Origin of the sequence: Caballeronia sp. GACF4 (genome assembly GCF_023631025.1) — a bacterium.
In the GTDB taxonomy this organism is placed as follows: Bacteria; Pseudomonadota; Gammaproteobacteria; order Burkholderiales; family Burkholderiaceae; genus Caballeronia.
The window spans coordinates 113,881-171,551 of record NZ_JALQDW010000009.1 but is presented as its reverse complement, the minus strand read 5'-3'; the positions used below and the strand labels follow the sequence as shown (position 1 = coordinate 171,551).

The 57,671-nt window shown below is 60.6% G+C and carries 48 protein-coding genes (2 of these 48 only partly in view); 32 read left to right on the top strand and 16 right to left on the bottom strand.

Going from position 1 to position 57,671, the window contains the following annotated elements; genetic code table 11:
* Positions 1 to 375, top strand: the end of a protein-coding gene (locus tag NCR40_RS10600) for a dihydroorotase (protein ID WP_244826102.1). Its footprint begins 903 nt before the window's first position; 375 of the gene's 1,278 nt are visible here — the last part of the coding sequence; its start codon lies off the left edge, out of view; its stop codon occupies positions 373 to 375.
* 15 nt (positions 376 to 390) lie between these two features.
* A complete protein-coding gene (locus tag NCR40_RS10595) occupies positions 391 to 1,206 on the top strand; it encodes a lysophospholipid acyltransferase family protein (RefSeq protein ID WP_250465469.1) in 816 nt (271 codons plus the stop codon).
* On the opposite strand, the gene NCR40_RS10590 is transcribed toward NCR40_RS10595, so the two are convergent.
* Complete coding sequence (locus NCR40_RS10590) at positions 1,166 to 2,032, bottom strand: symmetrical bis(5'-nucleosyl)-tetraphosphatase (RefSeq protein WP_250509431.1); 867 nt, start codon at positions 2,030 to 2,032, stop codon at positions 1,166 to 1,168. The genes NCR40_RS10595 and NCR40_RS10590 overlap by 41 nt on opposite strands.
* Positions 2,033 to 2,397: 365 nt before the next feature.
* Here NCR40_RS10590 and rfbB point away from each other — a divergent pair, with 365 nt between their 5' ends.
* The 15 genes from rfbB to NCR40_RS10515 all read left to right on the top strand — a co-directional run bounded on the left by rfbB (position 2,398) and on the right by NCR40_RS10515 (position 24,100).
* Complete coding sequence (rfbB, locus tag NCR40_RS10585) at positions 2,398 to 3,459, top strand: dTDP-glucose 4,6-dehydratase (protein ID WP_250465467.1); 1,062 nt, start codon at positions 2,398 to 2,400, stop codon at positions 3,457 to 3,459.
* A gap of 10 nt (positions 3,460 to 3,469) precedes the next feature.
* Positions 3,470 to 4,363, top strand: coding sequence for a glucose-1-phosphate thymidylyltransferase RfbA (gene rfbA, locus NCR40_RS10580; protein WP_250509430.1), 894 nt, complete (start codon positions 3,470 to 3,472; stop codon positions 4,361 to 4,363).
* The gene (gene rfbC / locus NCR40_RS10575) at positions 4,348 to 4,899 is read left to right on the top strand and encodes a dTDP-4-dehydrorhamnose 3,5-epimerase (protein WP_250509429.1); all 552 of its coding nucleotides are present in this window, start codon (positions 4,348 to 4,350) and stop codon (positions 4,897 to 4,899) included. Before rfbA ends, rfbC begins: the two co-directional genes overlap by 16 nt.
* A complete protein-coding gene (gene rfbD / locus NCR40_RS10570; protein ID WP_250509428.1) occupies positions 4,896 to 5,801 on the top strand; it encodes a dTDP-4-dehydrorhamnose reductase in 906 nt (301 codons plus the stop codon). Before rfbC ends, rfbD begins: the two co-directional genes overlap by 4 nt.
* The gene (locus NCR40_RS10565) at positions 5,798 to 6,751 is read left to right on the top strand and encodes a glycosyltransferase family 2 protein (protein WP_250509427.1); all 954 of its coding nucleotides are present in this window, start codon (positions 5,798 to 5,800) and stop codon (positions 6,749 to 6,751) included. The genes rfbD and NCR40_RS10565 overlap by 4 nt, the downstream gene beginning before the upstream one ends.
* A gap of 44 nt (positions 6,752 to 6,795) precedes the next feature.
* Entirely contained in the window at positions 6,796 to 8,784 is a 1,989-nt protein-coding gene (locus NCR40_RS10560; protein ID WP_250509445.1) for a glycosyltransferase family 2 protein, read from the top strand.
* A 60-nt stretch (positions 8,785 to 8,844) separates the two neighbouring features.
* Positions 8,845 to 10,629: an HAD-IA family hydrolase gene (locus NCR40_RS10555; protein WP_250509426.1), complete on the top strand. Its 1,785-nt coding sequence runs from the start codon at positions 8,845 to 8,847 to the stop codon at positions 10,627 to 10,629.
* A gap of 174 nt (positions 10,630 to 10,803) precedes the next feature.
* On the top strand, positions 10,804 to 12,501 hold the full coding sequence (locus NCR40_RS10550; RefSeq protein WP_250509425.1) for a glycosyltransferase family 4 protein: 1,698 nt from the start codon (positions 10,804 to 10,806) through the stop codon (positions 12,499 to 12,501).
* 106 nt (positions 12,502 to 12,607) lie between these two features.
* Positions 12,608 to 13,504, top strand: a complete 897-nt coding sequence (locus tag NCR40_RS10545) for an NAD-dependent epimerase/dehydratase family protein (protein ID WP_309962539.1) — start codon at positions 12,608 to 12,610, stop codon at positions 13,502 to 13,504.
* A gap of 38 nt (positions 13,505 to 13,542) precedes the next feature.
* Positions 13,543 to 14,361: an ABC transporter permease gene (locus NCR40_RS10540; RefSeq protein WP_250509423.1), complete on the top strand. Its 819-nt coding sequence runs from the start codon at positions 13,543 to 13,545 to the stop codon at positions 14,359 to 14,361.
* On the top strand, positions 14,348 to 15,676 hold the full coding sequence (locus tag NCR40_RS10535) for an ABC transporter ATP-binding protein (RefSeq protein ID WP_250509422.1): 1,329 nt from the start codon (positions 14,348 to 14,350) through the stop codon (positions 15,674 to 15,676). Before NCR40_RS10540 ends, NCR40_RS10535 begins: the two co-directional genes overlap by 14 nt.
* A 77-nt stretch (positions 15,677 to 15,753) precedes the next feature.
* Positions 15,754 to 19,293, top strand: a complete 3,540-nt coding sequence (locus NCR40_RS10530; RefSeq protein ID WP_350029296.1) for a glycosyltransferase — start codon at positions 15,754 to 15,756, stop codon at positions 19,291 to 19,293.
* Positions 19,290 to 20,627 (top strand): glycosyltransferase family 4 protein, encoded by a 1,338-nt coding sequence (locus NCR40_RS10525; RefSeq protein WP_250509421.1) that lies wholly within the window; start codon positions 19,290 to 19,292, stop codon positions 20,625 to 20,627. The genes NCR40_RS10530 and NCR40_RS10525 overlap by 4 nt, the downstream gene beginning before the upstream one ends.
* A gap of 173 nt (positions 20,628 to 20,800) precedes the next feature.
* Positions 20,801 to 21,952, top strand: coding sequence for an acyltransferase family protein (locus tag NCR40_RS10520; protein WP_284507745.1), 1,152 nt, complete (start codon positions 20,801 to 20,803; stop codon positions 21,950 to 21,952).
* Between the two features lie 630 nt (positions 21,953 to 22,582).
* Positions 22,583 to 24,100, top strand: a complete 1,518-nt coding sequence (locus NCR40_RS10515; protein ID WP_250509419.1) for a hypothetical protein — start codon at positions 22,583 to 22,585, stop codon at positions 24,098 to 24,100.
* A gap of 89 nt (positions 24,101 to 24,189) precedes the next feature.
* Here NCR40_RS10515 and NCR40_RS10510 read toward each other — a convergent pair whose 3' ends face one another.
* From NCR40_RS10510 to NCR40_RS10475, 8 genes are all read right to left on the bottom strand, one after another.
* On the bottom strand, positions 24,190 to 26,064 hold the full coding sequence (locus NCR40_RS10510) for a hypothetical protein (RefSeq protein WP_250509418.1): 1,875 nt from the start codon (positions 26,062 to 26,064) through the stop codon (positions 24,190 to 24,192).
* A gap of 130 nt (positions 26,065 to 26,194) precedes the next feature.
* Positions 26,195 to 27,010 (bottom strand): glycosyltransferase family 2 protein, encoded by an 816-nt coding sequence (locus NCR40_RS10505; protein ID WP_250509417.1) that lies wholly within the window; start codon positions 27,008 to 27,010, stop codon positions 26,195 to 26,197.
* Between the two features lie 7 nt (positions 27,011 to 27,017).
* Positions 27,018 to 27,374 (bottom strand): EamA family transporter, encoded by a 357-nt coding sequence (locus NCR40_RS10500; protein WP_250509416.1) that lies wholly within the window; start codon positions 27,372 to 27,374, stop codon positions 27,018 to 27,020.
* The gene (locus NCR40_RS10495; protein WP_250509415.1) at positions 27,374 to 28,207 is read right to left on the bottom strand and encodes a sugar phosphate isomerase/epimerase family protein; all 834 of its coding nucleotides are present in this window, start codon (positions 28,205 to 28,207) and stop codon (positions 27,374 to 27,376) included. Before NCR40_RS10495 ends, NCR40_RS10500 begins: the two co-directional genes overlap by 1 nt.
* Positions 28,208 to 28,213: 6 nt before the next feature.
* A complete protein-coding gene (locus NCR40_RS10490; RefSeq protein ID WP_250509414.1) occupies positions 28,214 to 28,996 on the bottom strand; it encodes an NAD-dependent epimerase/dehydratase family protein in 783 nt (260 codons plus the stop codon).
* An 8-nt stretch (positions 28,997 to 29,004) separates the two neighbouring features.
* Positions 29,005 to 30,159, bottom strand: coding sequence for an NAD(P)/FAD-dependent oxidoreductase (locus tag NCR40_RS10485; RefSeq protein WP_250509413.1), 1,155 nt, complete (start codon positions 30,157 to 30,159; stop codon positions 29,005 to 29,007).
* Positions 30,159 to 31,184, bottom strand: coding sequence for a glycosyltransferase (locus tag NCR40_RS10480; protein ID WP_250509412.1), 1,026 nt, complete (start codon positions 31,182 to 31,184; stop codon positions 30,159 to 30,161). Before NCR40_RS10480 ends, NCR40_RS10485 begins: the two co-directional genes overlap by 1 nt.
* Positions 31,185 to 31,293: 109 nt before the next feature.
* Positions 31,294 to 31,635: a hypothetical protein gene (locus NCR40_RS10475; protein ID WP_250509411.1), complete on the bottom strand. Its 342-nt coding sequence runs from the start codon at positions 31,633 to 31,635 to the stop codon at positions 31,294 to 31,296.
* Between the two features lie 143 nt (positions 31,636 to 31,778).
* Here NCR40_RS10475 and NCR40_RS10470 point away from each other — a divergent pair, with 143 nt between their 5' ends.
* Complete coding sequence (locus tag NCR40_RS10470) at positions 31,779 to 32,000, top strand: hypothetical protein (protein ID WP_250509410.1); 222 nt, start codon at positions 31,779 to 31,781, stop codon at positions 31,998 to 32,000.
* On the opposite strand, the gene NCR40_RS10465 is transcribed toward NCR40_RS10470, so the two are convergent.
* Both NCR40_RS10465 and NCR40_RS10460 read right to left on the bottom strand, forming a co-directional pair.
* The gene (locus NCR40_RS10465) at positions 31,982 to 32,386 is read right to left on the bottom strand and encodes a hypothetical protein (protein ID WP_250509409.1); all 405 of its coding nucleotides are present in this window, start codon (positions 32,384 to 32,386) and stop codon (positions 31,982 to 31,984) included. The two genes, NCR40_RS10470 and NCR40_RS10465, sit on opposite strands and share 19 nt — an antisense overlap.
* Positions 32,387 to 32,543: 157 nt before the next feature.
* Complete coding sequence (locus NCR40_RS10460) at positions 32,544 to 32,834, bottom strand: hypothetical protein (protein ID WP_250509408.1); 291 nt, start codon at positions 32,832 to 32,834, stop codon at positions 32,544 to 32,546.
* A gap of 519 nt (positions 32,835 to 33,353) precedes the next feature.
* Here NCR40_RS10460 and NCR40_RS10455 point away from each other — a divergent pair.
* The 5 genes from NCR40_RS10455 to NCR40_RS10435 all read left to right on the top strand — a co-directional run bounded on the left by NCR40_RS10455 (position 33,354) and on the right by NCR40_RS10435 (position 39,359).
* Positions 33,354 to 34,196 carry a glycosyltransferase family 2 protein gene (locus NCR40_RS10455; protein WP_250509407.1) on the top strand — a complete coding sequence of 281 codons (843 nt, stop codon included), beginning with the start codon at positions 33,354 to 33,356 and terminating at the stop codon, positions 34,194 to 34,196.
* Entirely contained in the window at positions 34,193 to 35,152 is a 960-nt protein-coding gene (locus NCR40_RS10450) for a UDP-glucose 4-epimerase family protein (protein ID WP_250509406.1), read from the top strand. Before NCR40_RS10455 ends, NCR40_RS10450 begins: the two co-directional genes overlap by 4 nt.
* Positions 35,153 to 35,277: 125 nt before the next feature.
* A complete protein-coding gene (locus tag NCR40_RS10445) occupies positions 35,278 to 36,327 on the top strand; it encodes an MraY family glycosyltransferase (protein ID WP_250509405.1) in 1,050 nt (349 codons plus the stop codon).
* Positions 36,324 to 38,231, top strand: coding sequence for a polysaccharide biosynthesis protein (locus NCR40_RS10440; protein WP_250509404.1), 1,908 nt, complete (start codon positions 36,324 to 36,326; stop codon positions 38,229 to 38,231). Before NCR40_RS10445 ends, NCR40_RS10440 begins: the two co-directional genes overlap by 4 nt.
* A 15-nt stretch (positions 38,232 to 38,246) precedes the next feature.
* The gene (locus NCR40_RS10435; RefSeq protein WP_250509403.1) at positions 38,247 to 39,359 is read left to right on the top strand and encodes a glycosyltransferase family 9 protein; all 1,113 of its coding nucleotides are present in this window, start codon (positions 38,247 to 38,249) and stop codon (positions 39,357 to 39,359) included.
* Here the strand turns inward: NCR40_RS10435 and NCR40_RS10430 are convergent.
* The 3 genes from NCR40_RS10430 to NCR40_RS10420 form a co-directional block, all read right to left on the bottom strand.
* Entirely contained in the window at positions 39,283 to 40,215 is a 933-nt protein-coding gene (locus NCR40_RS10430; protein WP_250465414.1) for a LysR family transcriptional regulator, read from the bottom strand. The two genes, NCR40_RS10435 and NCR40_RS10430, sit on opposite strands and share 77 nt — an antisense overlap.
* A gap of 126 nt (positions 40,216 to 40,341) precedes the next feature.
* Positions 40,342 to 40,932: a phosphatase PAP2 family protein gene (locus NCR40_RS10425; RefSeq protein ID WP_244826057.1), complete on the bottom strand. Its 591-nt coding sequence runs from the start codon at positions 40,930 to 40,932 to the stop codon at positions 40,342 to 40,344.
* Between the two features lie 69 nt (positions 40,933 to 41,001).
* Positions 41,002 to 42,075, bottom strand: a complete 1,074-nt coding sequence (locus NCR40_RS10420) for a GlxA family transcriptional regulator (RefSeq protein ID WP_250509402.1) — start codon at positions 42,073 to 42,075, stop codon at positions 41,002 to 41,004.
* A 297-nt stretch (positions 42,076 to 42,372) separates the two neighbouring features.
* On the opposite strand from NCR40_RS10420, the gene galU reads away from it, so the two are divergent.
* Complete coding sequence (gene galU, locus NCR40_RS10415; RefSeq protein WP_244826053.1) at positions 42,373 to 43,323, top strand: UTP--glucose-1-phosphate uridylyltransferase GalU; 951 nt, start codon at positions 42,373 to 42,375, stop codon at positions 43,321 to 43,323.
* A 68-nt stretch (positions 43,324 to 43,391) separates the two neighbouring features.
* On the opposite strand, the gene NCR40_RS10410 is transcribed toward galU, so the two are convergent.
* Both NCR40_RS10410 and NCR40_RS10405 read right to left on the bottom strand, forming a co-directional pair.
* Complete coding sequence (locus NCR40_RS10410; protein ID WP_244826052.1) at positions 43,392 to 43,844, bottom strand: GDP-mannose mannosyl hydrolase; 453 nt, start codon at positions 43,842 to 43,844, stop codon at positions 43,392 to 43,394.
* Positions 43,845 to 44,012: 168 nt separating this feature from the next.
* Entirely contained in the window at positions 44,013 to 46,208 is a 2,196-nt protein-coding gene (locus NCR40_RS10405) for a hypothetical protein (protein WP_250509401.1), read from the bottom strand.
* A 1,242-nt stretch (positions 46,209 to 47,450) separates the two neighbouring features.
* Between NCR40_RS10405 and NCR40_RS10400 the strand changes: the two genes are divergently transcribed.
* The 8 genes from NCR40_RS10400 to NCR40_RS10365 all read left to right on the top strand — a co-directional run.
* Positions 47,451 to 48,464 carry a GlxA family transcriptional regulator gene (locus tag NCR40_RS10400; RefSeq protein ID WP_244826049.1) on the top strand — a complete coding sequence of 338 codons (1,014 nt, stop codon included), beginning with the start codon at positions 47,451 to 47,453 and terminating at the stop codon, positions 48,462 to 48,464.
* 164 nt (positions 48,465 to 48,628) lie between these two features.
* Complete coding sequence (locus NCR40_RS10395; protein ID WP_244826048.1) at positions 48,629 to 50,158, top strand: mannose-1-phosphate guanylyltransferase/mannose-6-phosphate isomerase; 1,530 nt, start codon at positions 48,629 to 48,631, stop codon at positions 50,156 to 50,158.
* Positions 50,159 to 50,287: 129 nt separating this feature from the next.
* Positions 50,288 to 51,667, top strand: coding sequence for an undecaprenyl-phosphate glucose phosphotransferase (locus NCR40_RS10390; protein WP_250465406.1), 1,380 nt, complete (start codon positions 50,288 to 50,290; stop codon positions 51,665 to 51,667).
* A gap of 50 nt (positions 51,668 to 51,717) precedes the next feature.
* On the top strand, positions 51,718 to 52,878 hold the full coding sequence (locus NCR40_RS10385; protein ID WP_244826045.1) for a polysaccharide biosynthesis/export family protein: 1,161 nt from the start codon (positions 51,718 to 51,720) through the stop codon (positions 52,876 to 52,878).
* A gap of 69 nt (positions 52,879 to 52,947) precedes the next feature.
* Complete coding sequence (locus NCR40_RS10380) at positions 52,948 to 55,176, top strand: polysaccharide biosynthesis tyrosine autokinase (protein WP_250509400.1); 2,229 nt, start codon at positions 52,948 to 52,950, stop codon at positions 55,174 to 55,176.
* Between the two features lie 88 nt (positions 55,177 to 55,264).
* On the top strand, positions 55,265 to 56,383 hold the full coding sequence (gmd, locus tag NCR40_RS10375) for a GDP-mannose 4,6-dehydratase (protein ID WP_244826041.1): 1,119 nt from the start codon (positions 55,265 to 55,267) through the stop codon (positions 56,381 to 56,383).
* A 5-nt stretch (positions 56,384 to 56,388) separates the two neighbouring features.
* Positions 56,389 to 57,342 (top strand): GDP-L-fucose synthase family protein, encoded by a 954-nt coding sequence (locus NCR40_RS10370; RefSeq protein WP_244826040.1) that lies wholly within the window; start codon positions 56,389 to 56,391, stop codon positions 57,340 to 57,342.
* Between the two features lie 44 nt (positions 57,343 to 57,386).
* Positions 57,387 to 57,671 carry the start of a glycosyltransferase family 4 protein gene (locus NCR40_RS10365; RefSeq protein ID WP_250465405.1) on the top strand. The gene runs 858 nt beyond the window's last position, so only the first 285 of its 1,143 coding nucleotides appear in the window; it begins with the start codon at positions 57,387 to 57,389; its stop codon lies beyond the right edge, outside the window.

Below are 57,671 nucleotides of genomic sequence, written 5' to 3'. Positions count from 1 at the left end.
GCGATCTGTTCCGATCACACGCCGCTCGACGACGACGAAAAGCTCCTGCCTTTCGCCGAAGCCACGCCGGGCGCGACCGGCCTCGAACTGCTGCTCTCGCTGACGGTGAAGTGGGCGCACGAAGCCAACTTGCCGCTCGCGAAGGCGCTGGCGCGCATCACGTCCGCGCCCGCCGACGTGCTGAAGCTGCCGGCCGGACGCATTACCGTGGGCGCGCTCGCCGACCTGTGCGTGTTCGATGCCGCCGCCGAGTGGCGCGTCGATCCGAAGAAGCTCAAGAGCCAGGGCCACAACTCGCCGTTCCTCGGCTACGAGTTGCCGGCGCGTGTGCGCGCGACGATCGTCGGCGGTCATCTGGCTTACGAAAGCCGTTAAGCGCACGAGTCGCGCATGAACCAGGCATTACGCAAGCTGCGGCTTCTGGTCCATCTGCTGTATGGCATGTGGGTCGTGGCGCGGCGTTTTCCTCGCGCATCGGTGGATGAGCGGAGCGCGATGAATCGCGCGTGGTCGCTTGAGATGCTGCGTCTGTCCGGCATGAAACTCGTCGTGCATAACGACGAAGCGCGGCTCGATCGCGGCGTGCTGGTGGTCGGCAATCACGTTTCGTGGATGGACATTTACGTCATCAATGCATGGCGGCCGACGCCGTTCGTCTCGAAGGCGGAGATTCGCAACTGGCCGGTTGTTGGATGGCTCGCGCATCAGTTGGGCACGGTGTTCGTACAGCGCGAGAAGCGTAGCGACGCGAAGCGCATCATGCATGAACTCTCGAACCGCCTGCTCGCGGGCGAGATGATGTGCGTGTTCCCCGAAGGCACCACCAGCGATGGTCAGGCGCTCCTGCCGTTCCACGCGAACATGTTCCAGGCGGCGGTATCGGCATCGTGTCCGGTGCAGCCGGTGTGCATCATGTACGAGGATGCGCACGGCAAGCAGTCGCTCGCGCCGGCGTATATCGGCGACATGACGCTGAGCGATTCCCTCGACGCGCTTCTGAACGCGACGCCGCTCACGGCGCATCTCTATGTGTGCAATCCGCTCGCGCCGGGCGCTGACCGCCGTCTGCTTGCGAGTGAAGCCCAGGCCGCGATTCTCGCCGCGCTCGACACCATGCGTGGCGGCGCGGCAACGGCGGCTGATCTCGTGCCGCTCGCCGAATCGCTCAACGCTGTGTCGGCTTCATCGCGCAACTCACCTGCGTGATTACGCGCTGAGCCGGGTCTTTGGTCAGCCGCACCGCTGAGAGCTTGTTGCCCCAGACGCAGCCTGAATCGAGACACAGCACGTCGTTGCGGACCATCAGACCAAGCGCGGCCCAGTGTCCGAACACCACCGTCACGTCCTGCGTCTTGCGGCCGGGCACATCGAACCACGGCAGATAGCCGGGCGGCGCGGCATCCGGCCCGCCATTGTTGGCGAATTCCATCGCGCCGTCGGCGGTGCAGAAACGGATGCGTGTCAGCGCGTTATAAGTCACGCGCAGGCGGTCGGCGCCGGTGAGCGACTCATCCCATCGATGCGGCTCGTTTCCATACAGCGTGGCGAGCGTCGCTTTCCAGTCGGGCGCGCGCAACGCTTTTTCGAGTTCGTGCGCGAGTTCGAGCGTCATCGTCGCGTCCCATTGCGGCAGCACGCCGGCGTGAACCATGAGCGCGCCGTCCTCGAAGTGCGCGACGGGCTTGTGGCGTACCCATTCGATCAGGTCAGCCACGTCGGGCGCGTTGAGGATGTCGTCGAGCGTGTCGCCTTTCTTCGGCTTCCGCAGGCCGGCCGCGACCGACAGCAGATTCAGGTCGTGATTGCCGAGGACGACGGTGGCGCGCGAACCGAGCGCGATGATTTCGCGCAGCGTTTCCAGCGACTTCGGTCCGCGATTGATGAGGTCGCCTGCGAACCAGAGAGGCGTATCGGCATCGGGCGCGGCTTTTTTCAGCAGTCGATGGTAGGGATCGCAGCAACCTTGCAGGTCGCCGAAGACGAGCGGGGCGGAGCTAGCGTGAATTACGGTGGCGTTGGTGACGTCGGTCATCGATGGAAAAAGTGAGACGGTGGACGCGCGGCGTCGGATAGCGAGCATTATGAAACACGCGATAACGACTTGGCTGCCGCTTCATTAAGCATTCCGCGAACCTTCTACTACGCGCGTGACGACGCGGCGGGATTGGCTTGTAATCGATAATCGCTAGCTGTATCAAGTTGTTAGCCGTGTAGTTTTTGCACTTGGTGGCCTTATAATTGACGGCTTACCAAAGTGGGGCATCCGGCGAATCAAGATTGGTGACAATCGGTCAATGTTTTCGCTGGAACGCGCACATCGCGCGAAATGCGCAATTTTTTCCATAATTCGAGCGCGCTTTCAGTCGAGCAAAGCTGTGAGCGGTGAAGAGGGCTTCTATGATTCTCGTGACGGGCGGTGCCGGTTTTATCGGCGCCAACTTTGTGTTGGATTGGCTCAATGGCTCTGACGAACCCGTTTTGAACGTCGATAAGCTGACGTATGCGGGCAATCTCGGAACGCTTCAGTCGCTCAAGGGCGACGCCCGTCATGTGTTTGCGCGTGCCGACATTTGCGACCGCGCGGCCATGGACGAACTGCTCGCGAAGCACAAGCCCCGCGCTATTCTGCACTTTGCCGCCGAGAGTCACGTAGACCGCTCGATCCACGGCCCGGCAGATTTTGTTCAGACCAATGTGGTCGGTACGTTCGTTCTGCTCGAAGCCACGCGCCAATACTGGAGCGCGCTGCCTGAAGCCGAGAAGCAAGCCTTCCGCTTCCTTCATGTTTCGACCGACGAAGTGTTCGGCTCGCTGTCCGCAACTGATCCGCAGTTCTCCGAGACCACGCCGTACGCACCGAACAGCCCGTACTCGGCTACGAAGGCCGGCTCGGATCATCTGGTGCGCGCATATCACCACACATACGGCTTGCCGGTTGTCACGACCAACTGCTCGAACAACTACGGCCCGTACCAGTTCCCGGAAAAGCTGATCCCGCTGATGATCGCGAATGCGCTCGGCGGCAAGCCGCTGCCCGTTTATGGCGATGGTCAGAACGTGCGCGACTGGCTCTACGTGGGCGATCATTGTTCGGCAATTCGTGAAGTGCTGGCGCGCGGTGCGCTTGGCGAGACGTATAACGTCGGCGGCTGGAACGAGAAAAAGAACCTCGAAGTCGTGCATACGCTGTGCGATTTGCTCGACAAGTTGAAGCCTAAGGCGAGCGGTTCGTATCGCGATCAGATCACGTATGTGAAGGATCGTCCGGGCCATGACCGCCGCTATGCTATCGACGCGCGCAAGCTCGAGCGCGAGCTCGGCTGGAAGCCTGCGGAGACGTTCGAAACGGGGCTCGAGAAGACGGTTCAGTGGTATCTGGACAATCAGGCGTGGGCTGACGAAGTGGCTTCCGGTGAGTATCGGAAGTGGGTCGAGACGAACTACGCGCAGCGCGCGTGAGGAACTGACAATGGCGCGCAAGGGCATCATTCTCGCCGGCGGCTCCGGCACGCGGCTTTATCCGATTACGCATGCGGTGTCGAAGCAGCTCCTGCCCGTGTACGACAAGCCGATGATCTACTATCCGCTGTCCACGCTCATGATCGCAGGCATTCGTGACGTGCTCGTGATCTCGACGCCGCAAGATACGCCGCGTTTCGAGTCGATGCTCGGCGACGGCAGTCAGTGGGGCATGAATATCCAGTACGCGGTGCAACCGTCGCCGGATGGCCTCGCGCAGGCGTTCGTCATCGGCCGTGACTTTGTTGGCAACGATCCGTCCGCGCTTATTCTCGGCGACAACATTTTCTACGGTCACGATCTCGCGAAGCAGCTCGAAAGTGCGGACGCGCGCACCGAAGGCGCGACTGTGTTTGCCTATCACGTGCATGATCCCGAGCGTTATGGCGTGGTTGAGTTCGACCAAAAGTTCCGCGCGCTGTCGATCGAGGAAAAGCCCGCGAAGCCGCGTTCGAACTACGCGGTGACGGGTCTTTACTTCTACGACAACAAGGTGTGCGATATTGCAGCCGACATCAAGCCGTCGCCGCGTGGCGAGTACGAAATCACAGACGTAAATTCGCGTTATCTCGCGGACAAAAAGCTCGATGTCGAAATCATGGGACGTGGCTATGCGTGGCTCGACACGGGCACGCACGATTCGCTGATCGAAGCTGCCACGTTCATCGCGACGCTGCAAAAGCGGCAGGGACTCGTGGTGGCTTGTCCTGAAGAGATCGCATATCGCAAGGAATGGATTGGCGAAGAGCAACTTCTCGCGCTCGCGAAGCCGCTTGCGAAGAACGGCTACGGTCAATATTTGCTCAATCTTCCGAAGGACCAAGTCGCATGGCCATCCAGGTAACGGCAACGGCGTTGCCAGAAGTCAAGATCATCGAACCGAAGGTGTTCGGTGATGCGCGTGGCTTCTTTTACGAGAGCTTCAATGCGCGTGAGTTCGCCGAGCAGGTGGAGGCGGGCGTCGAGTTCGTGCAGGACAACCATTCGCGCTCCGCGAAGGGCGTGCTGCGTGGCTTGCACTATCAGATTCAGCATGCGCAGGGGAAACTCGTGCGCGTGGTCGAAGGCGAAGTGTTCGATGTCGCTGTGGATATCCGCAAGAGCTCGCCGAACTTCGGGAAGTGGGTGGGCGTGAATTTGTCGGAAGCGAATCATCGGCAGTTGTGGGTGCCGCCGGGGTTCGCGCATGGATTCGTCGTGCTATCGGAGTCGGCGCAGTTTCTTTATAAGACGACGGATTACTGGTATCCGGAGTTTGAGCGGAGCTTGCTTTGGAACGATGCTGATGTTGGCATCGAATGGCCGATCGACTTCGAGCCGATGCTCGCGGCGAAGGATGCGGCGGGCAAGCGGTTGGCGGAAGCCGAGGTGTTTGCATGAGCGAGCGCACGATTCTGATCACAGGCGCCAACGGCCAGGTCGGTTACGAACTCGCCCGAACCATGCAGGGTCTTGGGCGCGTCGTTGCGCTGGACCGCGCGGCGCTCGATCTGGCGAATCTCGACGCATTACGTGCCACAGTGCGCGACATGAAGCCGGCGATCGTCATCAACGCGGCGGCTTATACTGCGGTCGATCGGGCCGAGTCCGACCGGGACGCGGCGTTTCGTCTCAACGCGGAAGCGCCTGGAGTGCTCGCCGACGCGTGCGCAAAGCTGGACGCACTCTTCATTCACTACTCGACGGATTACGTTTTCGACGGCAAAAAAGCGGGTCCGTACCAGGAAAGCGACGCGACGGATCCGCAGAACGTGTACGGCGCGAGCAAGCTGGCCGGGGAGAAAGCGGTTATCGCTTCAGGCGGCGCGCATCTCATTTTTCGTACGAGTTGGGTGTACGGAGCACGCGGCACGAACTTCGTACAGACCATGCTGCGCCTCGGGGCCGAGCGCGACGAACTTCGCGTGGTCGCCGACCAGATCGGCGCGCCAACTTGGTCGAACACCATCGCAACGTCGACGGCCCACGTAGTGGCCTCGGGCCTAAACGCTTCGGGAACGGACTACTGGGCCGAGCGTTCCGGCGTCTATCACCTGACAGCGTCGGGCGCGGCGTCGTGGTATGACCTGGCGCGTGCCACGTTCGAAATCGCGATGGGCGACGCGGCGCCGCGCGTCGTTCCCATTGAAGCGAAGGAATATCCGACACCCGCGCGCCGGCCGCTGAATTCGCAACTGTCGAATGAGGCGCTGGCGAGGCGCTTTGGTGTTCGGCAACCTCATTGGCGAGAGGCGCTGGCGCTCTGCCTGGCGGCTCGCGAAGCTCCGGCTCGCCGGGGATGAGACCCACCATAGGCGAGCGCAGCGACGCCCATTCGCGAGCCGGTGCGGTCGTCGTCTTCTTTTATCCGGACAGTGAAGCCGTTGCGAGGGCGAACCGGCTGTCTGGCATCCTGCCTGTGGTGGTGGTCGACAATACGCCAGCGAGCGCGGGCCAAATTGCGTTCAATGCTCCGGCGGGGCTCCACGCCGCCGTTGTGTATCTCGCCAATGCCGCCAATGTCGGCATTGCCGCGGCGCAGAACCGGGGTGTCGACGATCTGTTGCGACGAGGCTTCGACTGCGCGCTGCTGTTCGATCAAGACAGCGATGTGTCGCTCGAGCTTGTCGAAGGGCTGGTCGGGACGCTTAAGCGGTTGAGGCAGATCTGCAAGGTCGCTGTTGTCGGTCCTGCGTACGACGACCCGCGTCTCGGCGGCATCACGCCGTTCGTCAGGTTCGGTGCGTTCGGGATCGAGCGCGTGCTTGCTGAAGGGCAAACGCCGCTGGAAGTCGATTTTTTGATCGCGTCGGGCTCGTGCATCGACTTGTCGGCCTGGCGGGCCATCGGCCCGATGGACGCCGCGCTGTTCATTGACTTCGTCGATCTGGAGTGGTGCGTGCGGGCCAAGCGAGCAGGGTTCGGTGTGTTCGGTCTGCCGTGGCTCGTCATGCGTCACAGACTCGGCGAGGAACCGGCGGTCGTTCTCGGGCGCCGATTCGCAATGCATTCTGCCTTCCGGCATTACTTTTTGTTTCGGAATGCGCTCGCATTGATTCTTTATCGCCGCAACATGCCGTTGGGCTGGAAGCTGTCCGAACTCAAGAAGCTGCCCGTGCGTCTAGTGATCTACCCGATAGCTTCAAAGCGGCCGGGCGAGCAGATCCGAATGATCGCGCGGGGGGTGTTCGATGGCATCAGAAACAGGTTGGGTCCGTTGCGCCAAGGTTTCACCGAGCGGCAAGAACGGTAACAAACATACCCGCGGTCGCGCATCGTGCGCATGTAGAGAGTTCTATGAAAGAGAAGTTCAAGAGGATTGCCACGTCGCGTGCCGTGCGCGCCACGCTGCAGCGCCTGCCGACCCGGTCGCGCCATGCGCTGAGGCGCGCGCTCAAAGCGACTTACTGGATGGCGACTCCGCATTTGCTGCCGCAGCGGCTGAAGTTTCTGCGGATGCGTAGACAGCTCGGTGGCGTGGCGGCGGTCAACGTGACGGCGGCCTCGGTGTCGATCACGCCATCGTACTTCTCTTTCGCTCCGCAGAAAACGCGTTCGTCGACGGGCGTCTGGGCTCCGGTACATGAGGCCGGCCGCTACTCGCTCGACACGGACTGGAAGCAATATCGCTACGCCTATCTGCCCCCGCGCCGCCCCGACGACATTGCGCGACGGATTGCCGCGCTGAAGAGCCGTCCGTTCTTCAGCATCGTGACGCCCGCGTACAACACGCCGGTCGATCTGCTACAGAAGCTGCTCGCGTCGGTAGAAGCGCAATGGTACGGCGATTATGAACTGATCATCGTCGACGACCACAGTCCCAGCGAGACGGCGCGTGAGGCGCTGCACGCGGCGGCGGGAAATCGGGTGAAGGTCCTTCGATTGGAGCGGAACGCCGGCATCTCGGAAGCGACGAACGCGGGGATTCGCGAAGCGCGGGGCGACTACGTTGTCTTCCTCGATCATGACGATGAACTGACGCCCGATTGCCTGTGGGAACTTGCGATCGCCGCTAATGCCACGGATGCCGATTTCATCTATAGCGACGAAGACAAAATTCTTTCTACAGGAGAGTTTTCCGAGCCGTTCTTCAAGCCGGACTGGTCGCCTGACACCGTCATGAGCACCATGTTCACCTGTCACGTCAGCGCAGCGAAGCGCGCGCTCGTGATTGAACTGGGCGGCCTGCGTTCCGAATACGACGGCGCGCAGGACTGGGATTTTGTGCTGCGGATCGCCGAACGGACGCCGCGCATCGCGCATATTCCAAAAGTGCTTTATCACTGGCGCGTCATCCCCGGTTCGGTCGCCGCGGATCTCGCCGAGAAACCCTATGCGGTCGATGCGAGCGTGCGCGCTCGCGAGGCGGCGCTCGAACGTCGCGGTTTGAAGGGTGTCGTCGAGCCTTTGCCGTTTCTGCCGGGACATGCTCGCGTCAAATACGAAGTGTCGGGTTCGCCGCTCGTCTCGATCGTCATTCCGAGCCGCGACAACGGGACGGTGCTCACGCGATGCGTCGAGTCTATTTTCGCGCGCACGACGTGGCGCGAGTTCGAAATCATCGTGATGGATAACGGTTCGCGCAGGCCACAGACGCTGGCGCAACTCGACGCGCTGGCTGCGATGGAACGCGTCACTGTCGTCCGGCACGACTTCCCGTTTAATTATTCCGAGATTAATAACGTAGGGGCACGGCGCGCGCGCGGCGAGTTCCTACTCTTTCTCAACGACGACACCGAGGTGATCTCGCCCGACTGGATGGAGCGGATGCTCGGTTACGCGCAGCTTCCGCACGTCGGAGCCGTCGGGGCGAAACTGATTTTCCCCGGCACGCGATCGATGCAGCACTGCGGAATCGTCAATCTCGCGGCTGGACCAGGCCACGCCTTTTTCGCTGCCGACGCGGACACGCCGGTCGCGTTTGCCCGCAACATGCTCGAATACGACTGGATTGCAATAACCGGCGCGTGCCTGCTGATCCAGCGAAGCAAGTTCGATGTCGTCGGCGGTTTCGATGAGACGTTTCCCATTGCCTACAACGACGTAGACCTCGGCTTCGCTCTCGTTGATGCGGGCTTCTACAACGTGCTGTGTCCATCGGTCGAATTGATTCATCACGAGTCGCTGACGCGCGGCGACGACAGTCTCGACCCGGAAAAGCTCGCGCGGCTCGTACGCGAGCGCCAGCGCTTATATGCCAAGCATCCGCGATTCTATATGCGAGATCCGTTTCACAACCCGAATCTGTCTCCCAGCGACGTCCAGTTCCGTATTCCCGCCGGCTGAGCCACCGCCGACGGCCAGGCGAGCGCCGACTTCGGCCGGCTCGTCCCAGCACTCGATCATATGAACACGAAAGACAAGGTCCAACTTGACATCCGGAAAGCCACGGCGGCCGCCGAGGTCATTTCGTTCGATATATTCGACACGCTCTTCGTGCGCCCTTTGTGCGATCCCGAGGATCTTTTCGATATTGTCGGCGACCGTATCGGCATGCGTGATTTTCGTGAGCGCCGTCGCGCCGCGCAGTCCAAGGCTTTTCAGGTCATGCACGCCAACGGTTTAAAGGAAATCACACTCGATGGCATCTATGCAGTGTTCGATGGATTGCCGGTGGCGCGCGACGAAGTCCGCAAGATCGAATTGGATCTGGAACTCGAGCTCACGCGCCCGAATCCGGAGCTGATCGACCTTTTCCTTGAACTGGCGAACGCTCGTCGCGTGGTCATTACATCCGACATGTATCTTCAGCTCGACTTCTTCGAGGCGCTGTTCCATAAGTATGGGCTGCCGCGCGTGCCACTGTTCATCTCGTCTCACCGCAATGCCACGAAGCGCGATTTCGGCGAGTTGTTCGATATCGTTGCGGCGGAGTGTGGCGTGGCGCCCGAGCGCGTTTTGCACATCGGCGACAATGAACTGTCGGACGTACGCCGGGCGCGAGAGAAGCGGCTGGCCGCGTTTCACTACGTGGATGCACGGCGCAGTTCCCTGCCTGCCGTCTCGACGCCCGCTGCCTCGCTCGCCGCTGGCATGTTCCGCGCCTATCCGGGCAAACTGAACCCTGACTCGTTCGGCGCGCTCGGGTTCGCGGTCGGCGGTCCGGCGGCTCTGGCCTTCTTGCACTGGATCAACCGAAAAGCCGTGCAGGATGACATCGAGCTGATCCTGTTCACAGCACGCGACGGCTACGTGCTGGACCGAATGGAGAAGCGCGGCCACGGCGGGCAATTCGGACGCTGTGAGTACTTCAAAAGCTCGCGTACTGCCCTTACGCTTGCCGCCATCGACGAAACCAATTTTGAGCAGCACATTCCGCTTCTCCTGTCAGGCGCCGAAGAACTGTCGCCGTTTGAGTTGCTGGAGCGCATCGGCGTGGTCGCTCCGGCAGACAACGTCATGCGCGACCTCGGACTCGGCCCTGAGATACTGCTCGATCCGACGACCATAGAGCTTTTCAAGTCTTTCCTTTGGGCAATCCGGTGGGAAATCCTGAAGACGTGCCGTGAGACGCGCGCCGCACTCTTCAACTACCTCATCGAATTGGGCGTAAAGCCGGGCATGCGTATCGCCATGGTCGATGTCGGATGGAACGGCACCACGCAGGAAGCATTTCACTGCGCGCTGCAGGGCATGTTTGACATCGAGTTATATGGCTACTACCTGTGTCTGACCGAGCATCCGGAATGCGTCCGGCGCAGGAAGAAATTGCGCATGGACGCGCTGCTGACGGCGCGCTCCATCGGCCATCGCCTGCTCGAGCGTGTTTACGCGAACCGCGTCGCGGTGGAGCTATTTTTTTCCGCGCCTCATCACGCGGTGATCGGCTACAAGTTCGATGCCGAAGGCCGGGTGCTGGCAGTGGAAGACCAGGGCCGCGGCGCGACGCACGAATTGAGCGACATTTCGGACGCCATTTCCCGCGGCGTCGAGGAGTATGGCGCTTACGCGAGCGAACTGTTCCGGCGTGTTCGCGTCGATCCCGCGCCGGAGGAGGTAGTGAAGCCGTTGCTCGCATTCGTTGAAAATATGCCGGCGCAGGCGATGCGTCTGCTTCAGTCGGTTTCGAATTTCGATGCCTGGGCCAGTAGCCGGAACCGGGATGTCAGCTTGACTGAATATCTTGGTTGAGAGTTATCTCGTGTGACTGGCGGCGGGCGCAGCGATCGGGCGTGAGGACGGCCGTTTGCACGCGATTCGGGATGGACGCAGTCTAGAATGAGTCGCGGTACCAGCGATTTTGCAGTGACACTCGGGCGGGATTTGGGTTTGCGGAGTGGGCGAGGGGTTCCGATAACTATGACGATGGAATTGAAAAAAGAGCTGGGCGGTGGTTTCGACGCCGCTTTCTATCTCGCGACCTACGCAGACGTGGCTGCGAGCGGAGTCGATGCCCGCGAGCACTACATCCGATGCGGCCGCGGCGAAGGCCGTGCTGCGAACGCGGCGGAGCTGCACTTCGCGCGAACCGAGCCGTTCGACGCGGCGTACTACCTGGAGGCGAATCCTGATGTCGCAGCCGCAGCCGTCAACCCGTACGAGCACTATGTGCAGTTCGGCAAGGCCGAGGGGCGTCGGGCCACACGCCCTGAGAATGTGGCGTCTCCGCGTGATGTGGAGGCGGCGCGCCGGCTGGCTGCCGAGGCCGGCTATCCGGATTTCGACGCCGCTTTCTACTTCGAGGCTTTTCCGGACATCGCGGCTAGCGGCATGACCGCGCTCGATCACTTTCTCAAGTATGGGCGATACGAACACCGCGTCACCCACGCACTGGATGTCGCTGCGCAGTGGCGTCCGAATGGATGCGATCCTCAACGCGAAAGTGTGCTTGTCGTGGCTCACGACGCGTCCCGGACGGGCGCGCCGATTCTCACCCTCAACGTCTGCGAGGAACTCGCGAAGCGTCTGAACGTGATTACCGTGCTGCTCGCGGGCGGCCAGCTCGTCGAACACTTCCAGCGTGTAAGCAGCCAGACGCTGGTGGTGGACGAGCCGGCGTTGCGTCATCCGCTCGTCATGGACAAACTGGTGCGGGACATCGACGCTCGGGTGGCGGTGCGGCACGCCATCGTCAATAGCAGCGAATCGCGAATGATTGTCGAGCCGCTGACGGCTCACGGTTACCGCGTTGTGTTTCTCATTCACGAGTATGTGAGTTATATGCATTCGCGCTCCGCGACGGTCGACGCGATCAATCGCGCGACGAAAGTCGTGTTCTCGGCGGAATCCGTGCGCGACGACGCGATGGACGCCGATACGCGCGATGCACTCGCTTCCTCGGTGGTGTTGCGGCAGGGCAAGTCGGTGATTCCGCTGCGATTGCCCCACAGCGTGGACCCTGCAATCGGGCAACCTGATCACTACGAAACGGGCGTAGCCAAGCCTGATACGGCCGATGCCGTAAAAGCGCTACTCGGCGACGCGAACCCTGGTCGGCGACTCGTGCTTGGTGCAGGAACAGTGCAGTTTCGCAAGGGCGTCGATCTGTTCTTTGCTACCGCAGCGGAGTACGCGCGCACAATGCCGGAGCAGGATTTAGTGTTCGTCTGGATCGGGGCTGACGATGAAAGCGATCTTTCCTACACGGCCTGCCTCGACATGTTGCTCGACCGCACCCGGCGGCAAGGCGGACAGGCCTTCCTGATGCAACCGACGGACCGTCTCGAGGAACTCTATGGACTCGCGGACGTGTTCTTCCTGTCGTCGAGGATGGATCCGCTGCCCAACGTCGCCATTGATGCCATGACGGCGGGTTTGCCCGTCATCTGCTTCGACGGCGCGGGCGGGATGGCAGAAATCCAGCGGGAGGTCTTGCCGCAAAAGTCGAACGTCGTAGTGTTCGCGAACATCTCGGAAGCGGCGGCTCGTATTCGAGCCGTTCTCCAGGAAAGTGAAAAGGGCGAACAGGTCCGTGAAGCGAACCGACGTCTGGCGCGCCAGATGTTCGACATGCAGTCGTACGTGGCAGCGCTGGTCGGCCTGCTGTGGCGCGCTGAGGACTGATTGACAGATTTGCCGATGCGACTTGCGTAGCGAGCCGTGGCGTCGGCCAATAGGAGATACGAAGTTGGTACCACAAGAGGTTCAACGCGGAGGCTCAGCGCCTCGCGTGCTCGTACTGGGCGGAAACGGCTTTCTCGGACGTCACCTCGTGCGGGCGTTGTGCATGCGCGGCGCCGACGTACGCGTTTTCGACCGCGGGCTTCAACAGCACGCAAGCGGCAATATCGTTTATTGCCAAGGCGATCTCGCATCTGGCCAGGGGCTCGACGAAGCGTTGGAGGGCGTCGATGTCGTCTACCATCTGATCAGCACGACGATTCCGAGCACATCGAACGCCAACCCGGCGTTCGATGTCGAGAGCAATTTGCTGGGCACGCTGGGCCTGCTCGACAAGATGAAAGCCGCAGGTGTCCGGAAGATCGTGTTCACGTCATCGGGCGGCACCGTCTACGGCAATCCGCGTCAGGTTCCGGTGCCGGAAGACGCGCCGCTTGAACCGATCTCTTCTTACGGTATCGTGAAGGTCGCGATCGAACAGTACCTTCGCCTCCATGCAACCCTTCACCAGTTCGATGCGGCCGTGTTGCGGCTCTCCAATCCTTATGGACTCGGCGAGACGCGCATTGGCGTGCATGGCGTCATTCCCACTTTCTTCACGAAGACGCTCGCGCGTGAACCCATCGAAGTCTGGGGAGACGGCACTGTAGTGCGCGATTATCTACACGTGGACGACGCAGTGAAGGCGCTAGTGCTTGCGTCGGAGTGGCCGGGGTTCCGTCTCTATAATGTCGGCAGCGGAGCAGGGCATTCGCTCCTCGACATCCTGAACACGATAAAAAACGTTTCCGGAATGGATCCGGACGTCGTGTTCCATCCGCCACGTTCATTCGATGTGAAGGCGACATATCTCGACATTACCCGGATCACCAGTGAAACGAGCTGGCGGCCGACTATCGATCTCGAACAGGGCTGCCGCATGTTCTGGGAATCGTTCAAAGCTTAGTTGTCGTCGAAATCGCGCTTGAGCGCGTCAGAAATCCAATGCAAAGAAACTCCATTGCGCCGGCAAGTTTTTTCCGATCGATGATCGGCAACCGGCATCTCGTGCGACAGATGGTCGTGCGGGAGATCGCGTCGCGTTACCGCGGCTCGGCTCTCGGGATCGTCTGGTCGTTTTTCATTCCTGTGCTGATGCTCGCCATCTACACGTTCGTCTTCAGCTTCGTGTTCAAGGCCAGATGGCGCGTTGGCAACGATTCCAAGACCGAGTTCGCCCTCGTGCTCTTCGCCGGACTGATGCTGTTCAACATGTTCGCGGACTGCGTTAATCGCGCGCCTCTGCAGATCGTCTCGAACGTGAATCTCGTCAAGAAAGTGGTGTTCCCACTCGAGATCCTGTCCGTCGTCGCCGTGGCGGCATCGATCTTTCAAATGCTCGTCAGTCTCGTCGTCTGGCTAGTGTTTTACGTTGCCGTGTTCGGCGTTCCGCCGGTCACGGCGCTGTGGTTGCCGCTCATCGCGCTGCCGCTCGTGCTGATCACTTTGGGCGTCACGTGGTTTCTCGCGGCGCTCGGCGTCTATCTGCGGGATGTCGCGCAGATAACGGGCGTCATCACGACCACGCTCATGTTTCTCACACCGATCTTCTTTCCCGCCTCGGCGGTGCCGGAGCAGTTTCAAATACTTTTTCTGATCAATCCGTTAGCTTCGATCATCGAACTTGCGCGCAACGCGCTCATCTGGGGCAAGTCGCCCGATCCGTTCATGTGTAGCTATCTCATCGCCAGCAGCGTGGCCGTGGCATGGCTCGGTTTCGCCTGTTTCCAGAAGACTCGGGGAGGCTTCAGTGACGTTCTCTGATTCTTCTATCGTCGTCGAGGACGTCAGCAAGTGCTTTCATATCTTCGACAGGCCGGGCGACCGGCTGAAGCAAATGATCTATCGCCGGCGCAGTTTCTCACGGGAATTTTGGGCGTTGCGCGACATTTCTTTCCGCGTCGCGCCGGGCGAGACGGTCGGTATTGTCGGACGCAACGGCTCCGGCAAGTCCACCTTGCTGCAGATGATCTGCGGCACGCTCGCGGTGACATCCGGCAACATCCAGGTCAAGGGACGCGTGGGCGCGCTGCTCGAACTCGGCTCGGGATTCAATCCGGAGTTCACCGGGCGCGAGAACGTCTTCCTGAGCGCGGCGATTCTCGGTTTGTCGCGCGAGGAGACGGAGCACCGGTTCGACGACATCGTCGCGTTCGCGGATCTCGCGAACTTCATCGATCAGCCTGTCAAGACATATTCCAGCGGCATGGCCGTAAGGCTGGCGTTCGCCGTCCAGTCACAGATCGACCCGGATATTTTGATCGTGGACGAAGCGCTCGCCGTCGGGGACGCGCGCTTCCAGGCCAAATGTTTTGACCGGCTCAAGCGGCTGAAAGAAAACGGGACGAGCATCCTGCTGGTCACACACTCGAGTGATCAGATCGTGAATCACTGCTCGCGTGCGATTCTTCTCGACTCGGGCAGACTCGTACTCGAAGACGAACCGCGTGCCGTCGTGAACCGGTACATGGATCTGTTGTTCGGCCGTGATCGCGAAGCGGCCGAGAAGAGCTCCCCCGAACTCATCGTTTCCGGCACTACCGATCACGGCACGGATCTCAATCCGCTCAGCCTCTCGAAAGACGTGTTTTCCGAGAAATCAGCGTACAACCATCACGAGTACCGCTGGGGCGACGGCGCCGCGTCCATCCTCGATTTCTCTCTGGAAGCAGACGGGCATCTCGATCCGCGTTTCGTGACCTCCGGCCAATTGATGCGGCTGGCCGTCTCGGTCCGTTTCAATCGCAATGTGGTGCGGCCCATCTTCGGTGTCACGATCAAGACGAAGGAAGGAGTGACGGTTGCCGGAACGAATAGCGAACTGTTGTCATCCGAAGTGCATACACATGGACTTGGCGTCGCGGGAACAGGGGTCGTCGTGAAGATGGACTTCAAGTGCCTGCTCGCGACGGGCGATTACTTTATCTCCATCGGTGTCGCTTCTCGCGCGGAGGAAGCAGTGGTGCCGCATGACCGCCGATATGACGCGGTCCATTTCTCGGTTGCGCCGGCCTTGCATTTCTATGGGCTGACCGATCTCGACATGACCATGGCCGTGACTCCCGTTTCTCCGTCCTGATGCGCCGCGATACATCGCCGCGTCAGCTAATGCCGCTTTGGCGGACCCGATACAGTTAGGCAGAGTTGTCCCATAACATGGACTTATCCCGTTTCTTTCAATTTGATGAATCGATCCGCGTCTGGGTCGAGAAGGCGCACCAACCGTTCGACTACTCTGACGGCGAAGAGCAGGAGAAGTACATTCTCGACGCGCTTCGCGGCAGCGCCGATGTCAGTACCAGTTCGGTCGAACTGTTCGGCCGCATGGTGGACTGGCCTTCAACGTATCATCTGACGCCGCGCAGGGGGAATCTGCTGCGTCCGTTCAAGTCGTGGTTTGCGGGTAAGCGCATTCTCGAAATTGGCTGCGGTTGCGGCGCGATGACACGCTTTCTCGGTGAGGCCGGCGCGACTGTCGTCTCGGTGGAAGGCAGCCTGATGCGCGCGACCATTGCGCGGGAGCGTTGCCGCGATCTGGACAACGTCGAGATCATTTGCGCGACAAGCGAGAAAATCGATCTGCTGGGCGAGTTCGACGGGGTCATGTTGATCGGCGTGCTCGAGTACGCGCGCAAATTTCTGGGCGAGGACGGAACGCGCCGGCTGCTGGCTGACTGCGCGGCGCGGCTGGGCGAGGGCGGCAATCTCTTCGTCGCGATCGAGAATCAGCTTGGCCTCAAATATTTCGCTGGCGCCGCGGAAGATCACACCGGCGTACCAATGCTTGGCATCGAGGAACGTTATTCGCCGGTAGGCGTGGCGACATTCGGGCAAGAAGAACTTGGCCGGCATATCGCCGCTGTCGGTCTCGACTCTCAGCAGTGGTGGTATCCGTTCCCGGACTACAAGCTGCCGCTTTCCCTGTTCAACGAAGACGCCGCTTCGGGCCGGCTGGGCGCGGACTTCGGACCGATGATCGCGAGCGCTTCGTCTGCCGATCCTCAGCGACCTTTCTATCAGGTATTTTCTCCTGAACGCGCGTGGATGCCGGTTTTCCGCAACGGCCTGGCATCGGCGCTCGCGAACTCGTTTCTGGTGATTGCCTCGCGAAAACAAGTCGCCGTTTCTGACCCAGCGGTGGTGGCTTGTCATTACTCCGTGGAGCGGCTCCCGGAATTCGCGAAGGCGCTTCAGATTCGCCAGGCCGATGAGGGCAGGCTAGTCGTTCGTCACTCGCGAGTGTTTCCCGACCGGCCCTTCCCACCATCCAATGTCCAGGCGCTTCCGGTCGACGATGCGCCGTTCTTCGCGGGCGAGCATTGGCAGCATCGGCTCTCGCAATTGTTATCTGTGCCGGGGTGGTCGGTGGAAACGTTCACTGAATGGTACGAACGGTGGCTGCAGGCGCTGAAGATTGAACTCGGACTGGGTGCGAAGGACCCGCTGCCCGCCCTCGACACGCCGATCGACGGCCGTCTCGTCGACGGACTGCCGCGCAATCTGATCGTCAGTGGTGAACAGGCGCGTTTCTTCGATCTCGAATGGAAGCTGGGCGAGTCGATTGAGCTCGGCTATCTGCTGTTTCGGGGCGCATATTGCTCGCTCTGGGAACTGCGGTCCGTCGCCGCACCGGCGGAGGGAACGTCGCTGCATTTCCGGGCATTGTTCGAGGCGGCACTCGCGCGCACATCGGTTACGGTCGGCGACGACGCGCTGGAACGTTTCGCTCGCACGGAGCGCGATTTCCAGCAGAGCACTGCTGGCAGGTCGAGCGTTGACCGCGATAAAGTTTTTCATGCTGAACTGATCGTCGCGCCGACCACCGCGACCGAAATGACGCATCTGAACGAGCAAATTCTTCTCAAGGACGATGCGCTGAAAGTCCAGCGCACAGAAATTCATCGGCTGAATCTGCTTCGGGAAGAGAAAGCGCCGATTTTCGAGGAAATGAGTTCGCAGATCCGGCAACTGAACGAACGCATCATCGATGAGGTGGGCGAGAAGGACCGAATTATCGTTCAACTGAGTGAAGAGATTCGTCGCCTCAACGGAGTCTTGCAAGCGAAGGATAGTCAGATCGCCATGCAAACAAGCGAAGGCATCAACGGCGAGTTGGCGCAACTGCGCGCGCGTATCGAGCAGAAAGATGCGGAGGTTGCGCGGCACAGCGAACTTATGGCGAGCAGCGAAGAGGCGCTTGCCACGGCTTCCAGAGATCTCGAGGCGTCGAGAAATCTCCTGGAGATGCAGGGCAACCGCATACGCGAACTGGAGCAGGCAGCACGGTCGGATGCACTACTCGAGCAAGTTTCGGCCGAGAGCGAACACCTTCGGGCCCAACTCGATCGTTCATACGAGGCACGGGACGCGCTGGCGCGCACAAAGTGGTTCCGGCTGCGCGATGCGCTGACGCGCCGGCCGCTCTCGGCAAGGCAGTTCGCACGCGCGGCTTATCTGATCGGGGCCATGTCGACTCCCCGGCTCGCAAAGCGTCCGCTGTCACGTTTCGTGTCGCAAGCGCGGGCACTAATCTCGCCGCCTCCCGATCCTGTCGTGCCGCAATTGCCGGCTGTACCAGTTGCGCGCAGAGGTTCCAGCGCCAACAGCTACATCGTGCGACAGAACAAACCGGACCTGGCGCAGCGGCCTCGCGTGCTGCATGTCATCGCCAATTTCATGACGGGCGGTTCTTCGAAGCTCGTGGTCGATCTGATCGAGGGTATCGGGCATCGTTATCAGCAAACGATTCTCACGAGCTTCATTCCCACGCCCGAGGCTTACACGGGTGTCGATATCCACGAAATTCGCCAGCCAGGCGAAGCAGCCGAGTTTCTTGCATTCTTCAAGGCGCAGGCTCCCGACTTCATTCACGTTCACTATTGGGGCGACTGCGATGAGCCTTGGTACGCGAAAGCCTTCGCCGCCGCAGAGGCGCTTAACATTCCCGTCGTGCAGAACATCAATACGCCGGTAGCGCCGTTTCTTTCGCCTTCCATCGTGCGCAATGTCTATGTGAGCCAATATGTCGAGCACGAATTCGGCGTGCAGGACGCTCCGAGTTGCGTGATCTATCCCGGCTCCGACTTTTCGTTGTTTTCGCTGAGAGAGAACGAAAAGCCGAGCGGGACGCGCGTCGGGATGGTGTATCGCCTCGAACGCGACAAGCTGAACGAAAGCGCCATCGTTCCATTTATTCGCGTGGCGCAGATGAATTCGAAGGCCCGGATCCTGATCGTAGGCGGAGGAAGCCTTCTCGAGCCTTTCAAGGCTTCGGTTGCTCAAGCGGGTGTCAGCGAGCAGTTTGACTTCACTGGATATGTCGGCTACGACGAACTTCCGAACCTTTACCGTCAGATGGCGGTGTTCGTCGCGCCGGTCTGGAAGGAAAGCTTCGGACAGGTAAGTCCGTTTGCAATGAACATGCAAGTCCCGGTGGTCGGATACGACGTCGGCGCGATCGGAGAAATTGTAGATGACGAAAATTACCTTGCGCCGGCCGGTGATGCAGAGGAACTCGCAAAAATAGTTAACCAGTTGTTGCAGGATATTCCGGAACGTTCTAGATTGGCGCTCGCCCACAAGAACCGAGCGCAACAGCACTTTTCGCTTCAGGCAATGGTGTCGGCCTATTGCGCGCTTTACGACAATGTGCATGCAACGGTCGTCTCACGGAACTCAAGTTCAGCTTTTTCATGAAAATCGCGTTTTTTGTTCACTGCTTCTTTCCGGGACATTTCTACGGGACAGAAACATACACGTTGAATTTGGCGCTTCGGCTCAAAGAGCTGGGGCACGACCCCGTAGTGGTGACGGCGATTTTTCCAGGTGAAGAGCGGCAGGCCGCCGTTGTGACTAGATACGAGTATCGAGGCATTCCGGTGGTGTGCTTCGACAAGAATTACATGCCAAACAGGCGGGTGCGGGATACCTATCACCAGCCCGAAGTTCGTGAGGTGCTGGAAGGCATCCTCGACGAGATTCATCCTGATCTGGTGCATGTGACGCATCTCGTCAATCACACTGCAGTGCTGCTCGAAGTGTTGTGCGCGAAGGGCATTCCCACTGTCGGCACGCTTACGGATTTCTATGGCGTGTGCTTCAACAACAAGCTTGAGAATGCTGCGGGCGACCTATGTGCCGGCCCCAACGCGTCACGTTCCAATTGTCTGGCGTGTTACGGAAAGGCCGTCTCGGCACAGCCGGGTGCAAGCCCCCGATATAGGATTTTCGCGAAGGAGAAGTTCGCAGAACCTGCGGCTTCGCTGATCATGCGCGCACGTGGACTGGACCGCATCAGACAAAGTTCGATTGGCCCGGTGATCGAAGATCTTCGTCTGCGCCCGGATGCTCTCAGAAATCTTTACGCCCAATATGCGGCGCTCATCACGCCCACGGCTTTCCTGCAGCACGCTTATAAAGACAACGGATTCAAGAACCCGATGCATGCCATCTGGTTCGGAACGGATATCGATCGTAATCAGTTGTCCGATACACGACCTGCAAATGGCCCGGTCCGGTTCGGCTTTATCGGGCAAATCGCTCCGCATAAGGGAACGGACCTGCTGATCAATGCGTTCAACCGGTTGCCGAAAGGGCGCGCGACGCTGGATATCTACGGGCCTGCGCAACAGGATCCGCGTTACTTCGCGGAGCTTGAGAAGATCGCGGGCGAAGGCGTGCAATTCCGCGGAACGTTCCCTTCGACCGACATGGCGCGTGTGCTATCGGGCATGGACGTGCTGGTGATTCCGTCGGTGTGGTACGAGAACAGTCCCTTGGTGCTGCTCGATGCGTTGGCGACGAATACGCCGGTGATCGTCTCTAACGTCGAGGGTCTGACCGAATTCATCAGCGAAGGTGAGACGGGGTTGTCGTTCGAGCGAGGTTCGGTGGACGCGCTGGCGGTCGCAATGCAGCGGCTGGTCGATGACCGTGATCTGCTCAGTGCGATGATCGCAAAGACCGCGTATCCGCGTACTGTGAGCGACATGGTGGACGATACGCTTCGCGTCTATGGAACCGTCGTTTGACAAGCGTAGCAGGCCGTCTTGGAAGCTGTTGGTTCAAGCATTCGGCAAAGGCCCGCAAATTGACTGACGCATTTCTTCGTGCTGCGGTACACCCTTGCGCTTGCATGACATCGACCATTTCTATTCAATGAGAATCGTCGGTAACATCTTCATTTTCTAGGAGTTCGAAGAACATGGTCAGAAGTGGTGCGCCGGCCGACGCACGAGGTAGACATCTCGACGCGTTAACGTCCTTGCGTTTTTTCGCGGCCGGAATGATCGTTCTCGGACATGCCCATGGTCTGTGGGGATCGTTCGGCATTGCAACTAATTTCTCGTTGGCACAGGGCGTCTCGTTTTTCTTCGTCTTGTCCGGCTTCATCCTCGCCTACAACTATCCCCATGTCGAAAACGAACTGCGGCGGTTCTATCGTGCCCGGTTCGCCCGTCTGTGGCCTCTCCACATTGTTGCCATCCTGTTGCTTCCATTGATCGCGCATACGTGGAATACGGCAGATCTTTCTTCGCCAAGAGCATTTTGCGTCTTCGTCGCAAACCTCTTTCTCGTTCAATCCTGGATACCTTTCCGCAACGTCTATTTGACGCTAAATGGCGTTGCATGGAGCATCTCCACCGAAGCCTTCTTCTACCTTGCGTTTCCCCTGGCGGTTCTCGGGCTACGACGATCTTACGCATTAGTACTCGGGGTGGCGGCTGTAGTGACACTCTTCTTCATCTGGATGGTTGTCCATTTTCAGATCCCAATTAGTGAGACCGACACCGGCATTAACTCGATGGGCCTCTTATATGTCAACCCGCTCGCGCGTCTCTTCGAATTCGTTCTCGGTATGACAGCCTGCGCTGCATACAAGAGAATCAGCGAAAAGCAGCGCGCCATCAGCACCGAGGGCGCGACAATTGACGAGTTCGTGATGCTCGCGGTCATTGCTATTTCAATGCATATCACGCCACGCTTGCCCTGGGTTCAGGTGCTCCCGGGGAATTGGGCGGCAGCGTTCCAGTATTATTCCGTCAAAAGCGGGTCAGCAATCGTTTTTGCCGCTGCAATCGTGGTGTTCGCGCTTGGTCGCGGCGCCGTCTCCAGGGCACTTACCTCGCGTGCGTTGGTGTTTCTGGGCGAGGCGAGCTTCTCTCTCTATCTAACTCATACGACAGTACTTCTATGGTTCCAGGCGCATCCTGCCATCGCTAACGCGCCTATAGGGCCATACTTGTATTGGGCCGCATGCCTTATCCTCGCTTCGCTGCTTTTCGTTCTCGTGGAAACGCCGATGCGTCGACTGATCCTCGGCAAGCGTCCGAGCATTCGACCGGTCGAGGCTTAGGTCAGTGAACCGGTCGTCGATTATCGTCTTGGTCGCCGCCTCGTTGTGCTGCGGGCTTAGTGCGGCGCAATCTTTGCCGTCAGCGGCTTTTACCGCAATAACTCCGGCTGTCACAGTCGGTGAAACAGTTGCGGGCGTATTTGCTTGTCCCGATGCGAACGCCCCGGCTTGCCAGCCACAGGCAGCTTTCAACGTGGGCAGGCTCACGTTGCCTGCGAGCGTACCGTTTCGCATGGCGGACCCTTACAGATGGGGCGGCCACTGTTCGTTAGATATCTTGAACGGTAGGCCCGTCTCCCCTAATACGCTAGTCGTTAGTCGACGCGAGCGCCTTGCGGTATCCGGCTGGGCCTTCAACGATGTGCAGATGCCGGACGAGACAATGTTCGTTCTTGCATCGTCTAAAACGCAGTACCGAGCGCCTGTTATCAGGCAAACACCGCGGCCAGACGTTGCGAAGTACTTTGGAATTCCGACGTTGGTCGGCTCTGGATATGACGGCGATCTCGCGTTGTCGGCCGTCCCCGACGGGATCTACGATATTTACATCCTGATGAGAAACAGGTCGGCGCTGACGTTGTGCCACCTTGCTCCAAAGCTGCAAATTACAAGCCCGTAGAGAGGAACATCTTGCATCGATTCAAACTGTCGACCGTCATCGCTACGGCATTCGTGTTTATTGTCTTTGCTTTGGTGTTCCACAAAGACCCACTTTCGATAGTCAATCAGGCGCTCTTCGACCGCTACTCTGAAGGCTACGTCGTATGCACGATCGTCCGCGACGCCACGAATCCGGACCCTAAGCGGCCGCGGCTCGGGCTCGGTGTCTATCCGGACAAGCCGGGTTGCTATAAACAGTTCGACGATAGCTCGTTCAAGACATTGACTCGTCACGAGCCCTTCAATTACTCCGATCCGAACTGGGATGCGGGCATCGCGCGCGCCTTCAGCGGATTCATGGTTAAGCGCAATGTGGTCAACTTCACCCATTACGCTCCCGGCTCCAAGATTCGTTTGCCTAATGGCACGCTTGTCAACATTCTGGATTTAAGCGTCAATCCGCTTTACATAAACGTGCGGCTCGACGGGCCGATTCTCACGGATGCGATGTTTTCGCCAGCCGCCTACACTCCGCTACAAAAAATTGATGCGCCGTTTCACGGATATGGAAGCCAGATCGGAATTGCGGGATTTTTATTCTCGAACCTTTATGAGCATTTCAGAAGTCGTGATTTAAATGCCTATCGCGCACTCAATACCACGGCGTTGGCTGCGCTGGCGGCTATCATCGTCGTGTGTGCATTCGTCGAGTTCGGCTTTCTTCCAGCGCTCTTTGCTGGTGCGGGATTGATACTTTCACCGTGGTTCATGGGTTTTGCGGGCAATATGTACTGGATGGAGTGGACATGGTTTTTGCCTTTGGCCTTCACTTGTCTGGTCATGGGAGCGTCCAAACCGTTTGACCGACGGTCTGGCTTTACGGCATGTCTGGGCTACGCCATCTGCATCGCAATCAAGGCCGCCTGTGGGTACGAATACTTGTCGACAGTGATGCTCGCGTCGATGGTCCCCGTCGTTTATGTCGGATTCAGGGATTCGGCATCCATCCGGCAGATTTTCATCTCCATATGCAAGCTTGGAGGCGCGGGCATGATCGCGTTTTTCGGGGTCCTGCTCGTGCACGCGAAAATTCTAGGCGGTACGGTGGCGGGCGGACTGACGGGTATTCATGAAGACATGGCGCGCCGCACGTATTCGGCAGGAACCGATCCGGCGTTAGGCACGAATGCGCCCCTCCTGGATGTTCTGTCGAAATATTTCGGCGAACTCCTGCAGCCGATACTTGTGGGCATTGACGTGTCTTTCTATGTCGTGCTCGTCGCGCTGTGCGCCGCAGCTGCTTGCCTTGTACTTTCGAAGAATCTCCGTCATAGGGCACTGGGCATCTGTTTCTTCTTTAGTACCGCTGCGCCGATGTCATGGTTCGTTCTGGCGAAGGGGCACTCCTTTGTTCACTACTTTCTGAACCCCGTACTCTGGGATTTGCCAACAGTTCCGCTCGGGCTCATCTGCGTTGGGACTTGCCTGTCCATACTGTTGCCGCGGATCAGGTCTAGGCCAGCGGACGGCGCGAAAGTTGCCAGCTAAGCGGCGGCCGGTCTTTCGAAAGGGCAAATAGGGCGGCGAAGAAGTCATCGCCCCATTTGCATTCGACTGTTCCTTGCAAGCAGCCGGCTTTAATTTGCGTTGGGCCTCGAAGGCGTTGCCTGCACTGCCGTGATTGGCACAAGAACCCAATCCGCCTTCCACGAAGGCTGAAGATAGTTCGATGCGCGAGTTTCCAGCATGACTGCTTCGACCGTCTGGCCTTCAAGACTGAAACTGGTGGGCAAGGGCGTGATCCAGATCCCACTCGGCGCGTTCAGTACATTTGTACGGAATTCAAGCACTTTCCCCGATGTCAGTTTGTATTTGATCTTCAGGGGTGCGCCTCGGAACAGGAGATTTCGCAGTCTTCCGAGGAAGGTGAACTTCAGCGCCGGCTTCAACCTGATGACGCCGCCCGTTGCCCGGGGCACGGCATACCAGACACCGAGTTGCATCGTGTTGGAGGCAATGAGGCGCTCGGAATAACGCGTCGTGGAAGTATTCGCCTCGAACAATGCCGCGGGCTTGCCGTCGTGTACGTTAAACCGATCGACGATACGATAGTTGAGTAACAGGGTTGCCGACGTGAGGGGATCTTCATTCAACGCAAGTTTCGCGTCGAAGGCCTCGAACGGGTTGCATTCGGGGCCCGGACACATGATCCCTGCAGTCCAAAGAACGTACTTTGGGCGTTGGGGAGACTCAAAGAACTGCTGATTCATGGCGTCGAGGCGCGGCGTTAGCGTCATGTAACTCTGAAATAATGGCCGGTGACTGTAGTTCAGCCTGTTCGCGTATATGTATTCGTTGTTGTAGGGATAAACATCAATGGGCGAGCGACCTATCTTCTGCAGAAACGAGTCCGGAAGCTTGTATTGCGCATAGGCTTGCGCCATGCGCATGTCATACGGCACGGAAAAGTCAATTCCGGCTTTCAATGCATTCCGGGTCGGTGCGCCCGGGAAGCTCGGATAGACTCCAATGTAATACAGCGCACTCGCAGCCACCACGAACAGCAGTCTGCCTTGCCGGCTGGAATCGAAAAGCATGACGCAGATTACGACGGCGCCAGGGGCCACGAAGTAGGAGAGGTAATGATCTGTCCTGCTGAACCCGATTTTAAACAGAACCACGAACAACGCATTGACGGTGAGGAGCAACCGAGGACGCCGCCAAAGAGCGTAGACGTTCAGACACAGGAATACGAGTGCTGCGGCGACATACGTGCGCCAAACGTTATCGACATCGATGGTCATGTCCACCGAGTTGCCGAAGTTCAACTGATTGTTGATCAACAGGTAATCAACCAGACTCGCGCTTTGGTGGAAAATCGACGTTCCAACCGCGACGTAAGCGATTACGCCGCCAGCGAATAGAAACAATAAATCCCGGATTTGGCGATCTAACCAAGCACGCGTCGCGAAGTACGTCCCGAAGGTCACAACCGCGAATGTGCCATAGAAAAAGCGAACGTAGAAAAAAAATCCCGCGACAACTCCCAAGCTAAAGAGCCACCTTCCTTTTAGCTTCAGAGGCGCATTCTGTGAGTACTCAAGGAACGCGACCACAGTTAGCGGCCAAAGAAAGAATGCCGACGAGAAAACCAGACCGTTGAAGAATAAAATGTACGCGATCCCAAACAATATGTAATTGCGTGCTTTAAAGCAAAGTGCGAACAACACTGCCCAAAAGAAGGCCTGAACCAAGCTGCTGAATGCGATGCTCGCCCAGTACGAATAGACGTCGTGCATCGACGTCGCACCGCCCACTAGCCAGTAAAGGGGGCCGTAACTAAATAGGAAATCCTGCGTTCCGTAGAAGACCGAGTTTGTCAGATTTACCCACTGCTCCACGTTGCCCGTTGAACCTGAAGTGGTTGCAAATCGCAGTTCAGAAAAGACAGCCATGAAGACAAGGCCGAAAGCAAGCCATTCGGTGCCGTATCTTCTTGTCGACGAGATCATTCGCGAGGAGTTCCTGTTTCAATCATCACGTTGGGGAGCCACCCGTCACTTCGCTGCAACGCTCCGTGGCGCACTGTACACACGGCAAGGAAGCGAAATGGGCCGCAGTGCACCGTTTTGCCCGCGGCGATTACGCGTTATACGCGCCGAAACAAGCCTTGAACAAGACCTTCAACACCGAGAAATTGCCTCTCACCGCGCTAATCTTCGTCGGCACTTCGCCCTTCGGGTAGCGTCGGGTCGTCGCCAGTTCGATGCATCGGTAACCGAGTTTCGGCGCGCGATATGACAGATACACGAGCAACTCGTAGGTCGTGAAGGCGTCGCGGAAAATCGCCATCTTCGGGTCCAGCAACATGCGCCGGCTGTAGCCGCGAAAGCCTTGTGTCGTGTCCGTCCATTTAAAGCCCGAAAAAACACTCAGCATCGGCGCGTGAATGAAGCGAATGGCGAAGTCGCGCGACTTCGGCGTGTTCTCGGCGATGCCGCCCGCCAGAAAACGCGACGCCTGCACGAAGTCGTAGCCTTTCCCCAGCGCGTCGATGAAGCGCGGAATGGCTTCAGGATCGTCCTTATCGTTACCGTCGATCGTAACAATTTCCTCGTAACCCTGATCGAGCACGAAGGCATACGCGCAGCGCAACTGCGCGCTCAGTTTGCCGGGCGCGGTCTTCAACAGCAGCCCCCGCACGTCCTGGCTGCGCAGGAAATCTTCGCCCAGCGAGCCGTCCGTGCTGCCGCCGTCGACGATGATGATATCGGCGCGGTCGGCAATCTTCAGCGCATGCATGCGCACCAGCAGGTTGCGAATGCGTTCGCCCTCATTTATCACCGGAATAACGACGCACGCCTTGTAGCGGCGTCCGAGCCACATGAGTGTATTGAAGGCCGGAACCTGCCAGACGGAGCGGTCGTCGCGCAAGGGCGAATGGGAAGTTGTGTTCATGATGTACTCAAGATACGCGCAAGGTCAGCAGGACAACGCCGGTTACGATGAAGCAAATGCCTGCGCCGGTCGTCCAGTGAAACGGCTCGCGGAAAACCAGCACCGAACTCAGTGCGACGGTGGCAATCGCGCCCGAGGTCAGAACCGGGTGAGCGACGTTCAGCGGCAGCCGCGCAAGCGCCGCCGCGTACAGCAGAAACGCCGCGCCGTAGAGCCCGAGGCCAAGCCAGAACGGCCAATTGGTCAACGCGGCCATCGGGTCGGCCGGCGACGGAAATTTCCGCGGCGGAAGCATAGCGAACTTGACGAGCACGCTGGCCGCCGCGTTGGAACCGATGCCCAACGCAAGAATGATCCACTTCATCAGCGCGCTCCGGCTCGTATGCCGCGGTAATGCGAAATCGTCGTTCCGAGCGCGCGCTCGATCGAAATGTCGTGCGGCTCGTTTTTCGTCGCGACCATTTCGATGGTGACAATGTGATCTGGCAAATGGTCACGAACGGCGCGCGCGAAGGCGTCGTGGTCGCCTTTGCCGTCGCCGACGGGAACCAGATCCGGCTCGCTCACGTGTACATGGCCGATCGCCGGGGCGCACTCGCGCACAATCGTCTCCGGGTCTTCCCCGTTGATCGTGATCGCGCCGGTGTCGAGCTGCATCCCGATGGCCGGATGCGCGACCTGTTTCACAACGCCCAGCGTCTCCAGGCTCGTCGTCATGAAGTTTGCGCCGTAACGCGGCGGATTCGGCTCAAGACAGACGATGACGCCCTGATCGGCAGCAATGTCGCCAAGACGACGAAAAAAGGGCACGGCGATGTCGAGCACTTCCGCATCGTCGATACCCGCGCGGTCACGATTCTTCGGCGAGCCGAACACGAGGCGCGTGGCCCCGACGCCGCTGCCAATCCGGCACACTGCGGCGAGATGCGCGAGCATCGCTTCCTGGCTGGCGGTATTGCCGAAAAGATTGAGTCCCGAGGTGCCAAACAAGAGCGACTGCATGCCGACAAGTTCGACACCGCGCCTCGCCCACCAGTCCTTGACGCGCGCCATGTCGTCGGCGGTGGCCTTCGCCGGCTCGGGAAAGTATTTGCCCGGCGCAATGTCGATGGCGTCCACGCCGTGACGCGCGTAGAGCGCGGCCAGCGTTTCGTCTTCAGCGACGTCCCAGGCGATATTCGATACAGAAATTCGCATTGCCGGTCATGCTCCCGCTTTGATTGTCAGCGGCTCGGACTGCGCGTAGGCGCGCACCGCCTGAACCGTTTCGCGCCGGCTATATTGCCACGGGCCCGCCGTGCCGAAGACCGCGCCGTGCTTCGTGCGCAGGTCGTAAGTGGCCGGAGCGTTGCCAATCGCCTGTTCGAACGGCTTGCCGAAGCCTTCCTTCGACACGTCGGCGACACGGATCGGTTCGGCCGTCAGATGCACGAGCTTCAGTCCCGCGTCGCGCGCAATGGCGATGTCGTAGGCCAGGTTGACCATCGGATAGAACTGGAACACGCCGCGGCTGTCGATCATGCCGACGTTGTTGTCGTTCAGGAAGTCGAAGATCACGTTCTTGCGCAAACCCGGCCCGACGAGACCCGGCAGCCGCACGATCAGATGCTCCGGAAAATGCGCCTCGACGAACTTCTCAAGATGACGGCGGTTCTTGCCGTAAGCGTGCAGATCGGTTTCGTCGACGAAGGTGTCTTCATCGACGCCCACCGGCGTCTTGAACACGTCCACCGTGCTGATGAGCGTGAAACGCCTGCACTCGATGGTCTTCAGATGTGCAATCAGCGCCTCGATGTTGCCAAGGTCGGCTTCCGGTTCGCGATTGGCGATCCATTTCTGCGCCGGCGCGGCGGTGCATATGACGCTGTCGAAGCGCTGGCCGTCGATCGTGCCGATGTTAGTGGAGCGGTAGAGCGAATCGAAAGTGCCCTGTTTGAGCAACGTCTGTCCGACGAAGCCGGAGAATCCAATAAGCGCGTTGGTCATGGTGCCTTTCACGAGCAAGTGGTTTGAACTGGTGCCGCGGCGAACGACTCGGCGTCCAGCTTTTCGAGCACATCGTAAATGTTGTCGATCTTCCCGCCGAGAATCGAATAGCAGCCGGGAAGATCGGCGTGTTTTTCGAAGAGAATGGGGCGACCGTCGTCCACCTCGTTCTTGCCGAGCACGGTCTTGACTTCGAACAGCGATTCTACGTACTTCGCGTCGCGGACCGCCGGCATGTAGCGCGCGACGTCACGAATCATGCGGTCCACGCGGGACTCGCGCGGATAGTCCGCGAGACGCGCGTATGGATCGACGCCAGGGGCGTCGTCCCAGTGCAGATGCGGCGTGTAACGCACGTGCGACAGCGTGTGCAGTCCACGCGATGGGAACGGCATCATCGAGAAAAACGGACCGTCCATGACCGTCACGCCGATATCCACGAGCTTCGGCGGCGCCTGCACGAGCGCCATCTCGGTGATTTCCTGCTTGAGCCGCGTGCGTGTGCCCGGAAATTCGCCGGTCAACTGATTCAGTCCGCTGTACGTGCAGTTGAAGACGTAGTGCCCGGTGAGCGTCGCGGCGTCGCCGTTCGCGTCGCGCACGACGACATTCAGGCCGCTGTCGCCGGTGCGCGTGACGGATTCGGCGCGCATGTTCAGCCGGACGTCGACCGCCGCTTCGAACAATTCGCGTCGCGCCCAGCAGGCGAGTTCGCGTGAGTCGAACGCGTATTCTTGGACGACGAACACGTTTTCAATCAGCCGCGGCTCGAACAGCGCCTTCAGCGACGCATCCGCCGGTTCCAGTCGCGCGCCGGTTTCGCGGCAAAAGCGCTGGAACTGCTTTGCAGTGACTTTCGAATTGCGGCGCGCAATGGCGTACAGCTTCACGAAATCCGCCTTGACGGCCTGCGGCCAGTCGCGCACGAACTTCGGCAGATTGATGCGGCTACGGTACGCGGTGGTGAAGCTGCGCGGATAGTGATAGCCGTTATGGACGCGGGCCTGATTGTTGTAGGACGCGCGTTGCAGCAGGTCGTCGCCCCGTTCGACGAGACAGATGCGCCGGAGCCCGCGTTGCCGAGCCAGATAGACGGCGATGGCCGAACCGTAGAAACCGCCGCCGATGATGACCGCATCCAGCGGCTGCGAAGCGTTCGCCATCAGGAGATTCGGGCCGCGCTGGACTTCGGCCGATGTTCGGGCGCAAGCGACACGTCCTCGATATTCAGCTTTTCGCGCCGCGTCATCCGCGCGCTTGTGAATTCCTGGCCGACATGATAAAGCGGACCGTCGGTCGAGAGGCTTGCCATGTGTAGGATGTATTCGGCAAGCACAAGCAGTACGAGCGACAGCAGGAAGAACATGCCCGACTGTTGCAGCGACAGGCTGACCCAGCCCTCCGCGACATGCGGCTTGAACAGCGCGATAAACACCACATAGACCGAATACAGCAGGTTCGCGCCCGCGCCGAACAGCGACAGCGTGGTGACCATACGCATGGGCGCGCGCGTCGTGGAGACGAGCAGCCGCACGCCCCGGTCGATGCTTTCGCCGAGCCGCTTGGTGCCGTGCGTCTTCGGCGGCGCGCTGTATTGCAGCGTCTGGCGCGAGAAACCGCCGGTGATCGGCAGATGCCGGTACGTGATGGCCGGCTGCGGATGCTGCAGGATGAAGTTGACGATTCGCTTGCTGATAACGCGGAACTGCGGTGCATCGCTTGCGAGACTTGCCCCGCTGAAGTAGCGGTAGAGCAAATTAAATGCGCCGTGCGCGAACCGATACGGCGCACTTTGCGCGGGTTTGCGCTGATTATTCGCGAGCACAATGTCGGTGCCGTCGGTAGCCTTTCCCAGCATGACTGCGAGCATGGAGATGTCGTCGAGCATCGGATCGAGCACGGCGACGAAGTCGCCCAGACCATTCTCGAGGCCGGCCCAGAACGCGGTGTCCGCATCGACTTCCTTGGTTAGCGCATACACTTGAAGATTCGGCTGTCCCGATTCGGCAGTGAGCTGACGCAGCACGGCGACGCTGTCGTCTTCGGAAGCGTTATCGACAATGATCAGTTCGTAGTCGCTGACGAGGCCGCTGACCGTTTTCGCGACTTCGTCGACGATAGCCCCGAGTTCCGGGCCGCGATTGCGGACGAGCAAGACCACCGACAGCAAAATGGGAAAGGGCACCATTATCGGGCAATGTTCGCAAAAAAACGTATTGTAAGCGACGCGTCTCCTCCGGGCCACCGCGTCGTCAAAGCGTGGCGGAGGTCTGCACGAGCGCGGACGGCCCGGCGCGTCACAGACGCATAACGACCTTGGGTGCACCGTCGCGGACGATCGTAATTTGCCCGAAGCGGGGGCTGTCGTGGAACAAGGCCTCCTGATTCACGAAGACGGTCGCGCAAGCGTTCGCCGCACGCGCCGCGCCGACGTACGCCGCCTTCTCCGGACTCTCGAACACCGAGCGGCCGAACGCAATCTCGGTGTAGTCGCGCACGGGGCCTTCGCTGCCGAGAAGCGCGCATCGCAGGTCGACCCGCGCCGTTGCCTGCGCGACGAGCGCCCGATTTTGCGCGTTGATCCGCTCCAGTCGCCGTATTGCGCGTTGGCCCCGCGATACGCCTGCACGTTCTGCCATGCGGCCGCCACGGCGAGGAGTAACCAGACCGCCGCGAGCGTACGGCGGCCGGCGGCTCGAAGCGAGTCCAGACGAAGGTGAGACAGAGGCTGAGCGGCACGGTGAACTTCAGGCGGTCGAACGAATACTTGACCGCGTGCGGCATGAACAGCAAGTTTTCTGCGAACGGCACGGCGGACAGCGCCAGCACGATTAGCGTCAGACGCACGCCGGAGGCGGCTGCCGGCACGCGCTGCGAACCGGTCGGACCGAGCGACCGAAGCGCGGCGAGCGCGATGAAACCGCCCGCCAGCGCCATCGGCAAGAGCGCGCCGAACGATGTCGCGTACCCTCTAAACAGATCTGTCTACGACACCGAGTCCTGAAAACTGCGCACCTTGATGCGCGCGACCATCACCTTTGCAGTATCGAGCATATCAAGCGACAACGCGAAGTGCGCGACGATCAAGGCGCCCGCGAGCGCCGTGGCGAGCGCGATGCTGAGTGCATGCCGTCCGAACTCCGGACGCACGCGGCGCGCGCACACCAGGCACACGACGAACAACGCATTGACGACAAAGCCCGTCCACTCGACGAACGCGGTGAGGAACGACATCGCGCACGGCGTGGCGAGCAGTTTGCGTCGCGGTTCGCCGTCGGCCCGGAGCAAGTCGAACATGACGAGCAACTGCGCGATCAGGAGCAGTTCATCGAGCGGCTGATTCCAGTACACAAGGCCGAACGAGAGCAAGCCCTGGCGCGAAAACAGCAAACGGAGACGGCGGCCGTCCCGGCGATGGTGAGTCCCTTCGCATCGACGCCGCTTGCAAGAGCGACGCGGCACGTTAGCCGAAACAGCAGTAAGGCGGCGATCAGGCCGAGCATGCAGTTGAACACGATCATCGACGCGAGCGTCGTCGGCTGCCCCGTCAGCAGAAGCTGCGTCTTGGACGGCAGTGCCGGAACGAAGAAGCCAGCGGCGGAAACGACGTATAGATGTAGTAGTCGCCATCCTTATTAGGCACGGTCGCTCCCCAGCGGATGCGCTTGTCGCGCGGATTCGCGAGCGTCACGAGCGGCAGCAGCCTGCTTTCGGCGAGGGGCACATGCGTCAACGCCGTCACAGTCAACAGCGAGTGATAAGCGGCGTCGAGATTTTCCGTGCCGATTTCCTGACGGAAGTCATGCCAGCGACGGCCGAGGGGCAGAATGAAGAGCATGATAACCGCAGCAAGGGCTGCCTCGGCACGCGACAGGTATGGCTGGCAGGCGTTCAGTCTCGAATGTTCGTCCATCTTGGATTGCGTTCGAATCGTTGGCGGGATCGGTGTGTCGCCTGACAATTCGTCGCATCCCCGCTCAATGACTGCTGTTATAGCTCCATATCGGCAGGCGAAGGCGAGGATTGTTATTGTGCTCTGCTCATCATCCTTTCGGCGCTTTTCACGATGCCGAACAGTCCATCCGCAGTCTATGATTGTAGTAATCCTAACGACGTGATGGTGGCGCGTGGCGGTTGTTTACCACAGCCACACAACTATCTTATTAAACGACTGAGCAGAGGCGCAAAATGGAAGATCACGCCGATTCTCACGGCGTCTTTTGCAGCGTCGAAGTATTCCGGCAGCATGAATCCTTTGATTATTTGCTACGAGTGGTTCATTTCAGCGAAAATATCGCCTCACGTTATCCAAACTACAACCGCGGCAACTTTAGATATCCCGTCTCCAAGGAAGCAGTTGAACCCCAATCCCGCCAACGCAAGCTCGCCCCAACCAATAAGCGTATCTCTCGTCGTCTACCGGCCGCATCGTGCAATGCTAGAGCGTACCTTGCAAACACTCGACACTGCGCTAGATTGCTTCCTGAAGCAGAGTCAGGCCAAGTCCGTGCCGCTGTACCTCATAAACAACGGAACGGATGAGCGCATTGATTGGGCGCAGCTTACCGACGGAGCCCAGTTGCAAACGAACGTCGTCGAAGGACACGGCAACGTCGGCTACGGCCGCGGCCACAACCTTGTGATCGAGCTAACTGCGAGCCGTTACCATCTAATTTTGAACCCAGACATCGAACTGGAAAGTAGCGCGCTCATCCACGCCATCGACTTCATGGACGCGCATCCGGAAGTCGGCCTGCTTTCCCCGTTCATCATCGACGACACCGGCCACCAACAATTCCTCTGCCGCCGCTTCCCAACCGTCCTCGATCTTTTCGTGCGCGGCTTTCTCCCAGCACGCCTTCGCGCGCCCTTTGAAAACCGCCTGGCCCGTTACGAAATGCGCGACGTCATCAACGACGAAAACATCCTCTGGGACCCGCCCATCGTCAGCGGCTGCTTCATGCTATTCCGCACCGAGGTTCTCAAAAAACTCGGCGGCTTCGACCCGCGCTATTTCCTCTATTTCGAAGACTACGACCTGAGCCTGCGTACCCACGAAATCGCCCGCGTGGCCTACGTGCCCTCGGTACGCGTGCTGCATCATGGCGGCGACGCGGCGCGCAAGGGCTTCAAACACATCAAGCTCTTCGTCACATCGGCGTGCAGGTTCTTCAACCGCTTCGGCTGGAAATGGCTATGAGCGAGCGCATCGGCGTGACCGGAGCAAACGGGTTCGTCGGGCGGGCCGTGTCGCGCTTGCTGCTCGATGCGGGCAAAGAGCCTGTAGGCATCGTGCGCGAGGCTGCAGCGGTCGAGCCGGGCGTCACGCCCGTGCACATCGGCTCGCTCGATGCAGTCACGCCCGCATCCTTCGAAAAGTGCGCGTCGGTGATTCATCTGGCCGCGCGCGTCCACGTCATGAGCGACGCGGCCACCGACCCGCTCGCCGCCTTTCGCGCAATCAACGTCGATGGCACCCTCAGCGTCGCCGACGCGGCACATCGCGCAGGCGCGCGGCGCTTGGTCTTCGTGAGCAGCATCAAGGCGCTCGCCGAACTGGACGATGGCCGTCCGCTAAAGGAAACCGATACGCCGCATCCACCCGATCCATACGGCGTCTCCAAGCTCGAAGCGGAGATCAGGCTGAAGGAGTTCGGCGCGCGCACCGGGCTGGAAATCGTGATCGCGCGTCCGCCGCTGGTCTATGGCCCCGATGTGCGCGCCAATTTCCTGAGCCTGATGGACGCGATCGCCAAGGGCATGCCGTTGCCCATCGGCGCGGTGGAAGCACGCAGAAGCCTTTGCTACGTGATGAATCTCGCCGATGCGCTCGTCACCTGCGCCACGCATCCGCGCGCCGCGAATCAGCTATTCCACATCACCGACGGCGAAGATCCCGGTGTCGCAGACCTCGCCCGGCGTCTAGGGCATCATCTGCATAAGCCCGCGCGGCTGGTCTCCGTGCCGGTCGGCGCCTTGAAACTGGCAGGCAGACTCACCGGCAAATCTCCTCAAATCGCTCGCCTGACCGGCAGCCTCCAGATCGACTCGACTCACATCCGCGATGTGCTAGGCTGGCGCCCGCCGTACACGCTCGACGAAGGCCTCGCCGCAACGGCGGACTGGTATCGCGCGTATCGTCTGCAGAAAACATAATTCCGAGCTAATTATGTCGAGTTAACGTCCGGTAACAACGGACAAGCCCCGGTAACACGCGCGCCGCGTCGAAGAGGGCATGATTTGTCACAGTCGAAAGAACCTCACCTTGCAACTTCCGGGAAATGACCCAGCCGCTGTCACCTTTTGTCGTCAGTTCTCCATGGATTGCCGCTGCTTTAGTCGCAGCGGGATCGCTCGCAGCATGCGCCGCGATCCTCTCAGCCTTGCTTCGCACGGGCTTGGCCTGGCGCCTCGCCACTGATTTTCCGAACGAACGTTCGCTTCATAGCCGTCCGACGCCGCGTGTCGGCGGATGGGGAATCGTTCCGGTTGCCGTCATCGCCATGCTGGTCGCCACGCCCACGCTGTGGCTTGCCGCGCTCTTGACCGTGGTGCTCGCGGCTGTATCGCAAATCGACGATCGTCGCGGCTTGCCCGCCCGCGTGCGCTTCGGCGCGCACGTGGCCGCCGTTGCGCTGCTCATCGCGCTGAATCCCGCGCCGGTGCCTTGGTGGGCGCTGGTTGCCGTCGGCTTCCTCATGGTCTGGCTCGTCAACCTCTACAACTTCATGGATGGCTCCGACGGCCTTGCAGGCGGCATGGCGCTATTCGGTTTCGGCGGTTACGCCGTCGCGGCGCTCTCCGGGCCCGTGCCGCAGATCGATTTAGGCGTCGCGAGCGCGGCGCTCGCCGGTGCCGCAGCGGGCTTCTTGCTATTCAATTTTCATCCGGCTAGGATTTTTCTGGGAGATTCGGGGTCGATTCCCTTAGGATTCTTGGCTGGAGCACTCGGATATTGGGGCTGGCTCAAGGGCACGTGGCCCGTTTGGTTTCCGGCGCTGGTGTTTTCGCCGTTCATCGGCGACGCGTCGGTGACGCTGCTCAAGCGTCTCGCGCGCGGAGAAAGGTTCTGGCAGGCTCACCGGGAGCATTACTATCAACGCATGGTTCAAGCCGGCGCCGGCCACGCGCGGACGGCGCTTGCGTGGTATGTGCTGATGCTCGCGGGCGTCGTGCTCGCCATCTCGGCGCTCGCGTGGTCTCCCGCGAGTCAGTGGCTGGCGGTCGCAGTATGGGTGGTCGTTGTCGTGGCGGCAGGCTCAGTCGTCGATGTTTGCTGGCGCCGTCATCAAGCGCTTCACTCCGGACAACCTAGAGGTACACGCGGATGATTCGATACAAAGCTCCTTGGCTTTCCGCCGGAGCCTTCGCGTTCGATCTGTGCGCGGTTGCCGCGACATGGCTCGTCGCCTACATGATCCGCTTCAACGGCGCCGTGCCGCCCGAGTTTCAGCACGGCGCATTCATGGCGCTCATCTGGGTGCTGCCTGTCTACGGCGTCATGTTCCGCGTCTTCGGCCTCTATCGTGGCATGTGGGTGTTCGCGAGTCTGCCCGATCTGATGCGCATTTCGAAGTCGGTCGCCGTCGGCGCGCTCGTCGTCATGATCGGCGCGGTCATGGCGCAACCAACGCCGGTCATTCCTCGCTCGGTGCTGATCGTCGAGCCGCTGTTGCTGTTTCTCGCAATGGGCGGCGCGCGCGCGCTCTATCGTGCGACCAAGGAGTTCTATCTCTATGGCGGGCTCGTCGGGCAGGGCAAGCCTGTGATCGTACTCGGCGCGGGCACTGCGGGCGCCATGCTGGCGCGTGAACTTGCGCGTTCGAGCGAATGGCGTCTGGTCGGCCTGCTCGATGACGATCGCTCGAAGCAAGGCCGCGAAGTGCTCGGCCACAAGGTGCTCGGCAGTTTCGGCGACTTGCAGCAGGTCGCGGAGCAATACAAGACCGATTACGCCATCATCGCGATTCCCTCGGCATCGGCGGAAGAGCAGCGTCGCGTCGCCACGCTGTGCGTGCGCGCGGGCGTGAAGGTCATGGTGCTGCCCGCGCTCAGTCAATTGACGCAAGGCGAGGGCGGTTTCCTGTCGCGCGTGCGGCAGATCGATCTCGAGGATTTGCTCGGCCGCGAGCCCGTCAAAATCGACATGCCGCACGTCGAACAGTTGCTGCACGGTCGTGTAGTAATGGTGACGGGCGCGGGCGGTTCTATCGGCTCGGAACTCTGCCGGCAGATTCTGCGTTTCTCGCCGGCGCAACTCGTCGCCTACGATCTGAGCGAATACGCGATGTATCGCCTGATCGAGGAGTTGCACGAGAAATTCACGGATTGCTCGGTGATTCCGGTCGTCGGCGACGCCAAGGATTCGCTGCTGCTCGATCAGACCATGGCGCGCTTTGCGCCGCATATCGTGTTTCATGCGGCCGCCTACAAGCACGTGCCGCTGATGGAAGAGCAGAACGCCTGGCAAGCCGTGCGCAATAACGTGCTCGGCACGCTGCGCGTCGCGCGCGCGGCGATTCGCCATGACGTGCGCCACTTCGTTTTGATTTCCACCGACAAGGCCGTCAACCCGACCAACGTGATGGGCGCCAGCAAGCGGCTCGCCGAGATGGCGTGTCAGGCCTTGCAGCAGGCCGCGCCGCACACGCAGTTCGAGACGGTGCGCTTCGGCAATGTGCTCGGCAGCGCGGGCAGCGTGATCCCCAAGTTCCAGCAGCAGATTGCGAAGGGCGGCCCGGTCACGGTGACGCATCCGGAAATCACGCGCTTCTTCATGACCATTCCCGAAGCCGCGCAACTCGTGTTGCAGGCGTCGAGCATGGGACGTGGCGGCGAGATTTTCATTCTGGATATGGGTCAGCCCGTGAAGATCGTCGATCTGGCGCGCGATCTGATCCGGCTCTACGGTTACAGCGAAGAACAGATTCGCATCGTGTTCACCGGCTTGCGGCCGGGCGAGAAGCTTTACGAGGAACTACTCGCCGACGACGAAACCACCACGCGCACGCCGCATCCCAAACTGCGGATCGCGCAGGCGCGAGGTGTGCCAGAAAACTTCATCGACGAGTTGTTGCCGTGGCTCATGCAGCATCGCGTGCTCGCGGATGACGAAGTGCGGCGCGATCTGCGTCGCTGGGTGCCGGAGTATCAGACGGTGACCAACCCCACGCTGCAGAGCGTGCCGGTTGCGAAAGTGGCGAAAGTGGCCAACGAGCGCGGCGCGTCGCTCTGACGGAGCCAACAGCGCATGACGACTTTCGACGAAGTCCATGCGCTGACCCATGCGGGTTCGTTGTTATCGAGGCACGGCGAGATCGTCGCGTCCTACGATCTCGAAGCCACCGGTAGCGATGCCTCCGGCTTCACGTCATTACATGACGCGCGGCGCGACATTCTCTGCGCCGTCTCCACTCCCTTCACGGCGAACTATGCAGCCGCGCGCCGCGTTCATCTCATCAACGCGTTCGGTGTGACGCTGGGCGATTCGATCATCGGCCTGTCCGCGCTCTTCGCAATCAAGCGACACTGGCCGCATCTCACGTTCACGATTTATCGGCCGGCTCATGCGCCAGGCTACGTGAAGCGCTTGTATGAACTGGCCGCGCCGCTCGTCGGGGGCGATGTGATCGATCTGCCGGTGCCGCTCGCAAGCCTGCCCGCCGATGAACCGAAGATCGACCTCGGCAATCATCTCTTCTGGCTGAGCTTCGCCTCGATGCCGATGATCGATTTCTTCATCCGCGCGTTAGGCGTGGACCCGCTAAGCGTAGCGCCGGAAGACAAGCGCAATCGCTGGCTGCGTGATCTGGCCTTGCCCTTGCCCGCGCGTCACGCAGACGACGCGGCGTATGTGCTGTTCTGTCCCAACGCGAGCACGCCAGTGCGCAGCGTGCCGCAGGCGGCGCGTGGGCGCATCGTCGCGCGTCTGTGGGACGAATTCGGCTTGCCCGTGTATGGCTTCGGCGCGATCGATCACCCGCACTATCGCGACATCGCGGCGCGTTCCAGGGATACGGCGGAATTCATCGCGTGGATCGGACACGCCTGTTATCTGGCGACGCCCGATACCGCCGCGCTGCATATCGCAGCGGGCTTCGACGTGCCGACGACGGCTTTCTTCACGACCATCGGCGCAGCGTTACGCTCGCGCGACTACGCCAACTGTCATGCAGTGGAGTTCGAACTGAGCGAGCTGCAAGGGATTCACGCGAGTGCCAGAGCGCAGGACCTTCGCGCGCTCGAACGTGTGTATGGCGCCTACGACTGGCGCACCATGCCGATCGTCACGACGGCGAGACCGTTTTGCCGCTCGCCTGAAACGCGGGCAAGCGTCCATACAGCTCCGCCACCCAGTCGATGAACACGCGCACGCGCCGTGGCTGATGCCGGTTCGCCGCATACAGCACCGACACCACGCGCGCATACGACGGATACTCGTTCAGCACTTCCACGAGCGCGCCGCTTTTCACATAAGGGTCGAGCGTGTAGCTCGAACTCTGGATGAGTCCGAGGCCCGAGACGCCGCACGCAATGTACGAATCGCCGTCGTTCACCGCGATCTTGTGCTTCATCGCGATGGTGCGCGTTTCGTTATCGACGACGAATTCCCAGTTGCGCACGCGCCCCGACTTGTTGAGCACGTAGCCGACCGCGAGATGCTGTTCGAGATCGTCGAGCGTGCGCGGCGTGCCGTACTTCTCGAGATAGCCGGGCGATGCGCACGTGATCTGCGAATACGCGCCAATGCGCTTGGCCACGAGGCCGACATCGCCGACCGCGCCCACGCGCACCACGCAATCCACGGCTTCCTCGACGAGATCGACCGAGCGGTCCGTCAAAAGCAATTCGACGCCGATATCCGGATAAGCCGCGAAGAATTCCGGCAAGGCGGGAATGATGGTGCTCTTCGCCATGACCTGTGGCAGGCTGACCTTGACGTTGCCCTTGGGACTGAGCTTCGAATGCGAGAGCGACGCTTCCATGTCATCGATCTCGCCCAGCACGCGCACGCAGCGATCGTAGTAAGCCTCGCCGTCTTCGGTGATGCTGATGCTGCGTGTGGTGCGATTGATGAGGCGTGCGCCGAGATGCGCCTCGAGCGCTTGCAGCGTGCGCGATACGCTCGCGGGCGGCAGGCGCAGCGCATCGGCAGCCTTGGAGAAGCTGCCCGCCTCGACGACGCGCGCAAAGACCTTCATGGCGAGAAAGCGATCCATACTCGTCTGCAATCACGGCCGCGCGCGCAAAAGATGCAGGCATGCACGGCGGTCGAACTGTTGATCAAGCGGGGATCATACTTTGGAACCCGCCAGCCGCGCAGTAACCGTGGCCGGCGCGCACGATCACGACAGTCCGAGTCCGCGGCACAGCCACCACGAGTAGTGTTCGATCATCCGCTGGAACGGCGCGTGATGGCCGTAAGCGATCGAAGAGACGGCGAGCAGCCCGAGGCCCGCCACGAGCGCGCGCGGCATCTTGCGCGGCACGGCAAACACATGGCGCAACAACAGGAAGGCGATGAGGCCGCCGAGCAGCCAGCCAGCCACGACTTCAGCGGGCGTGTGCGCGTCCTGCAGAATACGACTTGCGCCGATCAGCGCCGCGAGTACTAGTCCCGCTGCCGCGCCCAGGAGATACCACGCTCTTCCGAGCCCGCCCGCGAGCAAGCCTGCGGCGACCGTATAGATCGATGCCGCGAGCATGGTGTGCCCGCTGATCATACGAAATTCGATGGCCGGCACTTCGAGGCCACAGCCTGCATAGAGAATCTTCGAAAGGCCGACCAATCCCATGCCGGCCGTCAGCAGCACGGCCCAGCGAATGGCGAGCCGCATGTCCACCGAGCGCAACCACAGTGCGCAAACGAGTGCGAGCGGCAAAAGAAGCGCCGCGTCGCCGAGATTGGAAAAAATCCAGAGTATTTTCGTTTCCATGCCTTTTTCGTTACCCCGTCCTGGCGCGCATCGGTCCATGCGCTGTTTAAGCTTATGTCGCCATAAAGTCTATGTCGTGTCGGCCGCTTGCTTGCGCCGTCCCGCCATGCGGTATTCCGTCGGCGAGATCGACAGCCGCTTGCGAAAGATCTTCGCGAGGCCGTCGCCACTGCCCGCGCCGCATCGGCGCGCAATCTTGTCCACCGGTAAGTCCGTTCCCGCAAGAAGCATGCAACTCGCGTCCAGTCGCGCGCGCAAGAGATATTCAGAAGGCGTGAGCCCGATTTGCGCCTTGAAGCGGCGCAGGAAGTTGCGTTCGCTCATGGCCGCGACGCGTGCCGCATCGGTGATCGAAATCGGCTTCACGTAGTTCTCGCGCATCCAGCGCGCGGCTGCGTCGATCTTCTGGCGCACGCCGCCGCTGTCGGTGTCTTCCAGCACGGTTGCAAGCTTTTGCCACGCGCCCGGCAGCGTGCGCTCCGACACTTCGCGCGCTACCGCCGCGCCGTGATCGCGCTTGATGATGGACAACGCCGCCGCGATCGGGCCTTTAGGATCGTCCAGCGTAAGCGTTTGTTCCGCGATGAAAAGTGCGTTCGACAACGCAGGCGACAAGGCCGAGGACAACGCGTCCTGCGCGGGTTCATCGCCGAAATCGAGCGAACGGTTCTGCAGCGTGAGATTCGCCGCCGCCAGAATGTGCGCGCCTTCGCCGATAGCCTTGATGAACGGGATCTTCGGTGCAATACGCCCAAGGCGTTTGCGCAACATGACGTCGTGCCGCGCGTGCCGCGCGCCTTCGCCGCCCGCGATGAAAAGGGCATCGCACTCGTTCATCCAGCGGTTTTCGAGGCTTTCGCTCCAGATGCGCATGGAACAGCTGCTCGCCACGCTCCCGCCTTCACTGGACACGAACATCAGCGAATAGTTCGGCGCCGCAGCGTTCGAGCCCGCATGAGCAGGCAGGCGAACCTGGTTGGCAAGCGAAAAGACTTCAGAAATAGAACTGACTTCGACGAGCGAGAAGTCCTCGAAGATCAGAATGCCGATTCGCTTCGCCATGCTGGCCACATCGGCGGGCGGCGCGTCGGTTTCGGGCGAGCGCACGACCTGCAGCCGGCCCATACCGTTGGCATATACCATCGACTTTCTCCTGTTCATCCCCTGTGTCGTAATCTCCCTGGTGGAGCGAAAAGCAGAGGGAAAACCAAGCTATATGCGTGGCACTATACGCGGCAGGCAGCAAACGCCGTCGCCATCGTCGGATAATGGCGAACTGTTGGCAGATGATTTCGATATTCGGACGATAAGCTGGCATCACTCATGTCGTCTGATGAAATCGGGCGATTGATTCCACTACATATCCCACAACAAGAGGCGGCCGCGAACGCTCCAAGACGCGTCGCAACGCCTCGTGCAACCGACAACCGAGGTGAGCCGATGCTCAAGGTACGCAAGGCGGTATTCCCAGTAGCCGGTCTCGGCACGCGCTTCCTGCCCGCAACGAAGGCGAGTCCGAAGGAAATGCTGCCCGTCGTGGACAAGCCGCTGATTCAGTACGCGGTCGAAGAAGCGATGGCCGCTGGCATCACGGAGATGATCTTCGTGACCGGGCGCAGCAAGCGCGCAATCGAAGACCACTTCGACAAGTCCTATGAAGTCGAAGCCGAACTCGAAGCGCGCGGCAAGGACAAGTTGCTCGAACTCGTGCGCGGCATCTTGCCGAGCCATGTCACCTGCATGTACGTGCGTCAGGCCGAAGCGCTCGGTCTCGGTCACGCCGTGTTGTGCGCGGAAAAGCTCGTCGGCGGCGAACCGTTCGCGGTCGTGCTCGCGGACGACCTGCTCGACGGCAAGCCGCCCGTGCTCTCGCAAATGGTCGATGTGTTCGACCACTATCATTCGTCGGTGATCGGCGTCGAGGAGATCGACCGCAAGGATTCGCGCTCGTATGGCGTGATCGAGGGCAAGCCCTGGGACGATGGTCTCTTCAAGCTCTCGCGCGTGGTCGAAAAGCCGGAACCGGCGCTCGCGCCTTCGAACTTCGGCGTGGTCGGCCGCTATGTGCTGATGCCGCGCGTGTTCGACTTCCTGCGTCAGCAGAAGCCGGGCGCAGGCGGCGAGATTCAACTGACGGACGCCATTGCCGCGTTGCTCGAACAGGAACAGGTGCTCGCGTATCGCTATCACGGCAAGCGTTTCGACTGCGGCAGCAAGCTCGGCTATCTGAAGGCGACGGTCGAATTCGCCCTGCGTCATCCGGAAGTGCGCGATGAATTCGCCGCCTACCTGAACGCGCATTTCGGCAAGCTGGAAGCGGCGCAAGCAGAAGAAGTCCGCACCGATGTGGATGTCGACGACACGAGCGAAGACTCCACGGTCATCGCCTGAAGCATCATCTGTTTCGGTTCGATGAGAACGGCGCGCAGCGATGCGCGCCGTTTTTTTTGCTGCACGGCTTAGCGGAAGTAAGCCTTCGTGTTCTCGTGCACGTCTTCGCGTGCGAGCAGTTCATCGGGCAGCAGCCATCGATAATCGCTGTGCTGATCGAAGCGGCCGATGGGCACCGTGCCGCTCAGGTTCATCGCGTAGGCAAGCACGATGTAGTGCGTGCCGAAGCCGGGCTCGCCGGCGAAGTTATCGTCGTAGCGATGCTCGAACACGCCATAAAAGCGCGACGACGAACGCTCGACGCTCGCCACGCCCAGTTCGTTACTGACGACGCGCTTGAACGCGGCATCGAGCGATTCGTCCTTGTCCACGCGCCCGCCCGGCACGAACCACGTGCCCTGTGCGGGTCGATTGCGGCGATGACCGACCAGAACCCGGCGGTTGCCGTCGGTCACGATCAGGTCGATCGAAATGAGCGGCGTGAGCCGGACCACCGTCATGAAATCGTCCACGTTCAGCATTGCTGCTCCATTGGTCTTTGCTTTTAATCGTTATGGATGCTGCTCGCGCGATATGCACGGCGCGCGTTCAGTGTAGCGCGCGAATTCTCGCGACAGGCATGCACGACACTGGCGAAAAGCGCCGAAAGATCGTCCACGTGTGCCACGCGTTTTCCGTTCGCCAAGGGCTCATCGACCCGTGTATCCGGCGGGCGTCGTGACGTTGGCGCGCATGGCATCGGCGTTATCGGAGACGACGTATATGGGCGCCTCGGTCAGCACGAGCGGCAGGCGCCCGTCGCTGTACTTCATGGCCGATGCATTGCCCATCATGTCGAATACCGTCACCGTGCCGGACTTCGCGGGCGCATCGACGATGAGGCTGTAGTTCGCTCCATGCGACGCATCGAAGCCCTTTGGTCCCGGCCATATCGCATTGCTATGGGTCCAGAGCGCGGTGACCACCTTGCCGCCGTTCAGCCGCTGGAACGCGTAGGCATAGACGCCTTTGGGCGTGCCGTTTACATAGCCGAGCGTGGTCGTGCCGTCGATCAGACGCGTCATGGCGGCCACGGCCATCGCGGCGGGCTTCGGGCTGATCTGCGTCTGCCCGTAGCCGCCTTGCGCATTCACGAGATCGAAGAACACGCCATAGCCCACCTCGGGCGGATCGGCGGAATAGAACACGAAGCTCACGTCCGCGCCTTCGCCAAGCAATATCAGATGCGCGCGCGCCGTCACCGCGCCTTGTGCATAGAGCACGTTCCAGTTCGGCGTCGCCGGGCCGTACTTCGTGTTCAGGTCGTAGCTGATACCTGTCTCGGTGACGAAGAGCTTTGCGCCCGGCTTCACGACTTCGGTCATCGTGCGGCGCAGCTCGCGCATCGCGGCGGGCATCGCTTTCGATACGGTGGAAGCGTCGGCATCGAAACGTTCCGGCGGGTGCGACGGCGACGTGCCCACGTCGTAATAACCATGCGCGCTCACGCCATCCAGATACTTGCCGATGCCAAGCGGCGCCAGACGCTTGAGCCACGTCGTGTTCGAGGCCAGATTCGACAGCGTCAGGCCCATTACGACGGCGTTGGGGTCTCCCGCGTGAATGGCCTCGGCGGTGGCCTTGTACATCGCGACGAGATTGGCGTCCGTGTCGCGCCAGGGCAGACCGCCTTCGTAGTCCGGTTCCCATGTGACCTGGTAGTAGTTGTGCGCTTGCTGCGGGAACCAGCGCTTTCTAACCGCGTTCGATTCCACGCCGACACGTTTCATGTAGGCGCTGTATGCATCGAGCGAGGAAGGCGCGTAGCTGTGCGTGCGCTCGTGCGTGGGGCTCGCCCATGCGGGAATGCCATCGAGCTGGATGAGGCGCAGCAGATCGCCCGGCTTGAAGTAGGGCGCGAGGTTGTCCGCTGCCGCGTTGAACGTGTTCGGGCCTTTTTCCTCGGTCATGTACCAGTTGCGGTTGTCGTTGACCCAAGTGAGACCTAGCTCGGGATAGAGCGGACGATAACCGTCGCCGGAACAGCAGCTTTGACCCGGCTTGAGATACGCCGCGCCTTGTCCGCCGAAGCGATGCTGATCCGGATGCTCGAACGCCACGGGCGGCAGCGCCGGAGCCACCACCGGCAGCACACCGAACGTGGCGATGCCGGTGGGCCGTGTGCCGCGCGTTGGCAACGCGCTCTTACCCGACTTGAGCGATGCGCTCACCGCGAAGTAACCCGCCGCCTCCGACGTGCAGACGATCGTAGTAGTCGCGGGGCGCGCATCGACGGCAAACTGGCCGCTCGCCTTGACCGTGTTCCATGCGTCGCGGATCTGCCATGTGACGGTATCGGCGCCCTTGGCGCGCGTGGTGATGGCCACGCGCACCGGCGTCTTCAGCGCGAACATGCGCGTGCCGTCGCTGCCGGGCGTGTCCGCTTCGAGCATATCGCCGCTCACTGACGCCGATACGGGCGGTGTCGGCGCGCTGCAGCGAAGCGGCGGGGTATCGGCGGGAGCGGTTTGTTGTTCGGCCGCGGCGGACTGCGCGCGGGGCGCTGCCGTCTTGGTCGTGCTCGCATACCAGCAATGTTTTTCGACGCCGGGAGCGGGGTCGTCGAAGGCGCTGTTGTCGCAGCGTGCGCTGCCCGTGAAGGTCTTGATCGCGTGTTGCGCGGGCGTGCCGTACAGCACGCGCGTGGCGCCTTCGAATGTGCAGACGCCGTATTCGGCGGCGCAGGGAATCCACGCGGCGCCGTCGATGATCACCGCGCTGGCGGCAGGCGCCGCTTCCTCGGACGCGGCGTCGTCGCAGCCGGTCATCGAAGCAAGGAAGGCGAGCGCAAACGCGAGGCAGCCAACGCGAAGGGCGGTGAAGCGGGGTGCGAGTAATCCGTTCATCGTTCGCGTGACCTTGGCCGTATGGGAGATATGAGGAGCAAGCCGTGACGCCAAGCGCCGCCGATGCTACGAAACTGAAACGTTTCTCGCGCGCGCGTGGCGCCGCTCAGAAGCGATGATGCCGTCCACTTCTTCATCCGCTGCGTGCGCGTGCGCACGTGCAAGCCCGCTTCGTCCGATGAATACAGGCCACCGGCGTGCGATAGCAGCTTCATTGTGTCGAAAAGACCGATCTTCGAGCACGACCGCGCGCTTATCAGGAGTGAAACACCCGAGGCGTTCCAAATCGTAACGAAGGTCCCGGCCGGCGCGGAAAAGTTGACCGCCGGCGCGGGACCCGGTGCGAAGAATTCGCTGATCAGTCAAATACGCGATTACGCCCATTAATTGTGAATCAGGCATTGCAGATTACAGATTCTTTCAATCGGTCATTCAAAAAAGGGGCTCAGAACAGAAACCGCCGCAAATGACTAATCATTGGCGGATAAGCACGCTGCGCACGTCTAACGTGCACGGTGGTTTGCGGCGAAACGCGGCCTTGCAATGCAGCAGGATAGGTCTTAGGAAATCTTTCAAAAGTTAATTAAATTCGGCTTTTGATTCCCGCGTCCAAAGCGTTTTTGATAATCCGAATTGGCGCGCTCATATAATCCAGGAAATATTATTAGCGTTCCAAAACTTATCTAATTCGAGACAGCTAATTAATCAATTGGAGAGTAGGCGCCGGATCGAAGATTAACCAAAAATTTCCGATTCAGATGAAACGTCTGAACAGTCGCCAAGCATGCGATGTTGCACGGATGAATCAGTTTCGACGCTTCCCCCACGAGGGCGCAATCGTCTGTGAGCCGCACAGGGCCGTACGCTAGGGCTTGGCGGGAGTTTCTAAAGCGGTTTCTACGATACGCGAATTCTTTTCAAGCCGGCGCTTTGCATAAATTTTGTATGATGAATCGCGGTATTTGTTTCATCAGTCTTTGGACGATTGCGCTAAAAGAATTTGGGGATAGATATCAATGTGCGGTCACCCTCACAACCGAACAGATTTTGTGGTTTAAGAGCGAAAATCCGCACCACAAAAAACTTTGTCTGCTTATTATTCACACCAACGGATCGATTCCGCCAACCTCTCGTTCCCATCGGTCACGACAACCCGGCGCAGTTCGGGAAAGTCCTTGATGCAATGCAATGGCCGAGAACGCAAGCCGTACTCCTGGAACAAAAAAGCAGCAGAGGATGACCATGCCTTACGCCACTCTCGAACCCGCAGTGATGGGTTGGATGCCGCCCGCGACGAGACCGTCTCAGACCGAGGTGAAACGCATCGCGATTTTGCTGTTCGACGGATTTTCGCTCCTCGGCGCGGGAATCGTCGCGGAAGTTTTTCACATGGCGAACGAACTGTCGTCGGTGAAAGCGAAGGCCGACTGCAAGTACGACGTGCGCTTTCTCTCGGTGGAGGGCGGCAACGTCGCGTGCTCGTCGTCGGTGCGCGTCTGGACCGACGGTCTCGATGCTCGTCACTACGGCGGTTTCGATGCGCTCTTCGTGGCCGGCGGTCGCGGCGCGGATGAAGCGGCCCGCGACGACCGCATCATCGAATGGGTGCGCCGCGTGAATTCGAAGACCACCGTCGTCAAGGCGATCTCCGAAGGCCGCAAGGTGCTGGAAGCCGCGGGTATCGGCAGCGTGCATCCGGGCCTCAACGACCCGCAGGCGCGCTACGGCAACAGCATGATCCACCTCGTGCGCGACGAACCGTCCGCCGATGGCGGCGATCGCTACGAATCGATGAAGGGCGCGCTCCTGCTCGTCAAGCGCGACCTTGGGCTGGACATCTCGCGCAACGTGGCCGAACGCCTGATGCCGGGGTCCGCCGCCAAGCTCGTGTCCATCCTGGGCGACAGCGGCGCGGCATCCGCGGGCGACAAGATTCGCGCGGCGGCGCGCTGGCTCCAGGACAACTGCGAGCGGCCGATCTCCGTCGTCGATGCGGCTCAGGTCGCCGCGATGAGCGAACGCAACTTTCTGCGCCGCTTCAAGATCGAGATGGGCATCACGCCTTCCGATTATCTGTTGCAGGCACGCCTCGCCGTGACCTGCGCGCTGCTCACCGACTCGGAACTGCCGGTGGACAAGATCGCGCGCAGAAGCGGCATGGGCAACGGCGACCGGCTCGCCAAGATTTTTCGCAAGCGCCTTCTGATCTCTCCGACCGAATATCGGATGCAGAGCCGGCGCGAAGCTAACGGTTGATCCACTCGGACTGGACGCCGGTTCGACAGACCCCGCCTTCTGTGGGGTAGCGGACAAGGATGGCGTTTAGCGTCGAACATTTGGCCGGACCAGATTGGTCCGGGACTCAATCATTCTCGGGCGGCAGATGCTGCGCGTTCGAACTTGCAGGCAGGAGTCCTGATATGAGCAATGATGCACGCACGGAAAGCGAAGTGACGGTGAACGCAGCGAACGCAGAAGCGTCTTCGGCCACGACGGCCGAGGCATGCCGGCGCCTGGTGCCCGTCATTCTCGCCGGCGGCTCGGGCACGCGCCTGTGGCCGATGTCCCGCGAGCAATTCCCGAAGCAACTGATCGGCATCGTTGGCCGCGATTCGCTTTTGCAAGCCACGGTCGGACGCCTCAAGGGCTTCTCCGGCAACTTCAAGGTCGAAGCCGATCCGATCATCGTGTGCGGTGAAGAGCATCGCTTCACGACAGAAGAGCAGACCCGCGAAAGCGGCGTGAACGCACGCATCATCGTCGAACCGGCACGCCGCGATACGGCGCCCGCGCTCACGCTCGCCGCGCTGCAAGCCGTGAAGGGCGGTCAGGACGCGATCATGGTGGCGATGCCCGCCGATCACTCCATCGCCGACTTGCCGGCGCTGCATCGCGCAATCGCGATTGCCGCCGAACACGCTGAGCGCGGCGTGATCGCTACGCTCGGTATTCCGCCGACGCGCCCGGATACGGGCTTCGGTTATATCCGTATCGGCCAGGCGCTCGAAGACGGCGCGCATCAGATCGACCGCTTCGTCGAAAAGCCCGCCGCCGAACTCGCCGCGCAGTACGTCGCCGCGGGCACGTACTGGTGGAACAGCGGCATCTTCGTCGTGCGCGCCAGTGTCTGGCTCGCCGCGCTCGAGAAGCTCAACATCGACATGCACTCGGCCTGCTGCGCCGCGATTTCGGAAGGCAAGGACGACGGCAAGTTCATCCGTCCGCAGGCCGCGCAATTCGGCCGCGCGCCGTCCGATTCGATCGACTACGCGGTCATGGAACACATCGGCACGCCGAGCGCGCCGTGCGAAGGCGTGGTGGTGCCGCTCGTCGCGGGCTGGTCGGACCTCGGTTCGTGGGACGCCGTGTGGGACGCGATGGACAAGGACGACTCGGGCAACGTGGCGAGCGGCCGCGTGGTGTTCGAAGGCGCGACCTCGAGCTACGCGCGCTCCGAGGGCGGCCGTCTCGTGGCCTGCGTCGGCACGACCAACATCATCGTCGTGGAAACGGATGACGCCGTGCTCGTGGCCGACCGTTCCCGCGTGCAGGACATCAAGGGTCTCGTCGCGCGTATCCGCGAGCAGCATGCGCCGGAAGCCGACACTCACCGCAAGGTGCGCCGTCCGTGGGGCTTCTACGACTCCATCGAACATGGCGAGCGGTTCCAGGTGAAGCGCATCGTCGTGACGCCGGGCGCACAGCTCTCGTTGCAGATGCATCACCATCGCGCGGAGCACTGGATCGTCGTGAGCGGCACGGCGCTCGTCACACGTGGCGAAGAGCAGTTCCTGCTCTCGGAAAACGAATCGACCTTCATTCCGCTCGGCGTGCGTCACCGTCTGGAAAACCCGGGCAAGGTACCGCTCGAAATGATCGAAGTGCAGTCCGGCAGTTATCTCGGCGAAGACGACATCGTGCGCTTCGACGATACGTATGGCCGCAGCTGATCGACGGCGCATACGAACAAGGCAGTCTTCTTTGCAGCGGTAACCAACGACATAAAGACCGTTACGCGAAGGGAGGACAAAAGAGGCAGGTGGTGTCAGGCAACAAGCGATTGCGTTCGGGGGAATGACATGCGCGATTTACAAGGATTGCTGGCGCGTCTTTTTGACGTGGCCATGATCGTCGGCGGCGCCGCTGTGGCGTCGCAGATCCGGTTCGAGTACATAGAGGCACACGCCTATTCGGTGGCGTTCGTCGCCTTTGCGGCGGCTTTCTCGCTCGCGCTGTTTCCCGGCTTCGGCGTGTACGAATCGTGGCGCGGCCGTAGCAAGCTCATGCTCGCGTGCCAGGTCTCACTGGGCTGGCTCGTCGTGCAGGGCTGCGCACTTGCGCTGATGTTCTCGCTGCATCGCCTCGACTACGTCTCGCGCCTCTGGTTCGCCTACTGGACCGCGATGTCCGGCGCGCTTCTGATCGCCGGCCGTCTGCTCACCCATGCGGTCCTCGCCAATGTACGCAACGCCGGTCTCAACCTGCACCAGGTGGCGATCGTCGGTTGCGGCAAGCATTGCGATTCCATCGTTAGAAAGATCGACCGCACGACCGACGCCGGCTTTCGCGCCAGCGCCGCGTTCAACGCAACGCCCGGTCAGGGCCGTCTCAACACGCGCGTTCCGGTGTACGAAGACTTCGACGCGTTCGTCGACTACGTGCGTACCCAGAACGTGCATGAAGTCTGGCTCGCCTTGCCGCTCTCGGAAGAACGCACCATCCTTCGTTTCGTGAACGAGTTCCGCAACGACCTCGTCAACGTGCGTTTCATTCCCGACGTGCGCAGCCTCGCGCTCTTCGAAAGCGGTGTGACGGATCTGCTCGGCGAACCCGCCATCAATCTCGTCGCCTCGCCGTTGTCGCCCAGCGCGCTTCTGCAGAAAGAACTCTTCGACCGCGCCTTCGCGCTTGCCGCGATCATCGCCGTCGCTCCCTTGCTGATTGCCTGCGCCATCGCCGTGAAGCTGTCTTCGCGCGGTCCGGTGCTCTTCACGCAACGCCGTAAAGGCGCGGATGGCCGCGTCTTCAACATCTACAAGTTCCGTTCGATGCGCATGCACACGGAACAGGCCGGAGTGCTTCGTCAGGCCACGCGCAATGATCCGCGCGTGACTCGTGTCGGAGCGTTCCTGCGCCGTACCAGCCTCGATGAGCTGCCGCAGTTCTTCAACGTTCTGCGCGGCGACATGTCGGTCGTGGGCCCGCGTCCGCACGCACTCGAACATGACGACCTTTATCAAAAGGTCGTGTCGGGGTACATCCATCGTTACCGGATCAAGCCGGGCATCACCGGCTGGGCTCAGGTCAACGGCTTTCGCGGGGAAACCGACCGCATCGAAAAAATGGAAGGACGCGTCGCTCATGACTTGTACTACCTCGGTAATTGGTCGTTCGGACTCGATATGAGAATCATCGCCGCTACGATCTTCAAGGGACTACGCCACACCAACGCTTACTGATGCAGGGGACGACCTACATGCACAACCAACAACAACCAGGCAGCATCTCCATGGCCGCCAATATCCAAATGTCGAAGTCGTCGGGCTTCCGGCTCAGCAGCCTTGCGGCGGCAGCCACGCTTTGCGTCGTGATGGCAGGCTGCGGTCTCGCACCGGGTATGAAGATGGAGAAGCCCGCGGCTCTCGTCGAAACTTCGACGGACCAGGGCGACCCGGCAACCACGGTCAACATTCCGATCACGCCGATCGATCTCTCGCTCGTGCGCAAGTTGAAGGCCGCGCAACCGTCGGCCACCGACGATCCGAATGCGAGCCTCTACGGCAAGGCGACGCCGTACAAGCTCGGCGTGGGCGACGTGCTGCAGATCACGGTATGGGATCACCCGGAACTCGTGGCGGCGCTCGGCCAGCCGGCCCAGCAGACGCGTATCGCGGATGCCGCTCCCGGCTTTATCGTCGATGCGGACGGCAACTTGCAGTTCCCGTATGTGAACCGCACGCTGCACGTCGCGGGCAAGACGGAATCGCAAGTGCAGCGCGAGCTGTACTCGGAGTTGTCGAAGGTTTTCGTGAAGCCGCAGGTGACGGTGCGCGTGGCTTCGTTCCGCGCTTCGCAGGTGTATATCGACGGCGACGTGCGTACGCCCGGCTCGCAACAGATCAACGACATTCCGATGACGTTGACCGAGGCGATCGGACGCGCGGGCGGTTTCGCGACGACGGCGGACCAGAGCCGCGTCACGCTGATCCGCGATGGCGTCACGTATCACATCAACATGGCCAGCATGACCTCGAAGGGCCGCAGCCCGTCGGACATCATGCTCAAGCCGGGCGATGCGCTGCGTATCGATTCGCGCGACGAGAACGGCGTCTACGTGATGGGCGAAGTGACCAAGCCCGCCACCGTGATCCCGATGCGCAACGGCAAGCTGACCTTGTCCGACGCGATCTCGCAAGCCGGCAGCTTCAACGCCGAGACTTCGGATCCGAAGGAGCTGTATGTGATCCGCAATGGCCAGACCGATACGCCTGAAGTCTACAAGCTGGACGCGCGTTCGCCTGTGTCCATGCTGCTTGCGAACAGTTTCGAATTGCAACCGAAGGATGTCGTCTACGTGGATAACAACGGACTCGTCCGTTTCAGCCGCGTGCTTAACCTGTTGCTGCCGGCGATCAATGCAGGCCTGACCGCGGCCGTGATTACAAAGTAAGCGTCAAGACCGGTGCGCAGGGGCGCGCCGGTCCACCTTGTGCGACTTAAAGAAAGAGCGAGCGAGACCATGGCCATGAACTTTGATACACGATACTCGGACGTCTCGACCGGCGACGAGTTGCGATTATCCGACTACCTGGCCGCTGTACTGGGCAACTGGAAGCTCGTGATGACCGTGATGCTCGCGGTGGTCGCACTGGGTGCCGCGTACGCTTTCATCGCGCCGCCGACCTACAAGGCCGACGCGCTGATCCAGGTGGAAGAGTCGAATAACGCGGGCAACGCTCAAGCGAACCCCAACGCATTGCAGGCCGTCTCGCAGATGTTCGACGCGAAGTCGACCACGGCCGCGCAGATCGAACTGCTGCGCTCGCGCCTCGTCGTCGACGACACGGTGCGCCGTTTGCACCTCGACATCAGCGCGCTTCCGCACACCATGCCCTTCGTGGGCGGTTTGGTTGGCAGCGTGTTCAACATGTTCAACATGCCCATTCCCTCGGGCTACCTCTCGCGCTTTGCGTGGGGCAATGAACAGATCGACGTGCCGCTCTTCGACACGCCGAAGGAACTCTACGAAAAGAAGTTCACGCTGGTCGCCGGAGAAAACGGCACCTACGTGCTGAACGATCCGGACGGCGTTTCCATTCTCACGGGCAAGGTCGGTCAGGAAGCCGCGGGCGTGACCGCGTTCGGTCCGGTCAAGCTCAAGGTGGACAAGCTCGAAAGCCCGGCAGGCGTGCAGTTCGAACTGCAACGCTTCTCGACGCTCACGACCATCGACAATCTCCAGAAGCGTCTGACGGTGGCGGAAACGGCGCTGCAATCGGGCATCATCGGTTTGAGCCTCGAGGGCGGCAACCCGAAAGAAATCGCGCAGATCGTCAACAACATCGCTAATCGCTACGTCGCGCAGGACGCCAACAAGCGTTCCGCCGAAGCCGAGAACACGCTGTCGTTCCTCGATCAGCAGTTGCCCATTCTGAAGAAGCAACTGGACGAAGCCGAGCAGAAGTACAACACGTTCCGCAACAAGCAAGGCACGGTCGACCTTTCCGAGGAAAGCCGCCTGCTGCTGCAACAGATCGTCGATAACAAGACCAAGCTCACGGACCTGCAACAGCAACGCGCCGAACTGTCGCTGCGCTTTACGGCCAACCATCCGTCGGTGCAGGCGCTCGATGCGCAGATCGCTTCGCTCACCGGCGCGCAAACGCGTCTCGGCAAGAACGTCTCGACGCTGCCGGATACCGAGCAGACCGCGCTGCGTTATCTGCGTGACGTGCGTGTCAACACCGAGCTCTACACGAACCTCCTGAACAGCGCGCAGCAACTGCGCATTGCGAAGGCCGGGCAGATCGGCAACGTGCGCGTGGTCGACTATGCGCAAGCGCCGGATGATCCTGTCCGTCCGAAGCGCGTGATCGTGATCCTGATCGCAGCCGGTATCGGCCTCGTGCTCGGCATTCTGATCGCCTTCGTGCGCAAGTCCCTGTACGGCGGTGTCGAACGTCCGGAAGAGATCGAAAAGCAACTCGGCGTGCGTGTGTTCGCCATCGTGCCGCGTAGCACCCAGCAACTGCGTCTGCAACGCAAGGTGGGCATGCGCCGCGAAGGACTGCACGTGCTTGCCGCGCAAGCGCCGGAAGATGCCGCTGTCGAAGGCATTCGCGGCCTGCGCACGTCGCTCAACCTGCAACTGGCCGATGCGCGCAACAACGTGGTGATGCTCACCGGTTCGCGTCCTGAAGCGGGCAAGTCGTTCCTCTCGGTGAATCTGGCGACGCTGGTTGCATCGACGAGAAAGCGCGTGCTTCTGATCGACGGCGACATGCGCCGTGGCGACATTCACTCGCATTTCGGCGTGCGTCATTCGCCGGGTCTGTCGGATGTGCTGATGGGCGCGGACGTGACGAGCGCGATCCTGCACGATGTCCTGCCGGGCGTGGACCTGATCACCAAGGGCTCGCTGCCTTCGCATCCGTCGGAACTGCTGGCAAGCGATCGCCTGGGCGAAGTGCTCGAGCATTTGAAGCAACTGTATGACCTCGTGATCGTCGATACCCCGCCGGTGCTGGCGGTGACCGACGCAACGGTGATCGGCAAGCATGCGGGCACGAGTCTTCTCGTCGTGCGGCATGGCAAGAATCAGGTGCAGGAAATCGGGGAAACGATGAAGCGCCTGCATCACGGCGGCGTGAACATGAAGGGCGTACTGCTCACGGATGTACCGCAATCGAAGATGTTGATGGGCAGCACCTACGCTGGCTATTACGGCTACGAAAGCATCGCAGAATAAAAACCGGACGCCGCCTGTAAGAACAATGACCGGCGCGCACCATGTGCATGGGCGCGCCAACACTCAGACCGCATACGAGAGGTTAAGCATGGACCGCAAAGTCGCTTTGATCACGGGCATCACGGGGCAAGACGGGTCGTACCTGGCCGAATTGCTGCTCGAAAAAGGCTACGAGGTGCACGGCATCAAGCGCCGTAGTTCGCTTTTCAACACTGACCGCATCGATCACCTGTATCGTGATCCGCACGATCCGGACCAGCGTCTGTTTCTGCATCACGGCGACCTTACGGATTCGACGAGCCTCGTGCGCATCATCCAGCGCGTGATGCCCGACGAAATCTATAACCTCGCGGCACAAAGCCACGTTGCGGTGTCGTTCGAGGAACCGGAATACACGGCCAACGCCGACGGTCTCGGGGCGCTGCGTATTCTCGAAGCGATCCGCATTCTCGGCCTCGAAAAGAAGACGCGTTTCTATCAGGCATCGACTTCCGAACTCTATGGTCTCGTGCAGGAAATTCCCCAGCGCGAAACCACGCCTTTCTATCCGCGCAGCCCCTATGCGGTCGCGAAGCTCTACGCCTACTGGATCACGGTGAACTACCGCGAAGCGTATGGCATGTATGCATGCAACGGCATTTTGTTCAACCACGAATCGCCGGTGCGCGGCGAGACTTTCGTCACGCGCAAGATCACGCGCGCCATCGCGCGTATCGCGGTCGGCATGCAAGACGATCTGTACCTCGGCAACATGTCCGCGCTGCGCGACTGGGGCCATGCGCGCGACTACGTCGAGATGCAATGGATGATGCTGCAGCAAGAGCAGCCGGAAGACTTCGTGATTGCAACGGGCGTGCAATACAGCGTGCGTGAATTCGTGCAACAGGCAGCGGCCGAACTCGGCGTACACGTGCGCTTCGAAGGCGAGGGCGTGGATGAAGTGGGTATCGTCGATCGAGTGGAAGGCCGCGAGACAAAGCTGAAGCCGGGTCAGGTGATCGTGCGTGTCGATCCGCGCTACTTCCGTCCGACCGAAGTGGAAACGCTGCTCGGCGATCCGTCGAAGGCGCATGCCAAGCTCGGCTGGCGTCCGCAGACCACCTTCCAGACGCTCGTCAAGGAGATGGTGCGCGCGGACTATCAGATTGCCCGACGCGACGCACTCGTCACGCTCGCCGGTTTCAAGGCCCTGGAACATCACGAGTAAAGCGCATGGACAAGCACGCACGCATTTTCGTGGCGGGACATCGCGGCATGGTGGGCTCGGCGCTGGTGCGCCGGCTCAACAAGGCCGGCTACCGCAACATCGTGACGCGCACGAAGGCGCATCTCGATCTCACCGACCAGGGCGCGGTGAACCTGTTCTTCGAGGAAGAGCATATCGACGTGGTGTTTCTCGCGGCGGCGCGCGTAGGGGGCATCCTCGCGAATTCGACGATGCCCGCCTCGTTCATCTACGAGAACCTAGCGATCCAGACCAACGTGATCCACGCGGCCTGCCGCTGGAACGTGAGCAAGCTCGTGTTCTTCGGTTCGTCGTGCATCTACCCGAAGGCCTGCCCGCAGCCGATCAAGGAAGAATATCTCCTGCAATCGGCGCTTGAGCCGACCAACGAAGCCTATGCGATTGCGAAGATCGCGGGCCTCAAGATGTGCGAGGCGTACAACCGTCAGTACGGCACGAAGTTCGTCTCGGTCATGCCGACGAATCTCTACGGCCCGAACGACAACTACGACCTGAAGAGCAGTCACGTGCTGCCCGCGCTGATTCGCAAGGCGCACGAAGCGAAGCAACGAGGGGATGCGACATTGCCGGTCTGGGGATCGGGCACGCCGCGTCGCGAGTTCCTGCATGTCGACGATCTCGCCGATGCCGCGACCTTCCTCATGGAAAGCGACATCAGCGAAGGCGTATTCAACGTCGGGACAGGTGAAGACCTGACCATCCGCGAACTCGCGCATACGATTTGTCGAGTGGTCGGCTTCGACGGTCAACTCGAGTTCGATGCCAGCAAGCCCGACGGCACGCCGCGCAAGCTGCTCGATGTTTCAAAGCTCGAAGGCATGGGATGGAAGGCGTCGATCGCACTGGAAGAAGGCATCCGCGCGACGTACGGGGACTTCCTCTCGCGTGACGAATCGATGCAAACGCCGGTCGCCGCATAGCCAGCCGCGAACATATCGAATCCTTTCCAAAGGACGCAAAAGAAATGTCAGCATCAGTGACCATTTTTCATAACGTCGTGTGGTCGCGGCATAAAGGCGAAGTTTTGTCCGCGTTGCATAACATCTCGGGGTCCGGCTCTATTCGTTATTCGATGGTGCAGATCGCGGATACGGAGCACGATCGCATCGGCTTTTCCGATGTCGACTATTCGTTCCACCGCTACCCGATGAGAAAGCTATACAGCGGCTGCTATGAAGACGTGCCGACCTGGCGCATGACCATGCGTCTCACTTGGGAAGTGCTCAAGGCGAAGTCCGATCTCGTGGTT

Coding starts and splice junctions, on each gene's coding strand:
- NCR40_RS10595 (WP_250465469.1), top strand. CDS start 391: ATGAACCAGGCATTACGCAAGCTGCGGCTTCTGGTCCATCTGCTGTAT.
- NCR40_RS10590 (WP_250509431.1), bottom strand. CDS start 2,032: ATGACCGACGTCACCAACGCCACCGTAATTCACGCTAGCTCCGCCCCG.
- rfbB (WP_250465467.1), top strand. CDS start 2,398: ATGATTCTCGTGACGGGCGGTGCCGGTTTTATCGGCGCCAACTTTGTG.
- rfbA (WP_250509430.1), top strand. CDS start 3,470: ATGGCGCGCAAGGGCATCATTCTCGCCGGCGGCTCCGGCACGCGGCTT.
- rfbC (WP_250509429.1), top strand. CDS start 4,348: ATGGCCATCCAGGTAACGGCAACGGCGTTGCCAGAAGTCAAGATCATC.
- rfbD (WP_250509428.1), top strand. CDS start 4,896: ATGAGCGAGCGCACGATTCTGATCACAGGCGCCAACGGCCAGGTCGGT.
- NCR40_RS10565 (WP_250509427.1), top strand. CDS start 5,798: ATGAGACCCACCATAGGCGAGCGCAGCGACGCCCATTCGCGAGCCGGT.
- NCR40_RS10560 (WP_250509445.1), top strand. CDS start 6,796: ATGAAAGAGAAGTTCAAGAGGATTGCCACGTCGCGTGCCGTGCGCGCC.
- NCR40_RS10555 (WP_250509426.1), top strand. CDS start 8,845: ATGAACACGAAAGACAAGGTCCAACTTGACATCCGGAAAGCCACGGCG.
- NCR40_RS10550 (WP_250509425.1), top strand. CDS start 10,804: ATGGAATTGAAAAAAGAGCTGGGCGGTGGTTTCGACGCCGCTTTCTAT.
- NCR40_RS10540 (WP_250509423.1), top strand. CDS start 13,543: ATGCAAAGAAACTCCATTGCGCCGGCAAGTTTTTTCCGATCGATGATC.
- NCR40_RS10530 (WP_350029296.1), top strand. CDS start 15,754: ATGGACTTATCCCGTTTCTTTCAATTTGATGAATCGATCCGCGTCTGG.
- NCR40_RS10525 (WP_250509421.1), top strand. CDS start 19,290: ATGAAAATCGCGTTTTTTGTTCACTGCTTCTTTCCGGGACATTTCTAC.
- NCR40_RS10520 (WP_284507745.1), top strand. CDS start 20,801: ATGGTCAGAAGTGGTGCGCCGGCCGACGCACGAGGTAGACATCTCGAC.
- NCR40_RS10510 (WP_250509418.1), bottom strand. CDS start 26,064: ATGATCTCGTCGACAAGAAGATACGGCACCGAATGGCTTGCTTTCGGC.
- NCR40_RS10505 (WP_250509417.1), bottom strand. CDS start 27,010: ATGAACACAACTTCCCATTCGCCCTTGCGCGACGACCGCTCCGTCTGG.
- NCR40_RS10500 (WP_250509416.1), bottom strand. CDS start 27,374: ATGAAGTGGATCATTCTTGCGTTGGGCATCGGTTCCAACGCGGCGGCC.
- NCR40_RS10495 (WP_250509415.1), bottom strand. CDS start 28,207: ATGCGAATTTCTGTATCGAATATCGCCTGGGACGTCGCTGAAGACGAA.
- NCR40_RS10490 (WP_250509414.1), bottom strand. CDS start 28,996: ATGACCAACGCGCTTATTGGATTCTCCGGCTTCGTCGGACAGACGTTG.
- NCR40_RS10485 (WP_250509413.1), bottom strand. CDS start 30,159: ATGGCGAACGCTTCGCAGCCGCTGGATGCGGTCATCATCGGCGGCGGT.
- NCR40_RS10480 (WP_250509412.1), bottom strand. CDS start 31,184: ATGGTGCCCTTTCCCATTTTGCTGTCGGTGGTCTTGCTCGTCCGCAAT.
- NCR40_RS10475 (WP_250509411.1), bottom strand. CDS start 31,635: ATGGCAGAACGTGCAGGCGTATCGCGGGGCCAACGCGCAATACGGCGA.
- NCR40_RS10470 (WP_250509410.1), top strand. CDS start 31,779: ATGAACAGCAAGTTTTCTGCGAACGGCACGGCGGACAGCGCCAGCACG.
- NCR40_RS10460 (WP_250509408.1), bottom strand. CDS start 32,834: ATGCTCTTCATTCTGCCCCTCGGCCGTCGCTGGCATGACTTCCGTCAG.
- NCR40_RS10450 (WP_250509406.1), top strand. CDS start 34,193: ATGAGCGAGCGCATCGGCGTGACCGGAGCAAACGGGTTCGTCGGGCGG.
- NCR40_RS10445 (WP_250509405.1), top strand. CDS start 35,278: ATGACCCAGCCGCTGTCACCTTTTGTCGTCAGTTCTCCATGGATTGCC.
- NCR40_RS10440 (WP_250509404.1), top strand. CDS start 36,324: ATGATTCGATACAAAGCTCCTTGGCTTTCCGCCGGAGCCTTCGCGTTC.
- NCR40_RS10435 (WP_250509403.1), top strand. CDS start 38,247: ATGACGACTTTCGACGAAGTCCATGCGCTGACCCATGCGGGTTCGTTG.
- NCR40_RS10430 (WP_250465414.1), bottom strand. CDS start 40,215: ATGGATCGCTTTCTCGCCATGAAGGTCTTTGCGCGCGTCGTCGAGGCG.
- NCR40_RS10425 (WP_244826057.1), bottom strand. CDS start 40,932: ATGGAAACGAAAATACTCTGGATTTTTTCCAATCTCGGCGACGCGGCG.
- NCR40_RS10420 (WP_250509402.1), bottom strand. CDS start 42,075: ATGGTATATGCCAACGGTATGGGCCGGCTGCAGGTCGTGCGCTCGCCC.
- galU (WP_244826053.1), top strand. CDS start 42,373: ATGCTCAAGGTACGCAAGGCGGTATTCCCAGTAGCCGGTCTCGGCACG.
- NCR40_RS10410 (WP_244826052.1), bottom strand. CDS start 43,844: ATGCTGAACGTGGACGATTTCATGACGGTGGTCCGGCTCACGCCGCTC.
- NCR40_RS10405 (WP_250509401.1), bottom strand. CDS start 46,208: ATGAACGGATTACTCGCACCCCGCTTCACCGCCCTTCGCGTTGGCTGC.
- NCR40_RS10400 (WP_244826049.1), top strand. CDS start 47,451: ATGCCTTACGCCACTCTCGAACCCGCAGTGATGGGTTGGATGCCGCCC.
- NCR40_RS10395 (WP_244826048.1), top strand. CDS start 48,629: ATGAGCAATGATGCACGCACGGAAAGCGAAGTGACGGTGAACGCAGCG.
- NCR40_RS10390 (WP_250465406.1), top strand. CDS start 50,288: ATGCGCGATTTACAAGGATTGCTGGCGCGTCTTTTTGACGTGGCCATG.
- NCR40_RS10385 (WP_244826045.1), top strand. CDS start 51,718: ATGGCCGCCAATATCCAAATGTCGAAGTCGTCGGGCTTCCGGCTCAGC.
- NCR40_RS10380 (WP_250509400.1), top strand. CDS start 52,948: ATGGCCATGAACTTTGATACACGATACTCGGACGTCTCGACCGGCGAC.
- gmd (WP_244826041.1), top strand. CDS start 55,265: ATGGACCGCAAAGTCGCTTTGATCACGGGCATCACGGGGCAAGACGGG.
- NCR40_RS10370 (WP_244826040.1), top strand. CDS start 56,389: ATGGACAAGCACGCACGCATTTTCGTGGCGGGACATCGCGGCATGGTG.